Consider the following 57671-nt stretch of genomic DNA (forward strand, 5'->3'; position numbering starts at 1 on the left):
GGAAAGCGATCCGAATCCAACAGGTCCTTTCCAACCCGGTCACACCGAACGCCGCAAGAGACAAGATCGCCAAGGCTGCGCCTGCTCCCGACGAAGTAACTAGCTATCCGAACATCGCCGCGGAAGCAAAGGCGTTGGGCTCAAACGGTATTGTCAAGTGGATGGGAGAGCAATTGGGTTCTGGAAATACCGTCGAGGCGAAGAGCACGCACTAAGAAGAGTCTCTATAGCCTCGTGCCTCTCGGCACGCGTTGCTCCTGGAACCACCGTTGTCGATCGGAGATGATCGACAACGATGAAACTCCACCCGGACGACGCTGGATCAGGATTAAACAAATAGCCTCTGGAAGCCGGAAGACGGCCCCAGAGGCTATTTGCTGCAACAAACTCCCGGCTGATTTCGGAAGAAGGTGTCCCACTTAGAGTGGCGCAACTGCTTCCACCATGAGTCCGGATTACTTCTCTGTCAGGACAGTCACGCCGTTTTCGCCTGACGTATACACCAACTGGGTAGTCGGATTTACGGCAACAAACTGCGCTGTAACGTTGGACACCGTAGCCTGGAGCGTGTTGGTGGAACCGTCGATCACGGCAAGCTGCGAAGACTGGGGGCTCGCGACAAAGGTCAGGTTTGTGAACGAATCCACATCCACGCCCATCGGAAAGGCACCAACCGAAACATTCGCAACAGCGTGGCCAAGCGGACCGAATACACCGGTCAAAGACGGACCGTCGAACTCCTGGTCCGTTACAAACACATCTCCAGTAAGGATGTTCACTGCCGCACCGACTGTCGTGCTTCCGAAGGTGATTGTCTTCAGAATCTGCTTGTTCGAGGCGTTTACAACAGCGGTCTGGTTAGTGCCGTAGGGGACGTAGAGCAGGTTCAGAATCGGATTCAGAGCGATCGCACTGGGAGAGTTGCCGTTGAGGCTGATCGAGCCGACCACCGTGGCTTTCCCGCCATTGATAATGTCGATCACGTTATCGTTTGCATTGGCTACATATACCAGCCCGTCCAGCGGATTCACTACGATGCCGGCCAAGCCGAAGCCACGGGTTGTGCTGACCGGAATGGTAGCCACAACACGATCTTTATTACCGTCGATCACCGTTACGGTGCAGGCGGTCGGTGTAACCGTGTTGTTGCAGCCAGCTACGTAGATCCGGTTGGAAAGATAGTCGACTGTGGGGAATAACGATCCTGCGGGGAGCGGGATGTTTGTGGTAACCGTGTTGGAGGCTCCGTCGATAACCGCAAGGTTGAAGACTGTGCTGGTTACGTCGGGAGCTACCACATAAATCTTGTTCCGCACCGGATCGACGGAGATGCCGTTCGTCGCGGCCGGGAAGGTGATGACAGTCGAGATCGTTTGCGCGCCTGCTACCACCGAGGTAGTTGCGGCAACAGCGGCCAAGGCCATAAGTCTGCATACGTGATTCAGCATGGAATCTCCTTTGTTTTGTTGAGTTGAATGGATGACATCTGGTCCGATCGTTATAGCCTGCTGAGAACCTCGAAGAGATTCCGTGGGAAACCTTCTCAAAACGTGGCCTATATCTGTACGTACATCCCAGCAGCACAGCAACCCGCAACGCCATACGCCAATCATGCGTTGAGCGTTTAACGCTGTTGCGGATCTACTGGTATTGACCTCTGGACACACCTCCTCTCAACGCAGCGGCTATTAAGTGTCGGTAAATCCGTTGCCGAAAAGTGACCGAACAGGACACAGGAGAAGGCTCTTGTGTAGATCACAGTTTTGAGCATGAAAATATAGGGTGCCCGGAGTGGCCAGTATGTTCGTTTCACTGGATGGACGATATACGTCTCGGGAAACGAGCTCTTCACCATTTGGTCTCACGTTTGTGCGAAGCGGTTCGACACGACCGCCGCGAGTTTCAGATAATGGACTTTGGGATTAGCTTCTCAAGCGTGCGCTACTCGCTACAGGAAGCCTACGTCCTCTGAAACGGAGATCCGGCTTGCGTTCTCGATTGACGACTCGGCATCGTGTTGCGCTCGCCGAGGTGTTGGCGGTGCTTTTCATGGGCCTGATTGCCGCCGCAGCCCATACGACTGGCGTTAGCCTTCTGCTTTTTCCCGAGCTCGCCGCTCTATCTCATGACGTGTTCACCCGGCCACGCGGCAAGTGGGCGAGTCAACCTTTTCGCCTGATCCTCACCCCAACGCTGAGCGGAGCCGCAGGGCTGCTCATCTCGCGATACACACACTACGGTGCTCTTCAGATATTGCTCATCACGCTGGTGAGTCTTGCCGTCATTCGCCTGCTTCGGTCTGCTATCGGGCCGGCAATCTCCGCAGGGGTCTTGCCACTGGTTTTGGGCGAACGGCATTGGGCGTATCCATTGGCTATTCTCATCGGACTGGCGAGCCTCGCCCTCTCGCTATGGATATGGAAAGCTTTCACGTTACGCGATGAAGAGTTGTTTTCAGAAACGCCGGCGAACTCCATCGACGATGCTCTGGAGGCCCGTCCTGATGACCGTTTCTGGCTCGCGCACCTTCTCGCCTTCGTCCTGGTTCTGGCCTCGATTGGACAACTCACAGGCCTGCACTTCCTCTTGTTCCCACCGCTGATTGTGATGGCCTATGAGCTGTTTGGCCATCCGAAGTTGCCGGGATGGATCAAACGTCCAGCGTTGTTCCCGCTTACCTGTTTTCTGACCGCAGGAGTTGGCTTCGGCTTGTTGCGTTTACTTGGAAACAATCTGTTAAGCGTTGTGCTGACGGTTGCGCTTTCAATTCTCGTACTTCGGATCTTTCGCGCCCACATGCCACCAGCCCTCGCTGTGGGATTGCTGCCATACGTGATGGAGACTCCAAGTATCTGGTACCCCATATCGGTTGGGTTGGGAACGGCTTTCTTAAGCCTGTGGTTTGCCGCACGCGTTCGCTTGCAGCGCGGCCGATCTTTTTCCGAGGAGTCCACCCATCAGGAAAAAGACACCGCCGGTTGTCAGAAGAGTCGATGACTGAAATCCTGGTACAGAGCGGTACCGCAAAGACGGCTAATAGGCAGCTCCTTAGGCGGACCAAGCACTCATGAAGCGTGCTTTCCCATCATCTTGATGAAGTAGAACGTCATACGCGTCTCGCCCGTATTCCTCACGCCATGCAGCACATTGGCTTCGGCAAACACCATGTCACCCATCTTTACTTGCGTCGCGACGCCGTCGAGAAAAAACTCTCCAGCTCCTTCGCCCACAATCATGATCTCTTCCTCAGGATGGCGATGCGGCGGATGGGGCTGCGCTCCCGGCTCCAAGGTCACCAACCCCGAGGCAAGCGCAGCGAGCTGCTCCGTCGGACCGTTGAAGTGCACATAGGCTTTTGCTCCGGGCGCGGCTCCCTCTGGCTGAATGCCTTCAGCCTTCACGACACCGCTCCGCAGCAGAGCGCCACCGGTCCTGGTGTCCACATGCGTAATCTGCTGCCCGGACTGCGCCAGCACCTCCGGAAACATCGTGGCTCCCGGCAACGCGACCGCTGAGATCAGAAATCCTCGTCTGTTCATCGTCCCTCTCCGCAGCCAGTTTATATCCCTGCGCGATCCATCTTCAGTGATGACGGCAACAAGGATTTTGCCGCAAGTCGTAGTACGGCTCCCACACCCTGGGGCATGAGCCCGAGGAGTCGGCAATATTTTTTTTGCAAATTCAGGGAACCATAGAAAAACTCCCTTCGTATGAGTCTATGTAAGCAGAGATGAGATCGCTAAGCGGCAAACAACGCCAGGCGAATAACCCACAACCGAAAAGTTGAATGCTTTTCCACCAGCGGTCGCAGCCCCCGTGCGCGACAAAGGAGACCTACCTATGTACTTAGCTATCACAACAATCGTCCTCGCCCTCACCGTGTTCGTTCCGTCCTTCATCGGACTTCGCGCAAGCACCAATGCCAACTGGCGCTCGCTGTAATCGCAAACGGAACACAACAACAAAATCCAACCATTCACCCAACAAGGAGATTCACCATGTACTTCGCGACTGAAGTTGCCGTTTTTGCTCTTACCGTTCTTATCCCCTCACTCATCGGTCTGCGCGACCGCACCAACTCGGACTGGCACAACAACTAAACCAACCAGATCAACATGCCGTAGTTTGCGCAGATGGGCCGCCCCAAGGGTGGCCCTTGGTGTGTCCGGACCCTCAAAGAATCCGAATCGCAGAAGCAATGATTTCGTGATCGACGCAGATCAGTGATCCGCCTTGCGTCTTTTCAAAACACGTTCGCATGATTTCGCCAATCGTCCTTTCGCAAACATCGACTAAAAAAGCACCTTTATCTGCTGCGGTGCGGCTGTGTTTTGGAAGTGGAGCAGCAACGTGCGCCCGCTGCGTTGATACTGACTGTTATCAAGTGGTTTTCCATTCAACGTAACCTGTCGCACAGCTTTCCCTAGAAGGATGCGAGCCACGGCTTGTGTCTGGTCGATGCCCTCTGCTTGAAAGGTGAGGCTATCGGCAGAGACCTGTTCGTGAGAGATCTTTGCGGAAGCTGCAACCAGACGGGGAGTAGAAGAGTTGAGAGAATTGACGTCGAGCAAAAGCGCACGTGTGCCCGGCTTGATGATGACGTGGTCGCTCTCCGCTAAATCCGGGTCGAAGAGGTTGATCAGGTCACCCTTGACCACAACCGGCGGCTTCGCGGACGAGGCTACATCCGTGGGGTCCGCATCCAATCCCGCCGCGATCACATACGGCCCGCGCCGAAGTACGAGCGAGCGTGTCTCCTGAAGCGATAGATGAATAGCCCCCGCAGCCGTGTGGAGCAGTGCAAGCAATTGCGCGGACCCCGTGGGGCTGTGAGTAAGAGCAGCCGGACTTTGCGATTCGAAGAGTACAAAGCCTCTTCCAACAGGGTGCAGTCCCGTCGCGTCCGGCGCAATGCCCAGTTCCTGGAATAGCTGCTGCCGGGGAGTCGCGAAATGTTGTCCTCCGGAGTTCCACCAATCACTAGCCTTGTTGTAGGGATCTTTATCATCATCCACAACGATGAGCGCTCCACCAGACCGGACCCATGACGCAAGCGCGGTGTGGAATGCCGGTGATGGCGGCTTCTGGCCATCATAGGTCAGCAACAGAATCTTGTAGGGTTTCAGAAAGCCTGCAGCGGTCGGCTTCTTATAACTGCTTTCTATCTGGACGGGTTCTATCGGCATCCCATGCATCAGCAAAGGAAGCGCAAGCCCATAAAACTCCCCGAGATTGCTGTCAGAAGGCTGCGGTGCGGCGCGCTGGAACATGAGCGTATCGGAGACGAGCACCCCAATGCCCTGTGTCCCTGCTGTCTCCCATCGCTTCGCTGTCGCAGGTTGTTCCATCTCTCCCAGGGCGTGAAAGACAGCCTGCAACTCCGTCTCGTATGCCTTCGGAATCACGGTCTTCACCGGGTCAGGATTGGAATCTGTGGGCTCCACGGAGGGACGCGTGGAGTTCAATCCGAAGATTCTCTCAGGCCATGGAAGCACTTCGTATCGTGACACTGCCGGTTGCAGGAGGGACGCGACCAGTGTGCTCTCCCAGTTGAGGCGGTAGTCGGTCCAGGAATGGCGAGGGTTGTCCTCGATCGGATCGTTGAGGTACCAGATCGGCTTTCCCGAAGAGCGTGCGATGTTCTGGAGCGCTCCATACTCAAGAAACGCGGTCTCAAAGGTTCGCTCCTGAAGCACCCCGTCATATACGTTCGGAGCTCTGGAGGTTCCGGTCCATACCTGAGCGATATAACCGTCCGCGCCGACGTCGAGCAGCGAAGACTCAGGGCTAACAATCTCCCACTGCGCATAGTTGATCAACGAATGCGTCGCGACATAGCAGGGGATGGAACGATGATGAAGCTCCCCGTAAGCTTTCACGGCATCGAAGACCTGTGAGAGTGCGCGGCGGTAAAGAAAATATTTCAGCTTTGACGCGCGGTACTGAGCGTCGGGCGATGCGGAGGGATCTTGCCAGGGCTCGTGATAATAGCTCTGCCACTCTCGCTTAAAGCTCTCGCTCCATCCGGCACGCGCCCAAAACTCCGGTTCTTCCAGGTAGATGGCCTCGGCCCCCGCATCGATCGCCTCTTCCGCACCCTTGGCCAGATAGCGGCCATACGAGATGCTGGGTGAGATATACGGAACTTCACGGCCTCCATGCAGTATGAGTTTTCCGCTCTTCTCCTGCTGCGTCTCATCCCAGTGTTCTTTGCCATCGAAGTCTCCTCGAAGATAGGGAGCATATCGTCCCCATGCAACACCGGTCATAACGGTCACACGGTAGCCATGCTCACGCCAGGACCGGATACGCTCGCTCGTCGTGTCATCCAGCCCGTAGACCATCACCGTGTCCGCATTGATGTTGGTGCGCGGAGACCATTCTTTCCCCGTTTGAAAGATGAGACGATCCTGTGTTTTCGATGGAACGGACTGAGCCGAAGCCAAAAGCGGATAGGACGCGGCGAAGATCAGGAAAGCATGACCTGCGAATCTAAAACATTTCATCTGTGATTCTTTCTCCCGAAGCACTCATCAGTTTGACGATGACATGGAGGGCGGAGCCGCATTGGGATCGCTTCCCCACTCTTTATTCGGTAGCGGCCCCATGTTGAGGACAAGCTTGCCCCCCGCCTCGATATCGGAGTGACTGAACCAGGGTTTATTCCAGGCCTTCCCATTGAGCGTCGCGGACTGGATGTAGATGTTCTTCTCCGAGTTATGGTTCGCTACCATCTCGAAAGTTTTGCCGTTACCCATGTGCATGACCGTATGGGTAAAGAGAGGGCTCCCAAGGATGTAGTTCGGGCTGGAGGGATCGACGGTATAGAAGCCCATCGCGCTCATGACGTACCAGGAGGAAGTTGAGCCTTGGTCGTCCATGCCAGGGAACGCATAGCCTGTCTTATCGCTGCCGTACATCTCGCGGAGAATCCTGCGCACCAGGGCCTGCGTCTTCCAGGGCTGTCCGGCCCAGTCGTAGTAGTAAGCGGCCTGCTGGTCGGGTTGGTTCCCTTGAACATACTCGCCGACAAGCCCGGTGCAATCCCGACAGACACCCTTGGCCGTGTACGGAGTGCTGAAGAATTCGTCGAGCTTAGCGGCAAACTTCTCCCGGCCACCGAGCAGGTTCGCAAGGCCCTGTACGTCGTGCGGAACGAGCCAGAGCGTGGACCAGCCCGAAGCCTCCTTCATCATGAAGTTGTAGTAAGGCTCGCCGGGATCGAAGGGTGCAATCCACTTACCGTCTTCTGTCTTTCCGCGCACGAAACCGATGGAGGAATCGAAGACATTGCGGTAGTTCTGTGCACGCTTTAGAAACATCTCGTAGTCGGCCTGCTTGCCGAGCCGCTTCGCGTAGATGGCCATGGCGTAGTCATCCCAGCTGTACTCGAGTGTGGTCGCCGCGCCTGCCTTGCCTCCGGCATAAGGCGGGCTGGGATTGCCGGGCGGGATGATATCGGAGATCCAGCCGTTCTTCATGTACTCGGCGAGATAACCGCGAGGGCCGGCCGGATCGGTGGCATTCTTGCGGAGATATTCGTAGGTTCCGGCCCAGTCGAAGTCGAGCCCGCGCTCCCAATCGCCGAGGTACATAAACACAGCGTTGTCGCCGTGAAAGGACGTCCCCATGTAACCGGACTCGCGCGCCATATCCAGCTGCGAGTGAAGGATATCGGTCTTTACCTTCGGCTCAAGAAGGGTAAGCAGAACAATCTGGTTCCTGCCGGTGTCCCAGAAAGGCACCTCGTTGTAGCGATCGTACGTAGCCGTCGTGACCGTACCGTCGCGGGTCACGAACGGCTCGCCCTTTTGCGCGACCAACCGGGGACTTGCGAAGGAATGCTGCAGGCACGAGTAAAACAGCATCTTCTCTTTCTCCGAGCCACCCTCCACCTCGATCTGGTTGAGCTTAGCGGCCCAGGCGTCCTCGGCCTGACGATGCACGCGGTCAAAATCCCAACCCGGGTCCTCGGATTGGAGGCGCTGCTCGGCTTGTTCGTAGCTCGTGCCGTGGGCGATCTTGACGAGGACCTGCTCGCCTGCGGTCGTTGTCAGGTCCAGATATGCGCCAGCGAAGGGCCCGGAGATCTTTGCTTGGCCCGCAACAACCTCTCTGCTGCCGAGGATCGACCCTTCTTCGCCCTTTTCTCCATTGCGAGGTGGGAACTGACGGAAGGTGCCGAAAGCGCTAAAGGGTTTTGAGAACTGAGCGACGAAGTAGGTATTGGCGTGATTGCGGCCACGCGCAAAGGAACCCCGGATGGTGTGGTCACCAACAACTTCGATGCTGCCGCCTGCCCACCCCAGGTCGAGCAGAAGATGGGATTGGCTGCTGTCGGGATAGGTGATGCGGTAGAGGCCGGTCCAGGTCGTGGCTGTGAGCTCTACGCCGGTCTTGAAGGTGTCGAGGAAGACGGAGTAATAGCCGGGGCTGGCATGCTCGCGGGCTTTGTCATAAAACGATACGGTGCGCTGTGGAGGAACGGTCCAGTCGCCAACGACCGGCATGAGGATGGGTCCGCCGCGCTCGCCGCTCGAGAAGCCGACCATCGTGGGGTTGGGATAGTAGTAGGGAGCGGGAACGCCCGCCTGATAGCTCAGCGGAAAGTTCGCGTTGATAGGCCCGATGTCGGTCGCACTGTGAGGAAGCGCAGCGCCGGGCGAGGTGAAGCCAGAGTAGAGCTGTTCGCCGGCCGGAGGCGCATTGCCGATGAGCTTTGGATTGTCGAGCGGAGCCGTGCCGACAAGAGCGTTGGCGTAGTCGACAGGGCGCTTGCCTGCAGTCTGAGAGAACGCAACCGGTGCGAGGAGGATGAGGAGCGCAGTAGCTGCCGGGTAACGGCCATGGAAAATAAACAAGGGCAAATCTCCTGATGAAAGAGGGCTTGCGGATGAAGCTATGCAGGCGCGGTTACCACTGAACGCGCGCCGCAAGCTGGCCATTACGGGGGGTTCCTGAAACGCCGGTAACCTGACCAAAGGTTGTGTCGTTCGGGTTGGTGTCGGGTGAGTTGATGTAGTGGCGGTTGAACACGTTGTAGAACTCGGCGCGGATGGTGGCTTTGAAGCGACCCTCAGGGCCCATGGCAAAAGCCTTGCTCAGCGAAACACTCTCGCTGGCATCGCTGGCGAGACCCGGATTCCAGCGCCAGTGGTTGTAGTTGTAGGGCGTGTTGCCGAGAGTGCCCAGAGTCGGGGTTGTGAAGAGGCTGGGGCTGAAGTCCTGGTTGCGCGGATCTGAGGTATTGGCCAGGTCGACGTAATGGCCATGGAAATGATTCTTGATATTGTCGGCTGTAACTCCGGGAGCGAAGTTGTCACGCTGATTTTGAAAGAAGAACGGATATTGCACAGGCGAGTTAACCGTCCCCATGGGACCGCCGGAGCCATAGGTGAGAGAGGATCCTACAGTCCAGCCGCCGACCGCTGCGTCAACCAAACGACCTTTCGACAGGAAGGCCTGACCGTTCCCGAACGGAAGCTGATAGGTAATGTAGCCGGTGACCACCTGGAGCTGATCGGTGCCCTGAACAAAGCCATGCGAAGCAGGAATGTCAGCCGCGCTTTGATAGCCGTACAGACCATTGCCGCCCGGTGCCGAGCGGTGAGCCAGGTTGCTGCCCTCGAGATGCGAGAGTGTGTAACTTATATCCACGTTCAGATTGTGTGAACTGCGTGCCTTAACCTCCGCGACGAAAGCATTGTAAGAACTCGAGCCAATCTGCTGGTCGGTCTCGAGCACAATTTTGTTGTTGAAGGAAGCGGCTTGAGGGATGGGAGCGATAGCCGCGTAAGCGGGACCGCTGAAACCCTGGTAAGGATAGGGAACACCGTCATTGGCGGCGTCGGCGGCACTACTGATCGTGTCGTTGATGTGGCCGGAGGTAAGCAGGTGGCTGTAGGTGTTGAAGTCGGGATAGTTGATGCCGACCGACTCGGAGTTATCGTGGAGGGCGCTTCCGAGGCTACCCATATATCGCGCATCGAGAATGATGTTCTTGGCCAGTTCGTACTGCACGCCCGCGTAAAAATTCTGCGCCCGGCCGAGGTGGAGCGTCTTAGGACTGATGTAAAAAGGAGCATCGTTGCCCATGCTCGTCTGGGTAATCGAGCGCTGCAGTAGAACAGTTGTTCCGGGATAGCCGTTCCCCCAGTTGAAGGCAGTAGAACCCGGAATGTTGTTAGGCACAATGTTGGTTCCGGTCCAGAACTCACCCTGCTGTGAGGGGAAGCCGTAGCCATAGCCCGCGTTGAACTCGCCGAGAGGCACGTAGTAAAGACCATAGCTCGCACGCACCAGCAGCTTGCTGGTGAGTTGGTAGGCACCGCCGAGGTGCGGCGCAAACTGCCGTAAGGTGTTATCGGTCTGGAAGGTAGAGCCGGAGTTTTGCGCGAAGGTCCAGGCACCCTTATAGCTGCCCCAAAGAGGATTCTGTTGGGTCAGGTCGAAGTTAGTCCAGTGACCGTCTTGCTGGTGACCGGCAAAGGTGAAGATCCAGGTAAGGCCAAGGTTGAGGGTAAGACGAGTATTGACCTTCCAGTCGTCCTGGGCGAAGGCGTTGATGTACTTCTGCCGCGGATACGTAGGCTCAGGAACGTTCTGCGACGCTGACTGCACATCTCCGAGCAGGAGATTGGCGAAGGCACTCCCAACATAAGGCGTCAGCGAGGTGTCGGTGGGGCCGCCGGTCACGTTGCTGAAGTTGTAGTTCTGAATGTTGCCGCCAGAGTTGGAGTTCAGGCCTTGGAGAAACACCTGGCCGCCGAACTTGTACGAGTGGTTGCCATGCTGCCAGGCCACCGTGTCCTGAAAATGGTAGCCGTAATAGTTTTGATAGGAGTCTACGGACGTGCCGAGATTCTGCTCCCCGACACCGTTGCTGCTGCTGAAGCCGATTGTTGGAAACGCTGTGCTGTCGGAGTTGAATCCATAGACTGAGGCACTGGCAACCTGGTTCACTGGCACCTGGGTGTACTGTGTCGAGGAGTAGCCGACACCGAAGGTGTTCAGCAGGTTGGGCGTGATCGTGTAATTATCCACCACGCGCGCAATGAAGTTTGGCGTGTTGTTACTCCACTCCTGGCTCAACGGGCCGGGATCGCTGAGGGTGCTCACCAGGCCGCCGCCGGTTACACTGACCCACTTCACATAATCGAACGAAGCGCTCAGATGATGAGCGGTCGAAAAGTTGTGGTCTAGCTTGACATCAAAGGACCGCTTGGTTTCGCTCGGCGTGTTACTCACAACAGTCGGGTAGTTGTTGTAGATGCGGCTGTTCAGAGTCGGCTTGTAATATTTTTGGTAAATTCCGATGATATTTTGCGTCTGAGCGCTAGTGAAGCGGCCAGACGGAATCACGTTGTTGGCGAACGGCGTGGCGCAGGTCTGTCCGTTAACAACCTTCTGCGTCTGCGGATCGAAGATCTGCCCGTACTGATACGGAAGGCCGGTACAGGGATTGATAAATGCGGCGCCTGTGGCTGCATTGACAACGTTGCCCTGCTGGGTACCTCCGGTCAGCAGCTCGCTGAAATCCCCGGTGAGCATCCGTGCCGTGGGGACGGTGGTGCTATTGGGGTTCAGTGTGTCATTGGTCTGGCTGTAGTACTCGTAGTCTCCGAAGAGGAAGGTACGGTTCTTCCACAGAGGCCCCCCGAGGCTGCCCCCGTAATCGTTGAACCGGTCGCGCGGACGAGAGTTGCTGCGGATGCAGGTCGCATCGTTGGAGGCACAACCGGCGAGAAAGTAATTGTTCTGCCACGAGTTTGCGTTGAGAGCTTCGTTCTGAAGGAACTCGAAGGCGCTGCCATGGATCTTGTTGCTTCCGGATTTGAGCTCGAAAAGCAGGACACCGCCGCCGGTACTACCGAGTTCGGCGCTGGCATTGCCCGTCATGACCTGAGTCTCAGCGATGGCTTCCAGGCCGGGGGTAGCGATGGCTCCCTGAGGTCCGGCGCCGGCGTCCACGCCATCGACGTAGGCCGTGTTGGTCCAGGAGTTGGCGCCTCCGAGATACAAGGTGCTGTAGACCTGGTTCCCTGAGATACCGGACTTGGCGGCGCTCGGAGTACTCTGCACCAGCAGTTGCACGGCGTCGCGGCCGTTGGTGGCATTCAGAGGCAGGTCGCGAAGCGCTTCCTCTTCGAGCGTGTTCGTGATGGTCGATGTGTCCGATTCGAGCAACTGCGGAGCGGCACTGACCGAGACAACTTCGTTGGAGGAGCCGATCTCCATGCTCACATCAAGGGCCTGGACCTGCGTGGCGACGAGATGAACGGAGGACTTCGAGTCTTTGAAGCCCTTGTGACTCATCTGGACGCTGTAATCGCCGATCGGAAGACCCGTAATGCTGTAGACCCCGGCGGCATTGGTGAGACTGGTAAACGTCGCTCCTGTATTGGCGTCTTTAACGATAACGTTAACACCCGAAATCAAAGCTCCGGTCGAATCGGACACATGTCCCGTCACCGTGGCTCGATCGGCTTGAGCGAACAGCACTCCTGTGCACAAGAATGCCTGTAAAAGAAACGTGCCAAAACCCTGAAATTTTCTTGGTAAATGCATTTATGCAAATCTCCTCGCGAGCCAGCAGCATCGTGCTAGAAACACATCGGGGAAAACGCCCCGCACAGGATTGCAATTTACGCAAGAAGATCAGGCCCAACTGCCACTACTCAAATCCAATTTGTGATCGATAACATTTGGCAAAAAGGGTTATATGTCCGTTGACACAGGGCTGTCAAGCGCTTTCAGAAATTGTTTGCCATTTGGGTTGTAGATTGAATGCCGCTATCGGGGAGCACTGGGAATAAGGTCGCACCAAAGTGGCACCATCGCATCGAGACAAGCTTGCTAAAATCTGGGTTGCAAAGAAGCCGTGACAACGAAGTTGTAGCTGAGGCGCATGACTTTCAGTGACCGCTCGAAGACCCTCGAGCCTCTGCTGTGCCGAGATACAGCAGGCGTCGATAGCAGAAGAATGTCACGAAGTACAGATCACCCGACCGCTGGTACCGCACAAGGTCTTCACCATGCCGAGCAGTGTAAACTGCGGTGTTACTCCTGAACATCCTACAAACCCACATCTCAAAAACGAGATGTGGGACACCCACCACCCGCCCTCCCCTCAAGCCCTCGCAGGAGTCTCCGATGCACAAGCACAATTTCGTTCTCGCTCTTATCCTCATCGCCGCGCCCATCCTTCGCGCGCAGACAGCCAGCCCGCTCCACCCCGAGCAGCACGAGTTCGTCCTGCACAACTTCAAGACCGAGTCCGGCGTCGTGCTTCCTGAAGCGCGCATCGTCTATGGCACCTACGGTCAGCTCGATGCTGCGGGCGACAACGCCATCCTGCTCCCATCGCACTACATGGCCAGGCTCACCGGCTATGAGTGGCTCATGAAGACCCCTGACTACCCTAACGGCGCTCTCGACACCACAAAGCTCTTCCTCATCACCTCCGAGCTCTTCGGGAACGGCCGCTCCTCTTCGCCCAGCAATACGCCCGAACCATTCCACGGCCCACGCTTCCCTGTAATGACCATCCGGGACAACGTCAACGCCGTGCACCAGATGCTCACCGAGCAACTGCACATCAAGCACCTGCGTGCCGTCATCGGCTTCTCCATGGGAGCGCAACAGGCATTTCAGTGGGCTGTCAGTTATCCCACCTACATGGACCGCATCGTCGCCACCTCCGGCACGGCGAAGACCTATGGCCATGGCATCGTCCGCCTCGAAGGCCAGATCGCGGCGATTACCGCTGACTCCACCTTCAATCACGGCGACTACACAGCGCCCCCGCAAAAGGGCCTCGAAGCCTTCGGTGTCGTCTGGCTCGGCTGGCTGCACTCGCAGGAATGGTGGCGTCAGGAGCTGTGGCGTAGCCCCGATCGCCCCAACCTCACGCTCCAGCAGGTCATCGACAACGCGCGTCACAACTTCATTCCCGGAGCCGACGCCAACAACCTCATCCTGCAGTGCCGCACCTGGGAGGCGAACAACGTTGGCTACACTCCCGCCTCCGCCGCCGGCACGCCACCCTCTGAAGTCCACCCAGCCTTCAACGGCGACGAGAAGAAGGCACTCGCCTCCATCAAAGTTCCCGTGCTTTACATGCCCTCGGCAACAGATCTCTACTTCCCTGTCACTGACGCTCGCTACGAAGCGCAGTACATTCCAGGTGTAACGCTGCTCCCCATTCCCTCCCTGTGGGGCCATCCGGCCGGAGCAGGCGCTAGTCCAGCCGATAAGGACTTCCTGAACAAGAACATCACAGCCTTCCTCGCGGGCGAGACCATCGCGACAGACAAATAATTCTCACCAGACAAAGAGAGCATTACCGCGCCGCTGCAATCCCATCGGAGACAGAGCGATCACGCATAGCGGTTATAAGATCAAAAAATGCGATTTCACCTCACCGCCCTCTTTGTTTTGGTCTCTCTTGTTTTGCCAGGTCTGGCACAAACGCAAGTGAAGCGCTCACAAACGGCAGACAGGTCGCAACATGTCCACGCAACAGCCCGCGTACTCGCAGAAACCTATGATGAGAACACCGGCCTCTTTCGCGGCACCGGCTGGTGGAACTCCGCCAACGGCATCTCCGCTCTCGTCGAAGCCGCCCGCGTGCTCCATGCCACCGAATTCGACGCTATCTTCCAGACCACTTTTAGCGCAGCGCAACACCAAGCTCCCGGCTTTCGGAATGAGTTCTACGACGACGAGGGTTGGTGGGCGCTCGCATGGCTGGATGTCTATGATCTCCGCGGTGACAGACGCAATCTAGAGATGTCGAAATCGATCTTCGACGATATGACGACCGGCTGGTCGGACACGTGTGGAGGAGGCATCTGGTGGAAGAAGAACGTGCGTTACAAGAACGCCATTGCCAATGAGCTCTTTCTGTCCGTCGCCGTGCGCCTTGCCGCTGCCACATCCGGCCAGGACCGTGCCCGGTATCTTGATTGGGCACAGAAAGAGGAACGCTGGTTCGTGAACTCCGGCATGATCAACGATCAGGGTCTTATCAACGATGGTCTTGACTCTGCCTGCCACAACAATCACGCGACTACGTGGACCTACAACCAGGGCGTTGTCTTATCCGGACTCTCAGGGCTGTCCAAACTCACGCATGATCCCGCGCCTTTGCAGCTCGCCGACCACATAGCAGCAGCCGTGGGACGGCAACTCGTCGATGCCCATGGCGTCTTGCACGATCCGTGCGAGCCGAACTGCGGAGGCGATGGTATACAGTTCAAAGGAATTTTGGTGAGGAATCTCGTCACGCTTCAGCAAGCTCACCCATCGCCTGAGATCGTCACGTTGCTCGATCAAAACGCGGAGAGCCTTTGGAGGAATGCCAGAACAGAAAATGGGCATTTCTCGGTGAACTGGGCCGGCCCGCCGCAGGATAGCGGAACAGGCAGCCTGATCTCTGCCTTAGACGCCTTGGCATCTCAAGTCCTCGTTGAGCAGCCAAAGAGACGATAGCTCTGCTGAACAGCTAGTTGCACCCAGGTTCTGGGTCTACGAGTATCTGTTCGCCAGGCAGGATAGAGCCAACATTGACGACGATGAACTGGTGGAGTTCCGCAAGCTGGTGAAGGCTTATGGCGGAATCACCCCGAAACAGATCAATCGACTTCTACAAGATTGAAACCCATCTGCACCCAAGGCCGATTTCACCTTTGCCTCCAGCTCAGTGTTCAATAGTTCATTCTGGCTATTTCTGAACGTTACTCGCGATCTAACACCTCGTTATGAGGCTTGAGCGTATCTGAAAGTAATTTGCGCGATCCACGGGGCACGTCCTTGAAGAAGTTCCACGATCAGTTGATAAGAACTCCAGGAACCACTAGGTGCCTGCGTGATACTTACTACGCTACCGCTGACGATTACCGAAACCTGGCAGATAGTACTACCGGCATCATTTGCTGGGCTGAGTGATATGTTGCATCCGGCACCGCTGACCGTTCCGGACGTATCAGCAAAAAAAGCTGAATACGATCCTATTGTGGGTGAATTGAACGAACCCCAACCTGACCCGTCTACGGTAAAGATGCTGTTGAAACTCGCGACCAGGTCTAGTTCTGTCGCATTTTGAATCAAGATAAGAACAATATCTTTCGTAGAACTGCCCGTAATTGGAAGGTCTGACCATCCACCTATAGCGTTGAAAAAAGTATGGGGATTGAGAACGCTTGCACGTATATAGTTGAACAACGTGGTAGGAAGTGATCCTTCTTGGGCATAGTAGTTATATGTCTGAAGGGTAGTGCTGTCCCCCGTAAGAGCAAGACTGCTACTCACTTCAGTGTAGGTTAAAGGATTCTTAACGATCATCCCTGGGCCTGGAGATGGAGTGCCTGTTACTAATGGCGTAACCTTGATCTCGAAATTGCTTACAACTGGAAGAAAACTTTGCAGTAGCTGTTGTATGTATCCCGGAAGAAGAGCTCGCGCATGAGCCGACGTGGCTGTCGATGGCCAATACAATGAATCTGGTCCCGAAGAAATGCACAACTGCGCAAATATCTGAAGCTTGCGCCAATCGGTCAAAATGGAATACTCAATTCGCGTCGATTCCATCAGCATTTGCTCGAAGCTGTTGAGCATCGTTTGTTGGAACTGAGCATAAGTCTGTTCAAGACTGGGTGGATTTGTTGCCTGATTGAGCTGTACCCCATTGACAGTAGTTTGAATAAGATTGGCGATCGCTGGAATCGCTACGCTGGCAAACTTTGCCGCTCCAGCCAATTGCTTCCCAGCTCCGGGATCGCCAAAATAGGTGCCCGCAATGCTACCGACAAGGTTCAAAGCGGTGTACAGCAGTCCCGCGCCCAATTGCCACCACTTCATCTTAACCTTCGAGCTCGGCTGGTTGGCAATTCCGGTTAGCGCAGCGATCTCGTTGAGCAGGCTCTGCTGACCATCCGTAAGCTCCAACACGAAGAGAGAGTATTGCTGAAAAAGAGCCTGAACAGCTTGCGCTGCTTCTAGTTCTAGAACTAACTCCGAAGCGGTAGTATCAAGATCCTTGTTAGCAGCCGCCATCGCTAGAATTCGGGTCTGAAAACTGGCGAGTGGTGCCGCGAGATTCGTGTATTGACCTCTCAGTCCCCCACGCGGCGGTCCGCCGACGCTGGCTGGCCATAATGCGTTCTCAATCGTTTCAATGTTAGGACTCTCACTAGGAAAAGGAATCGGCGGTTGGACAAGCAGTGTTTGTAACTCGAATCCAGGAAAGAAGTCCCATTTCTGCGCAGCGGTTAAACTGGACGAAGTATACGGGGTCATCGTCAATTGAGCGCCCGCTATGGGCACGGAACCATTCGCGGGAATCGTCAAAGCCAAGCCCGGATTGACCTGCGATACCAACACTCCACGCTCAGGCACCAGCCAGACCTGACTCGGATCAGGTCCTGAGTCTGGCGAAGTAGGAATCTTAGCGAAGACATATACGTTGTTGGCCGCGCCGCTTGCATCCAATCCTACGGTCAGAACCAGGCCCGGATCCCAGTCGTTCGAAAGATACCCATCGGCGGTCATCTGCCAGGTCGCGCCAAGCGAAAGACTGGACTGCAGTGCTGCTATAGCTTGAGTGTTCTCTGGCACTGCCTCATAGGTATCGTTAAGGTCCAAACTCCCCGTAACCTTCATTGGAAGGGAAACGCGGAACTTCTGGCTGGGTGTGCTCAACTGGCTCTGAATGGTAGTCCATTGATCGATCACAAGCGGGCAAGGAGCGATCTTCCATTGCTGGGTAGAGTGGAGATTCCATTCCTGGCTGTTAGAAAGCCCTGAAGATGGCGGGAGGGCATAGGCAGTTATCCATACATTGCTATTGACCTGACCATAAATGGTGCCAAGGATGACTAATTGCTGGGGGTTTTCGCTGGTTGCGTTAAGACATGCTTCATAAGACTGCCTTGTTGCAATCGTTCCTGCGAGATTCTTCAAGTCTGTCGAACCCGATCCATTCGGAAGAACGACGAACTGCTGTATAAGGTCAGGATCGAACCCGCCAGCCGTTAACGTCGGATTATTAGTTGCATTGTTCCACGTCGATGGTAGCCCTGGTGACGTTGTCGAAATACCGCTTGCCGTCGCGGTTCCAAGAGTTAAGAACATCTTGGGATTACCCGCGTTGACAATGTATCCCTCCGGGGTAATTGACCACTGTTGATAACCATAATCCTGCGTCGCCGCTATTGGCGTCATCGGATACAGACTCCACGACAAAACCCATGGGGCCCATCCCCCATTGTTGCCAGCCTGTAGTGACAAAACGAAAGCATCGTTAGCTTCCAGTTGGATCATGAAGTATTGGGCCATTGAACTGCTCCAACAAGAGAGATATTAGAAAAGCCCTTATATCACACTCGTATCAACAGATATGGGGGTCATAGATGATGGCCGCAAACGAATCGAGGCTCGGTTTGCTCGGCTGTGGCCCGTGATCCCAGAGACAGGCGAGGAGCATGTCTCGTGCGGGCTATCTTAGCCGCTTCATAAAACTTTTATGGTGCCCGGAGGGGGACTTGAACCCCCACGACCGGTTAAGGTCTGCGGATTTTAAGGCAGTTGTATATAACTTTAAATTACTCATTTCAAGCGTCTTATATGGTTACTGCACAGGAATGTGTAACTGAATGTGTAAATTTTCATTTTTTTTTGATCACCGAGCCAAAGACATTGCACAAAACTGAGGTCTGCAATGACGGAGGAGAAGTCTCCGAGGATTCGCCTTGTATTCGCTCGCTGGCTGATATAGCCTCGTCCGGTCATAGCTTTCGGATCTCAGCCGTCTTGGAGAGTGGATATGCTGCACGATAAGGTAGGCGACAAAAGCTTCATCACTGCGGGTCTGGATGCAGTAATCGACCATCTGAAGGAGCCGACCGGCGACAACCAAACCTCGATTGCCTCGGCCATTAGCTCTACTGACAAAGATGTTGTGGAGGCGGAACGCCTCGCACTTCTGCACCATTTCACTGCGATGAAATCCTCGGCATCGACCGAGCAGTCACATCGGGATGTCCACTATGTTTCCCGAGTTGACCCCGTGGGCGCGTTCCAAGCTGTGCTGGCCAAGCTCTTTAAAGAGATCCCGGGTTTGCAAGGATACGGCGACGCAAATCCAATATGGGCTACGACCTTGGTGGAGCAGGGTATCTACGATCTGAAGAGCTTCTTCCATCACGTTCATGACGATGTGAGCAGAAAAGAGCCTTTCATTGCTTCCGTTCTCAAAGAATGGAAGCAGTTGAAGTTTGAGCGAGCCCCTTATCCTGCGGGCCTTCCGGCGACGCTTCCTCTGAGTGACCATGCGAAAGTCGCTCTCCTAGCAGACTGGGGAGGAGATAATCCTGCCGCTAGGAAAGTTGCCGCCGTGGTGAACCGGCAGAAACCCGATCTGGCAATTCATCTTGGGGATATCTACTACGGTGGTATCGCTTCCGAGTGCGAGACATTTCTACGTCTATGGCCACTTCAAGCCATCGCTGGCAAACCCGGCGCGGGGATCCCTCCAAAATCAAGTCTCGCTCTAAACGGTAATCATGAGATGTACTCCGGCGGCGAAGCCTACTTTAGCGTAGTCCTGAAGGCCTTCGGTCAGCCCCAACCGTTCTTTTGTCTTGAAAACAAACATTGGAGATTGATCGGCCTAGATACCGCGTATGCGGCGGGTAGGCTGAAGCCAACGAGTGAAACTGATCCAATAGCTCCCCAGTGGAACTGGCTATTGAATCTCCTAAAGACTGGTGAAAAGAAGGCAAACATCTTCCTCACTCATCATCAGCCTGTATCTGCTCACACTGACGAGCATAACGACTCAGCACCGCTTCGAAGCGATATTGTCGACCTTATGGCCGTTGATGGAATTGGGCAAACTGCCATCTTTGGTTGGTTTTTCGGACATGAGCATCGATGCGCTCTCTACAGGGACTCCGAGCTTCCGTATAACGCAAGACTCATAGGCAACGGTTGCATTCCCCATCAGGTCCAAGAAGAAAAAGCAGCAGACGCGGGATGCAACAATGTCGATTACTTTAACAAACGACAGGACGCGATTGGCTCTGGAGCGGCTGTCTCGATGTATGCGCAGCTTACATTCCAAGGGAGTGAAAGTGCGGAGCTACTAATCGAATACATCGACGAAGATAACGAGGTTTGGGGTAGTGAAGTATGGAACGCCGAAAGAGGTCGTTTGGACGCGAGCGGCAAGTTTCAGGAGACGGACTTCGACAAACAACTCAGCGATCAGTAAGCGGTTGATCATGGCCTAAGAGCGAAACGGCACATTTATTCGATCGATCGGCCCCTCGACAGCGGTTGGTTATGGCGAAACGCCGCCGATTGTATAGCCAGCATGTTGCCAAATACGTCGGGAAGTGATTCCTCTGTGGCTAACCTATGTCCCTTCAAGCGCACAAGGTGCCCGCTGCATCTGTCCATTTACTGTTCTACAGTGGTGACCGCCGTCCGACCGGAGCGATTATGTGCCACCTTGGCGTCAGAAAGGTTTGCCCTGATGCTGATGAGCCTGAGACTCGCGTAAAGCTCATGATATGCCTGCCACGATGCGATCTGCGTTGAGTCGGTCAGCGTGCGACCCTGCTGATCATCTGCGCTGGCTGTGATTGCCACGGTTTCCAAGATGAGGCCGTAAGCGGCCATCCAGCCCTGAGCGAGTGCGTCAAAGATATATGGAGGCCCGTGGTCAACATGGCACCTCTCGCGGGTGAGGACCTCACCAGAATAAGGGCACGTCACCGGGCCGGACGACAACTGCTTTTCACGGAACGCAACAATCTGAGGCCTAATCGCCGTCCGAAGGGCGAGTTGCACTTGGGCCTTGACGTTGTGTTTGCCCTCGAAGCACTTATAAACACTGAAATCTGTGTTGGTGCCATCCAAGCGATAAAGGCGAAAGCACCGTTTGCGAAAATCATCCTGCGCGATGCTGAAATGGCTTACGCCGCAACCAATCTTCGAGTCTGCGTCCGGATGAAGGGACACGAGGTCCAACAAGAACCCATGTCCTGGCTCGACTACCCGCGTACCCATAGGCGGCCCATTCAAAATCAGTTGCATGTGCTCGATCGCCGATTTCTTAGTTTTGAAAACCCGTTCGCCGATCAGAATTTGCTTTGCCATTTAGTTCCCTATCAGGGTTGGACCCCAGTTTACGCGACATCATCAAAGCCCAGGTTCAGCGTATAGACGTCGGTCCGCTGAGCACGCACTTTCCGTGTCTGCCCGGTCAGATTTGTACTAGTTTGAGTGATAGGGACTGGGAAGCCGACGGGGCAGAGTTGCAAGGAAGCATCGATCACGGAGCAGACGTACTACCGCCGACGTCGAGAGTATGGCGACATAAAGCACAGTGGAGGGCCGATTCCAGGATAGCGAGTCGGCCCTAGTAACCGAATCTATCCGCGTTTCTAATTTGGGGAGGGTGCGGCTACGCCCGGTGCGGTCTGACAATCCGGGAGTGTGGGCATTGGTGAAGGGCTCGAAGGAGCAGCAGTCTGAGTCAGAGCATTTGCCAACGAGGCGTTGGTCACGAATTGGTATTTCCCGTCAGTCGTCACGATCTTGTTGGTCGCCGCGAATGTCTCGAAAGCACACACATCGGTGCCGATACGAAGTATCTTCATTGCTGTCAGTCGGTCTATCAGCGAGGGGAACATGGCCAGTGATGTCAGATTCTTATAGTCAATAGCATCGGGATCAGGGAGCGAAATGTAGGCTATTGTTCGCTTGGAAAACTGAAATAATTTCTTGCTTGTTTCAGACGGGGCCTTATTCCATTCCGACAGCGCTACCCCCTCGACCTGCAACCTCTTGATGGAGCTAGGCACCTTCAGCATCAGAATACCGGTTTGGGTTCCCAAGATAGATGATGCTCCAACTGTGGCACCTGCGGCGGCATTTGGTCTGAAGAACCAGTCCACATCGCAGTTTCCACTGACGCTCGTATATTGGAAGGCTATGGGCTGTGGTGGAAATAGATCTTGAAAAACAACGTTCATTGCGCTTGAAGCAGCCCCTACTTGAGTTGAAACTCCTGGATAAAAGCTGGCGAGCCCAGAAGCGACGTTGTTTATCGCTGTTGCGACGTCTGCTGTCTTCTGATTCTTAGTGGAACCTACTGTTTGCTGCGGAAGGGCACCAAGTACCTCAATGCCTTCGCCGAGACCGCATCCCTTAAGCGCCTTACCGTTACTATCAACCGGCGTGATCGTGAATTCCGCGTCCAGCCAATTTGGGTTCCGGTTGGTTTCTTGAGCGCTCTTTACGCTCTTGTCCAGATTCGCGGTCGCATCATTGGGAATGTTTACCAGAGGAGAGGCAGACATGTAGAAGATGATCGAGGGATAGTAGTAATCCTGATTGGCGATGAGGGCTTGTGTCTGTGCGTTGTTTGTCTGGGTAGCACTCGTAAGTGACGGTGTCGCGATATATCCCAACGGTCCAGCGACCGCGTTGAGAGAGACTCGTACAAAATCGGCTGAAGGAGTTCCGCCACCACTTTCAACTATTCCCGTGGTAAGGTCAGCCACACTTCCCTGCGTAGTAAGACTGTCTATTTTCAGATCCTTCAGTCCGACTGGCAACAGCGATCCACTATGCTGATTCGGTTCAGCTTTAATTAGATAGGAACCCTCCTCCAAACTATCCACCTGATATTGGCCAGCGTCGTCAGCGACTGTTTGCTTTACGAGAGCACCGGTAGATTTCTTGAAGATTGAGATTTTCGCACCGCTCACCGGTGCACCATCCTTATCCTTTACTTTGCCGGTTATGGACTTGGGCTGAACGGTTTGTGCGCCCGAGTTGTTTAAGGCACCGGCGACTACGAAACAGAACATCATGAGCGCATTAGCGAAGAATCGTGACAGAAGCCATTTGCTGGAGGTTTTGCTCATCAAGTCTCTCCTGTCGGGCATTGGAACTCTGGCAGCATACAAGAGCGCATGACTGCCACAACGGACAGAATGAGCCACTGACACTGACATAGTATGTGAAACGCAGTAAGACTAACCTAAGCTAGTTCTCATCGCAACCGAAATCCTGGCCTCCTGAAATCCTGGCATCGCGTAAGGCGGCAGGTGTGATTCGGGCAGACAAATCGTTTCCAGGATCGTGGCGGAGTTCAAAAGCATAGTGTTTCGCTCCTCTTCTTCCCCAGGAAATACGAGAGCGAGGATGCGGGCGGAGGCGCTTGAACCTTCACAGATGTTTTCTTACCCCTTCGGTCTTCGCAGTCCTGCCAGAAGCGTCAACCATCGCTTTTACGAATTCAGAAGGCCTCTCCCTAACTGAAGGCCGATAGGATCGGCCTCCCGCTGCAGAACATTCTGACGTAATGACTCAGGTTGAAGGGCGGTTGCTTTGGTGACTTCCCTGCTAAGCTCTTGCGCCAACGTTTTCGAATCGTTCGTGTACATCTTCACGTCGAACTGGGCACGCGAGACGGAAACATACGCCATGCGGCTATTCAACAGTTCGCCGTGGGCTTGCGAAGAGTCAACATGGATGAGCACGCGGTCGGCGGTCTGCCCTTGACTGCTGTGGCTCGTCACCGCATAGCCGTAGTCCAGATGAGGATGCTGCCGCGCGTTGAACTCAACGTCGCGGCCTGAGTCCATCTTCAGTTTCAGATTGCCACTGCCATCAATCCTCTCCACCGTTCCCAACTCGCGATTGGCGAGCTTCTGTTCGTGATAGGGAGCCGTCATCTGCACGCGGTCGCCCTGAGCGAACGTGCGCTCGCTGTCGCGGTAGACCGTCACGCCCTGCAAGCGGCGAGGATCGTAGCTCAACTCCTCACCACTACGCCGCGCCACCGTGACCATATTGCTCTCTCGATCTGTAGCGGTGACGCGGGCATATTCTCCGGCCTCGATGCCAAGCGGCTTCGATCCTTTCGAGTAGCGCAGCACATCACCCCGCTCATAATTCTGCGCGTACTGTCGATCAGCTCCCGTAAGGTCTTGACGTGTGTATAGCACATGCACGCGATGCTCGTCGCTGCTGACTTTGCCATTAACCTGCATCGCCTGATGTATATGGCTGTTGATCTCGCGGCGGGATTCGTTGTCGGGCGACACCACTAAGGTACGCTCTGGCGAACGCGTGTACTCGCGAGCGATTTCATTGATGCGTTCGCGCCGGTCGCCTATCTCGATCACGCGGTCTTGTTCGTTGAGAATTCCGATCGCTTCCCGCACTTCGCCACGCGCAAGATGCTCGACTACATCTTTCAACGCCGGGTCTTTCTGCCGGATGATCTCATCCAAGTGTGCCGTCCGCAACCCTGCGTCCTGCAACTGGCTATACGGTCGGCCAGCTTCGACGGCCTCATGCTGCCGTGTATCGCCAACGAACAACACACGGTCATTTTCCTTCAATCGCTCGACAAACGTGTGCATTTGTATCGTGCTCGCCATGCTCGATTCATCGACCACATAGAGCCTCTTCTGTCCACCGTATGGTTGCTCGCCACGCGCAAGATGTCGCTGCAACGTCTGTGTCTCGATGCCCGCCTCACCCAGCTTTTGCGCTGCTCTGGAGGTGGGTGCTAGACCTTCGATCTCATAGCCAGCACGCTCGGCGGCTTCACGGACGGCGGATAGGGATGTTGTTTTCCCTGCACCTGCCACGCCTTCTAAGCCCATCATCTGGTCTCGACTAGTCAGCACAGCATCGACTGCTTGCCGCTGGCTCAAGCTCAAATGCGCGTGTTGCTCCATCATCTGCTGACGCACATTGTCATCGGCCAACACGTCGTGCGTGCCTTGCCCCATCTTCATACGCTCGATCAGCTCGCGCTCGTAACCCTGCATTTCGCCGGTCGTGTATGCTCGACCAGCAAGCCCGGCCCTGCGGTCAACTTCGATTAGATTGCGTTCCTCCGCTCGACGCGCGAATTCGGCTTTGATCTCCGGCAAACGCGCTGCGCCCATCGTGTGTTTCAGCGCATCGCGCATCAGCGAACGCTCGTCGGCCACGGCCTCGCGCTCCATGCCGCGCTCTCTCGCGTAGCTCATACCCTCATGCGCAGTTCGCTGCGATGACTCCGGCCTCAGCTCGACCCCAGGTCGTTGCGCGGCTTCCGCAAGCACGCGCTGCGGTTGTTGCCCATACTCGACGGCCATCTGTTGATGACGCTCGCGGACTTCTTCATGAGAGAGCGGCTGCTTTGCATCGCGTGTCCGATGCGCCGCGATCTGGGCAGCACCAGCTCCAGCGGCTCCAAGAGCCTCTAGGTGCTCTACGATCTGCTGCCGTCGCGGACTGGATGCCTCCAGATACTCGCGCGAGTACCCCTTGATCTCCGGTTGTCCATGCTCGCCGCGCTCTATTTCGTAGCCCATACCCTGCAGGTGCGCAGCCAGTTCCGAGCGATAAACCGCCGTCGCGTACTGCTGCGTTTTATATAGCTCTTGCGGTTGCAATGCTCGCGTGTTTCCATCGGCGGTTTCAGTCACGTTGAACACGACCGCGTGTGTATGAAGCTGCGGCGCGGCGTAGCCATCAACGGGTCGGCTGCTGTCATGCTCGAATTTGGCGACCGCCCACGCGCCGGTAGTCTGCGCCGGAACGTTGCCACCCATGCGGGCCTGTACATACTTCTCCATCTCATCGAGCGCAGTCCGCACGCTCTCGCGATGCGCTTCGCGCACACGATCATCACCGCCGACAAGCGCGGTCAGCGAGACGGATTTCGGTGCGCTGAACGTTGCATCCCATCCAGCCCGATGTTCCATCGACCGCACAGTCTCCCCGCGCTCGTTCTGATACTCACGGGTCGTTTGATGACGCACTAGCTGCTCACCAGATGCTGGATGCTGACCTTCCGACAGCCGCGCGAACTGCTGCTCCCGCACCTCGCCGGTCATGCCCCACCGCTCTGCTAGGTGACCTTGCCACTCGCCGCGCACACGCTCGCCTTCTGTGTAGTAGTTCTCCTTGGCGTTGGCAAACTCTTCTTTGTGATACGTCTGAGCTTGCCTCGCGCTGATCGGTTTAGAGAGTGTCACCATGTTCGCTCACTCAAAATATGGATGCTGCTCAGTCACCTTAACCGGTTTTTGCTCCGGCTTATTTTCGGTGGGTTGCGGTGGCTTCCGTTGCATAATCGGCTCTTCGATAGCGACCGGCACGGACTGCGCTGCCGGTTGCGCAGGCACAATCGGCGTCATCTTTCGTTCGATGAATTTCTCGGTATGACTCGCCAGTTCGAGATACGGGAAGCGCATCTGCACGACAAGATTGCCATGCTTCAGATAGCCATGCAACGGGTCAAGACCGCCAACTTCGGACGCCATTACTAATGGCTCGCGTACGATGTCGCGCTGCTCACTCCCGCCCCCGGAATCACCCGTGTCGCGCGATTCACGGAACCGTTCGACTTCTATCTCGCCTATGGCCTTAGAAATCCATTCAGACGCGTGCGGCTCACTCGTTTTCAGAAAAATCTTCGTCGCTGGCTGGCTCAACATCGCCTCAGCAACGTGGCCGTACAGCGCCTCAACCTGGGCTTTTCCTTGGAAGCCCAGTACCATCGGATTATTCGATTTACGGTTCTCTGTTACCGCAGTCTTGAGCTGCGGAAGATGCTGCAAGCTCGCCAGTTCATCGAGCACGAACCACGTCTTTCTACGCGTTGTGTCGTCGTTCATCATGCGCAGCACAAGCAGGTCGAGCCACAGGCTCACAAGTGGGCGCATCCTTTCGCGCATCGTCGGCTTCGACGTAATGAATACCCACCCCTTGCGCTGCTGCGCCCAATCGACCGTGCTCCATCGCCGTTCGGTTTCACTCTCCTTAGGCAATAGTTTGAACGCGTCCGCTACTATATTCAGTGACCCCAGGACGCCGCTGCGCTGGTTCGCCGCGTGGCGGTCGATCATCGCCGCCATTTCGGTACCTTCGATCCGTTTGTCAATCTCCTCCGCATTGCACATCCAGTAGGTCAACTCTTGCGGCGTCGGCTTCAGATTGATCAGGTGCGCGAAGATTTTGCGGGGAGCTTCAACGAAGAACCTGTTCTCCCGGCCCTGATCCGGGAACAAGCTGACCGCTAACGTAAGCGCCTCCGCTTCATGCGGCACCTCATCGCCTGGAGTCCAGAACGGGCATCGCGCATCGAGCGGATTCAGAATCACATCGCCGCGAGACTCAGAGTAAAACTGCGGCAGATATTCCATCGCCGGGTCGTACACAATGGCGGCTTCGCCACGGTCGGAGATCTGCGAGAGGAGCTGCCGAATGGTCGCGCTCTTGCCTGTGCCAGAGTCACCCACGATCAGAAAGTGCATCGCCTCACGCTCGCGCGGAACGCGCACCCAGCGACTAAGGTCTTTGCGAACGAGACTATCCCACCATGTCCGCTCTTCGTTGACGAACGCAATACCATCAGGACGGCCCAGTTTGGCATTAAACTCCGCCGTCGTCACTAACTCTGGCCCACGCAACCGGCGACCATGTCTCCAAACCTTCCGCCGCGTTCGGTCCTTGGGAATCGCCACGAACAGTGCCAATACGAAGAACGTCGCCGTCCAAGCGACCGGTCGCTTTACAAAGTCCTGCAACCCTTGACCTTTGAAGATGAGCCGCCCAAGGAGAGCGTGCAGCTCTCGATCTTTGTACGTCACTGTCACATACTCCAACCGGTCGATGCCATCCTGCACGCCTTCATCTGTAATTTGGTAGCTGTATTGGCCATCCGGACTCCTCACCGGTTCGATCTCGTTGTCGACCAAGAGGCGCTGTCCCTTATCTGTAATACCTTCCAGCAGCTTGTACTTCGCCGTTGCAGTCGGCGACGCCTGGATCAGCGCCCCGCTCTTTATGTAGTCCGCCAGGTAGAGCTTTTGTGCCGCAGTTAACCCCGCCATGTACTCCACCGTGAACGCCCCCGCGAAGAATATGACTGTTAGCGGCAGGGTCACTAAGGTCCATACCCGTATCCGGCTTGGCCACGCTTTGCTGTATTCCTTACGCCCCCATTCCGCCATTCTCTGCGCCCACCTCCGACCGGGAATCCTGCGTCGCCGCATTAGCGGAGCGCAAGCGCTCCCGCGCCCGCTCCAACTTCGTCGCGTCGGCCCGCTCGATTAGACTGCGCAGCTCGTCCTCCTCCAAGGGGCCCTTGTCGGCCCGGTAGTAGAGGTTCAGGAGTAGCGCCCGAAGGGCCAGCACCTCAGCCAACACGACCTCGCCAGCCTCCGGCGTGGCCAGCAGAACGTCACGAACCCACTCCGAAAGAGTGAGACCCGACGAACGCGCGCGCTCTTCCAGCAACGCGAACTCTGCCTCACTGACCTTTGTGCCGACTGATTTCGTTCGTAATGGCGGCTTCACACGGCACCGCCTAGGTTCAGGAATGAATCGCAGTCGCATGTTCGCCGCTCGCTGCTCAGATTCGGGCAGCGGGGCCTAGCGCGGGCTAAAGGCTTGGAACTCATCTGGTTCCTCATCAGCAACCTGCGTTCGCCTCTAAGATAACCCGATTCTCAATGTTTTTCCATTAGCTCCTGTGTTTTCAGCAGGTTCCCGAGCAGCAACCTACGGTTGCTGTGCAGCACCCATTCTGGGGTGACGTGTCACCCTCCATCCGCTGCGTAGCAGCGTCGAGCTGCCCGCTACCCAAACGTTAGGCTGAACCGCAATTATTTTTGCGAGCGGTGATACAAAACCGTCCAGCGAACCGTATTTATTGGTGCTATCCTTCGCTTCAAATCGCCTTGAGGGGTAGGAAACGAATCGAGACTACTACCTTTTGAGGAAGCACAATATCCGATCTGCGCTCTGTCGATGACGCGGGATTCCGGAGGGGAACCATGAATTCTGAGGGCATCTCATACTTCCCCCGTTCTCTGGGGGAGAAGGCAAAGGCAGACCTAGTGCGCCTAGGTTCCCCATCTTTAATTACCCAACTTCAGCCGAAAGCGAATTCTGCTATTGCCGGTTCTAGCGAGGACCTCGCCGCCCAAACCGATTCTGAACTGCTCCTTGCCATCGGAGCTGGGAGCAGGGACGCACTCTCCATCATGTTCAAACGACATGCCAAGCGCATTCACTTTGTTTGCCAACGCATTCTTAGAGACGAGACGGAAGCAGAAGACCTTGTGCAGGATGTCTTTATTCACCTGCTACACAAGGCATCCCAGTACGATCCTGCGAAGGGCTCGGCTATCTCTTGGATGATCCAAATGACATATCACCGGGCCTTTGATCGCAAAAGGTATCTAAGCATTCGGGGCCACTACGACCACGGCGTGCTCAATGACGAGTTGCTAGAGAGCCCATACGGGCAGGTGTCGATCACGGAGATGGCCGCAAGATCCCTCTTGGAACGTCTTCGCAGTGAACTCTCCGAGGACCAGTTTCGCGTTCTCGACCTGCATCTCTTCCACGGATACAGTCTTGATGAGATCGCGAAGGATGCCGATCAGAATCTCGGCGCGGTCAGGAATCAATACTATAGAGGGCTCAAGCGAGTCCACGCTTACATTTTCCCAACAGGCAAAGGAGAAGAGACTATCGCGACTCCTGAGCACATCAGAGGGTTTAGCCGATGAACCCTCGCTGGCACGAAGAATTCCTTTCCCTATGCGCACTTTTCCCTACGGGAGAACTGACAGACGAGGAATGGGCCCTCCTCCAGGTACATCTTGCATATTGCGATTCCTGTTTAGCGGCATTCCGGGAGTACGAGAAAATTGGTCGTGACGTATTACCGGCCATTGCTGCCAGCGCAAACTCTGAAGACGAGTACGAAGGCGATTGCGAATCATCTTCCTTCTCCTTGGAGGACGCCGAGTATCGACTGAATCAGAAGTTGGGTATGCATGAGGGCGTTGAGGAATTCCCCGCGCGTGCGAAGCTGCCCATGAGGATAGCGTTTGGATTGATCGCAGCTAGCATAGCGGGCGTTGTATGTGTGGGGATCTCTCACGTACGTCATGAAAGAGCGTCGTTCGAAGTAGCCTCTCACAATGCGCGATCGGTTCCCGAAGCTCATAGCCCAGTGGTGCCCAGGAACAACAGTGACCATGAACTCGAAACGGCACGTCGCGATGAACTGGAACTCCAGCACGAACTTAACAAGTTGGCGCTGGCAAACCAGCAGGCGAATGCCAAGATCGCGACGCTGAATGACCAGTTGAAAGCGAATCAGGCAGAGGACACAGAGGTCAGCCAGCAAAGAGACGCGGCGAACCAGCAGCTCGCCCTCAAACTAGCAGAGAGCAAGGTCCTCCGCGATAGCTTGTCTGCCGCTAAAGCGACTGCTGACGAACAGTTGGCACAGTCGTCCGCACTTGAGACCAAACTCCGCGAAGCGAAATCCGAACTCGAAGAGGGAGAGCGAATGCACTCTCTCGACAAAGAACTCTTGGCTCATGATCGCGATATCCGCGATCTGATCGGGGCACGCGATCTGTACATTACTGACATCGTTGATGTCACAAAGACTGGGAAGCCCGCGAAACCGTTTGGCCGCGTCTTCTACACCAAGGATCGCTCCCTTGTCTTCTATGGCTACGACTTGGATAAACAGTCTGGCCTCGCTCAGTCGGCTTCTTTTCAAGCGTGGGGTAGCAGCGAAGATGGGGAGAACGTGAGCCTCGGGATGTTTTATCAGGATGACTCTCACAAACGCTGGATTCTGAAGTTCGACGATACAAAGACGCTGGCGCATTTGAACAAGGTCTTCGTCACAGCAGAACCGCATGGCGGAAGCCCAAAGCCTACAGGGAAGCCGCTTCTTATTGCGTACCTTCAAGTAAAAGCCAACCATCCATAGTGGCGAGTTCAACCCGCGATATCAGCCCTCCAATTCAACGTGACTGACGTATATACCGACTGGGCGCTACAACTGATCTAAAAATCGCATCAGGATAGGGTCATCTCGCCATCGCCGTTTACCGTTTCGTGGGCTCAAGAGCTTCAGTTGTGTACGAAATCGCTCCGGGGTGAGCTGCAGATAACGTTCCGCCGACGCGAGACCCACCTGTCCGAGGTAGGCCGATAGAATTGGGATCATCTGATGCATATTCGCGCCGTGCTTTAGCCAAGTGGTGAGGCGATGAACCGCGAAGGTATGTCTCAAGTCATGCAACCTCGGTTGAAGGCGTGACCCTCCAGATCTTGATACCCCACATGCAATGCGTATCTTTCGAAAACGTGCTGACAGAATCGACGACTCGATCCTCTTCCCTCCACACGTTCGCAAGAAGAATCCATTCGGATCGCTCCCTGAATTATGACGTTTAGAATAGAGACGAAGGATCTTGCAAAGGTCGTCTCCAATAGGCAACATCCTTCCGAGAGCGAATTTCTCGCTGTAGAGAGTCACCTGCTTTGACTTGAGATTCACGTCCTTGCACCGCAGCCGGAGCACCTCACTCACAAATGCTCCCGTTCCATACAGAAAAAATAGTGTGGTACGGAAGGTGTCGACGTCGACGCTGCACCCCTTCTGTGTATTTGGGATCTCCCTGATCAGGCGACGCAGCTCAGCGCGAGAATATATGTATGGAAGAAATGTCGTGCGTCCACCACCCCGAGCACCAGGCATTACAAATCCAGAAATCTTTTCCCGCGCCTGCCAGTATTCGAAAAATCGATAAAGAGCGAAGTATTTGCTTCGCCATGTCGACAGCCCCGTTAAGGGACCATTCAGGAATGTTTCTATGTGAACCTCTCGGATATCGCAGAGCGCCATGTTGCCGACGCGACGGCCGAATGACCGAAGGATAGCCGAAGGTCTGGCCACTGGCTTCTCCCTTGAACGTTTCGAATTAGAGTAGATATCCAGAGCTTCACTGAGGTTCACTTCAATCCTTCTAGCCGAAATTGTGCGACTTTGCGTAGAGAGCGAACATCGCAGCGAGCGTAGATGCTCACAGACTTCAGATCTCTATGGCCCAAAAAATCCGCTATTTGGTGGAGCGACGACCCTTTATGGAGTAGCCGCGTTGCACACGCATGTCGCAATGAATGGACACCTACGTGATTGAGTTGCACCCCGAAACTTCTTAGGCGCGGTCCGACAGCCCTCCATAGTGAAGTGGTTGAAACTGCGACATAAGGCGCGCGAAGAGATACAAATAAAAGCCGCGACGCGCATCGAGGTCGGTCTTGCTTTAGGTAGGCCAAGATAGCTTCTCCAACCTCATACTCCATTGGGAAGTGTTGAACACCGCCGCGCTTTGCCCTTCGCACCATAAACGTTTCGTTGCGCCAGTCGAAGTCCTCCAATTGAAGACCGATGACCTCACTAGCACGCAGCCCGTAGATGGCGCAAAGCATCAGCATCGCTTTCGCCCTCCGTTCAGAGGCCTTCTGACCTTTGAACGACCTCAAGAGCTTCTTTACTTGGGGCCAGGTTGGGCCTTTCGACTCTCCTGTATTTCGAGGGACTCTCGGACTCTTGATGCCTTGGTGAATTCCTCTGTCACACCAGTTTCTCGACTCAGCGAAACGAAGAAATGACCTAATTGCCTGACAATGCGAAGCAATGGCCTCCGCTTTCCATTCCTCCATCACTTTTTCTTGCATGAAGGCATCCACATCAAGAAGCGAGATCCCGCTCAGATTATGATTGCTCCTTGAAAAGAACTTCAAGAATGTACGCGCCTTTGACTCATATGTCTCCACAGTCCGGTGGACGAGTCCCCTGTTGTAGACAAGCGAATGTGAATAGGCTCTGAGCAGCTCTTCAAACCACATTTCTTGGGGACGTTCGAGCTTGCGGTGAAATGAAAGCCAGGCTTTTGCAGCTCTCATCAGGGGATAGGCCGCGACTCTCGTAGGCGTTCTCACCCGATACGGACAATCGAGGTCCGCCCATATCTTGCCCGCCTTCGCTATCTCATCCAGACTTACGATTCGAATTTCTTCCAACCCGATGATCTGAACGATGTAAACCAGATAGTGAGCAACGCTCGCAACATAAAGCGGGTCAACACACTTTTTTAGAAGGTGATCGAGATATTGCTCCCGCTCAAGCAGAAGGGCTGTTCCACGGTGCCGCGCTCGCGTCGCGGGTACGGAAAACAGGGCATCAATTGCCGTCGATTGCGCTATTAGGCGAGCGTCAGATGACGAGGAGACAGATGTCATCGTCGGTTACTCTCATGAAGTTTAAGGTGCGACCCACTTGTCATCTTTTCCGCGCTTGCAATGATTCAAGGTATACACGTAGTTGAGCGAATCTGTTCATACGTGAGAAGAAACCGGGCCTGCCGCATGGACAGCCCCAGAGACAATGGCCGCTATGCGTACCAAGAGCAATACTTCGGTGTGCCGTCCCACTTGGAACCCGCACCGAACTCGAAATGGACCGAGTTACGGTCGTTGTAGACAGTAACGCGGTGCTGAGTAATTTCACCGTGATGCCTGCCGGGAATCGCCGTTACCTCCCCACACATAAAACCCGTCTCTTTCAGGTCGCGAGCTATGGGTTGCAGCCAAACGAAGTTCGCAGACGTCTTGACCACTTCGTAAAAGTCAATGTTGGTCTGGTCATAGCCCATGAGTTGTAAATCACGTCACTCACCGCGAGGGTGTGGGGTTGCCGCCGCTTCTCGTGCTGCTGCGCCTTGTATTGCGCGTGAGCGTCGAGCGATGCGAAAAACTCCCTGATCCGCTGGTTACGCTGTTCTTCGTTGCGGAACCGAAAGTGCCACTCTACTTTTGACCGCTTACCACTATAGGCAACAGCCAAGAGCCGCTGACCTTGCGAATAGGTGTAGACAACGCCGTGGGTATGCTCCACGGCAGTCGAGTTTTCAGGGATAAATCGGGGAAACTTCATGATGTTCGCTCCTTTGTGATTGCTTTTGCCTTTCATGCCATCGTCGGCATGTACCTACATGCCGAACGCCCAAGTGGCGAGCGCGGGGTAGCAAGGCGCAAGGGGAGGGGGATCACCCACCCTTGTAACGAGAGCGCAGCGGCAAGTGGAAAGGGCGAAGCGTAGCGGAGGTCTGCACAAGCGCAGCGCGGAAGACTGCGGGAAACCCCTTGCGCCGCGCGAGGGCAGCGCCCTTAGGAAGGCTTGGTTTCCTTATGCGCGTGCGCAGCACGCAAGATCTATGGGGAGGGCGTTGCGGGAAGGAACGGCTGTGCTGAGGTGGGAGCGGAGAACGCGACGCGATCGAAGCGCGGGAGGAGACATCCTCCCAATTCCTCCGAGGACAGCTCGTCCACAGGTTACGATGGTTGGTAAGTCAAGCAATAGCTGGAAGGTTGATACGTGGCAATCACCGAGAGAACAAGAAAGCTCTTATGGGGACCATCCGGCAATCTCTGCGCCTTCTGCCGTCGGGAATTGAAGATTGATGCCACCAATGAGGATGACGAATCTATCGTCGGGGACGAGTGTCACATTATTTCGGGGCAAACGAACGGGCCTCGGTATGACCCCAATTTTCCAGCGCATCTCATCGACGAGATAGACAATCTCATGCTGCTTTGTCGCGTCCACCACAAAATGGTGGATGGCCAACCCTTGACCTACACTGTCGAGGCTCTGCATCAAATGAAGGCCCGACATGAAGCATGGCATCGTTCGGTTGTCGCATCGGCAGTCGTGGTCTCGCTCGAAGACTATGAAGGTCGTAGCGCCATCACCGAACGAAAGACTTTCGTATCAAGAGAGATATTCTTCCTCGCAAAGACACCACGAACCCCCAGGGCATTATTTGACTTCTCCCGCACGCTCCTTGGTAGAGAGCCACAGGTCGAATTCCTAAATGCATTTTTTAGATCAACCGAGAAGTTGATCTGTCTCTTTGCGGGACGAGGCGGCAATGGTAAATCGAAACTTCTTCACGACTGGACCGCATGTCTCGCCAATCTTGAAATCGTCTTCCTGAAGGACGTACCCCAGTGGTACGCAGAATCATACAAAGAAATACCGCTGGGGCCAGTATTGATCGTTGTGGATGATGCGCATCGCGCGGATTCGATTCCCGAGGTCCTACAACTCTTAGCGAGCTTGCGTCCTTACCAAAACATCAAACTCGTTTTAGCTACACGGCCGGGAAGCATCCCCGAACTGGAACAACTTATCTACAGGGCCTTTAGCTCCGACGAAGTTGCCCGCATGAATGACCTGGAGGCTCTTACCTCCGAGGAGGCTGAATCACTCGCCAAAGAGGTGCTTGGCGACGCGCATAACGCCTTCGCAAAAGATTTGGCAGCCGTCTCGGATAACAATCCACTGGTTATTGTCGCTGGTGGCAACTTGATTGCTTCTCACCACATCAACCCAGCCGAGATAACTAATCTAGAAGATTTTCGTCAGACTGTTTTTTCTCGTTTCTACGACGAGTTGAAGTTGAGCGGGCCGGAGTTTGCGATAAATCCACCCCGTCGCCTGCTTCAGATAATCGCCGCGATTGGCCCCGTAAATGCCGAAGCAGAACACTTCCTCACGTCCGTGGAAGCATTCCTGAACTGCAACAGAAACGATATTCTCACCACCCTTGATCTCTTGGCGACCTATGGTGTGGTGACGCCGCGTAGCGAGCCTGTCCGAATCGTTCCGGATGTTCTCTCAGACTATGTTCTGGAATCAGCATGTGTTGGTCCGAGCAAAACCAATACGCGTTATGTCGATGCTGTATTCGCTGCATTCGGAGATCAGTTCTTTGGAAGGCTCATGCAAAACCTGTCTGAGCTTGACTGGAGACTCGACCGAGCAGGATACGGCTTAGACTTGCTCGATTCTGTATGGCAGAAAATTTTCTCCGAATTCCAAAGCGCAGAAATGCATTTACGGCGACATGTCATTGACGAACTCGCGCCTGCGGCTGGATACCAGCCGAACAAGATCTTGGAACTTGTGCACCTCGCGCGTGTCGCGCCAGTCGTTGAAGGTGACTTGGTTCGTAGCTTGCGTGTGGGTAGGGATTATCTACTCAAGGGTCTTCCGACACTGTTGGGAGCGACCGCTTACCATCCTGACTACAGATCGCAGTCTGTCGATGTGCTCTGGGAATTGGCCACTCATGAGCAAGACGACAATCGCTTGGATACCAGCGCTAAACATACTCTTGAGCGCCTCGCCTCTTATCAACTCTACAAATGGCCAGCATTCAACTTTGCAATGCTCTTGCAATGCGTGCGACTTTGTAAGCGCGACGACGCATTTGATCGGTCGTTCACACCGCTGGATATCCTAGACGAGATCCTGGAGCACGAGGGAGAGTTCACCGAATCTCGTGGAAATTCAGTTGCCTTTGGTGCCTTCGGCCTGAATTACACTGCGGTTGCCCCCGTCAGAGAGAACGCGTTGCAATTTCTCGAATCGCTTCTGTACTCCGAGTGTTGCGCTGTAGCCGTCAGGGCGATTCGGTCGCTTCAAAGGCTTCTCTACCGATTCCTAAATCGAATGGGCCGCGAGTCCACGCCTGAAGAACTCATCTGGCATGATGCCGAGAGGCAACGTGTGCTCGACATCTTTGAACGTCGGCTAACCGAACAACCGTTAAGTCTGCCTATTCAGCGCAATATCATTCATGCGTTTCTCTCCACGATAGCGGTGAACTGCGGCGAGGACGTTCGTGAACGTTCGCAGAGAAATCTCGACCAAGTCACTTGGAGTATTCAGCTCACCATCTTCGATGCAATATGCTCGCGTGATGGCGACTTCCCCATTATGAGTACAGAAGATCCCGCCGGATCGTGGACTCAACAATCCAACGCACAACTTTTGCGTGTCAATTCGGCACTCATGGAGAACTTCGCAACAGTAGAGCAGAGGGCAGCAAACCTTATCGCAAATGTTAAACAAGCCTTCGCCTGTAAGTTGGAACCACACGGGTTTGAGCGCATACTGAGCTTTTGCGCACAAGACGGAGCTCTGGCCTCTGCTTTGGTTGACTGCATATTGGCCGACGAACGACCGGAGAATATGCTGCAGCAATTAGGCAACGCTCTCTTTACATTGCACGCAACTCGACCGGAGGAATTTCGGCTTCGTGCATATCGAATGCTTGAGAGTGGGGCTCCATATCAAGTCTTGGCCGCCGCAAGTGCTCTCAGAGTTCATGCTGAGAGCGTCGTTGAAGATGACATATCTCTCATTGCGGCGTATCTTCAATTTCCGAATTCCGGAGTAAAGCAATGTGGCTTACGTGCAATCGCCTACTTGGGGAAAAAAGCCATACTTCAACCAGCTCTTCTGCGTGCCGTTCTGAATGTCAAAGTTGAGGGTGAAGCCCAGGTCGCCGCGGCCCTCACGGATTCGTTCGGTCCCTACGGAGTCTGGCTCGACCAACTCTCTGAGAGGGACGTGTCGGGCATTCTGGAGCAGCTCGCGCCGATTGAAGATCTCGATACGAACCAAGGACGCATTACGACATTTTTGAGCAAATTGGTGAAAGCATTTCCAGATCAAGTGTTGGATTTCTTGATGGCGCGGGTTAAAGTTGAGCAGCACCGTCGGGCCGAAGGCGATTGGAGCTATCGATCAATCAATTTCACTTATGGACATGTGTCATTCGGTTCTGTAAACCCAGAGACGAAGATACGTCTCATTGCGAGATCCTTAGAGTGGTATCTTCGGGCGGAGTCTCCGGCAAGCTCTTATCGCGAGTTATTCTGGAGCGTATTGGGCGGTCTGGACGAAGCAACTTTATCTGTAATATCAGACAAAGTCGATGAATCAGACCAAGAGACCCTTTCGAAGATACTGAAATTGATCCAATTTTCGCCGGGCAGATTAGCTTTTGGCGCTCCTGTCTTCGCCGCAACTGTCCTACGAAAATTGTCCGGGGAGAACAAGAAGAAAGCGATAGAAGCGTTCGTCGGAAACGCTCATCATTTGGGTTTCGGTGGTGCTGCTGGGCGCCCGGCGCAGATGATGGAGAACCATCAACGTGCGATTGGCGATGCCATTAGTAACTTACCGATGGATGATGAGCTTGCAGAGCTTCAGGCTGCGTTAGTACAGGGTCAGCCCACAACAGAGGACTTTCGTTCCATATTTGGATTGCAAGTTGACGAAGAGTAAGAGTTCGAGTCCTAAGGTATGCAGACGTGCATCGGCGACTTGCTCATTGACTATCGAAGAGGCTTACTTGTTGGTTGGTGATGGGTGTGGCATCGACGAGGATCGCTTTCATCTTGTCAGATGGGAGGATGCGGAGGAGGTGAACAGGCGATCTCTCGGCGGGTGCGAGATATTCGTCGTAGTCTCGTGGCTCGACAAACGTGGTCATCCGGTCATGAATCGGTGCCATTAACTCATTCGGCTCACACGTGAGCACAGCGAACGTTCGTTCCAATTGATCAGTCTTCGGATTCTTCCAGACGTTCCAAATGCCTGCCATCCCAAAGGGCTCCTGCCCTGGAATAACAAACTCGTACTTGGGTTTCTTGCTCGTGTTCACCTTTTGCCATTCAAAGACGGAATCGGCAGGAACGATGCAGCGCCGTTGCTTGAATGAATCTTGCCAGAATTTCGAGTGCTCGATTCCTTCCGAACGTGCCACGAAGAGTAGCCGATCTGGGAGTTTAAAGGCCCAACGCATCATCTCGATCTGACGTTCGCCATCTCGATTGACAGTAACCACCGGCTGCATCGATCCCGGCGCAATGTCATCCTCGGGGCCAAGATAAAGCTCTTCTAGACCAACGCTCGCGGCGAAGGCTTCCGCAATACGCTGTTTGTCGGATTTTCGCCGGTACCGGCCACACATGAGCCTAGTGTATGCCAGACAGCACGCTGACTCGAATTTAATAACATGCTTATTTGCATCAACTTATCTCCATAATGCACAAGCCATGATGCAAGCGAGATTTGACAGGGGCAGGCATAAATAGGCGAACATAAGGCGAACATTACTTCACTATGTCTTCAGCCTCCGCAATCCGTCTACAGATCGAAGCTGCCCTCAGTCACCGAATTCCGTCGGCGCTGACCCCGGCTCCGCGCATTCTGCGTCCGCAGGCAAACGTGGGTATCGCTTCGGTCGATGAACTCCTGGCCGGAGGCCTACCTCTCGGAGCCGTCACTGAGATGGTGGGCCCGGAGTGTTCGGGGAGAACTTCGTTCGCGCTTTCGTTTGTTAGTCGCATGACGCAGACGGGAAAGGTTTGCGCGTGGATTGATGTCTCAAATTCCCTGCACCCAGAGTCTGCGGCAGCAGTGGGCATGGACTTGTCCCGGCTGCTATGGGTACGTTGTGGAGTCCAAGCGAGTAACGCTCCTCCAACCCCGACAAACAGTTTTGCCTTGCCGGAGAAGTACCTCGTTCCGCCGCCTATCAAGAAAGGGCTGCACGGTGGCGGCTTCGGGCCGCACCCGCGTCACGAGGTCAAGGGACTGTCGGTAGCGGTCAGCGAATTTCTAAAACCTGAAGTAACAGCGCCACGCTGCGCGGAGCCACAACGCAGAGTGAGATCAGAGCGCGAGGTCTTCGAGCCGAACGTGTTCGAACCTCCAGTCCGCAAGAAGCCCTCAATAGTTCCCGGCAAGCCCTGGGCGCGAATCGAACAAGCGCTGCACGTAATGGATCTGTTGTTGCAAGGCGGAGGCTTCAGTTGCCTCGTACTCGATCTGGGCAGCACCGCTCCCGAATACGCGCTACGAATACCTCTGGCAACATGGTTTCGCTATCGCGCGGCTGCGGAGCGAAGCCAGGCAAGCATTCTGCTGTTGACGCAACACGCCTGCGCAAAGAGCAGCGCAGCTCTAGTACTGCGCCTCCAACCGGGCAGCTCCCTCCGTGAAGAGACAACGGTGTTTACCGGAGTCGAGTACTGCGTGGAAGTCGCACGCGAACGGTTTCTCGCGACATCAAGCAACGTCATTCCATTGCGAAAGCCGCCACAGAGAGCGACGGAGGCCCGATGGCGGGGCCGCACCACATGGGCAGGCCGAAGATGACGAAACCTGCGGAGTTGTATGCCTGTGTGTACGCAAAGGAGCTTCCCGCGCAGGCGATGTTGCGACTGCGCCCGAATCTGCAACAGACACCGTGCGTCGTAATGGACGGCGAGCCGCCGTTGCAGTATGTGTGTTCCCGCAATGCGAGGGCCCATATCCTCGGCGTCTCTCATGGCATGACGCCGGTGGAGATCGACACGTTTCTCTCGATCACGGTGCTCTTGCGTTCACGTGCGGAGGAAGCGGCTGCCAAGGCCGCTATCCTCGAATGCGCCGGAACTTTCTCGCCACGTGTCGAAGACCGAAGTAACGATCACACATTTCTATGCATAGTCGATATAGCGGGAACCGAAACACTTTTCGGCCCTTCGATGGTGCTGGCGAAGAATCTGCGGGAACGTCTCAAGATGTTGGGCATTACCGCCTCCATTGCTGTCAGCCGCAACACTCATGCCGCCGTCTGTCTTGCGCGTGGACGATCCTCGCGAGCAGATGTGTCTGTTATCGCAGCGGGAGAAGAGGGCGTGGCCCTGGCCTCGCTCCCGCTCGCAGTTCTCGATCTCTCGGAAGGACACGCAGAGACGTTCTCGCTTTGGGGCATCCACACCCTCGGTATGCTGGCGAATTTACCGGAGAAAGCGTTGATTGCCCGCATGGGGCAGGAGGGCAAACGGCTGCACCAGTTAGCACGCGGAGAGATGCCACACCTGTTTCTTCCGCTAGAGTCCAAGTTTGCGCTCGAAGAGCGCATGGAACTCGATACGCCGGTAGAAGTGCTCGATTCTCTGCTCTTCGCGGTGGGCGTGATGCTGGAACAACTCATTGTGCGGGCAACAGGGCGCATTCTCGCACTGGCCTCCGTCACGGTCACTTTATCTTTGGAGGGCGGAGCCGTGCATACACGCACGGTACGGCCTGCATTGCCTACGAACGAACGGCAACTCTGGATCAAACTGATTCATCTCGATCTCGAAGCCCATCCGCCACAAGCTGCAATCTTGTCACTCACACTCACGGCAGAGCCAGGCAACACGAGTAAGGTGCAACTTGGTCTATTCTCCCCGCAGCTTCCAGAACCCGCACGGCTCGATGTCACGCTCGCCCGCATTCGCGCCATCGTTGGCGAGGATGGCGTGGGGCGTGCGGTTCTGAAGGACACGCATCGGATGGATAGGTTCAGCTTGGAACCGTTCACGGTCCCGGCGGGGACAGGCTCGGAAGCGATTTCAACGCCGGAGCGTGTCGCGTTGCGTCAGCTCCGTCCCGCTGAATCGTTGACCGTGACATTCCAAGAGAACCGACCGAGTGCATTTTTCTTTCGCGAAAAGCGCTACGACATAGAACACTCTTATGGTCCCTGGTTGACGAGCGGAGAGTGGTGGGGTTCGACAACATGGCAGCTTCAACAATGGGATCTGGTGGCACGTTCTCAGGATCACTCGTTGCTCTGCTGTCGCGTCGTCTATGACCGGCTGCAAGGCTGCTGGCAGATGGTTGCGCTCTATGACTGACCGTTATGTGGAGCTGCACGTTGCGAGCGCCTTCAGTTTTCTCGAAGGCGCATCTCAGCCGGAAGAGCTGATGAAACGGGCGGCGGAGCTTGAGATGCCAGCAATGGCGATACTCGACCGCAATGGCGTCTATGGCGCGGCTCGTTTCCACACGAGCGGGAACCGGAATGGAGTCCGCGCCCATATCGGAGCGGAGATTGCAGTATCGAGCTTCGGAACACGATGGATGCCGCCCGCATGGTTGCCAAACCAATTCGTGGCGGAGCCGCCGCGCCTACCGCTGCTCTGCGAGTCGCAGGCCGGCTATCAAAACCTCTGCCAGCTCATCACCCAGTTCAAGATGCGGGAGAAGTCGAAGCTAGAAGGTTCAGCGACATGGGAAGATCTCCATCAATACGCTGCTGGGCTGGTCTGCCTTACGGGTGGTGAGGAAGGCCCCTTGGCTGCGGCGCTGGCCGAGGGTGGCGAGGAGGCTGGGCGAAAGGCAGTAGAACGACTGGTGCGAATCTACGGCCCCAACAATGTCTATGTCGAAGTACAACGTCACTATGAGCGTGAGGAGGAGTGGCGCAATCAGGCGGCGATTCGCATAGCCTGTTCCCTGCGACTTCCAGTCCTCGCAACCAATGGCGTACGTTACGCAAAAGCCTATGAGCGTGAGGTACTGGATCTGTTCACTGCGGTACGTCATCACACCGAACTCGATCAGGCAGGACGGCTTCTCGCTCTCAACAGTCAACGTCATCTTCGACGCGCGTCTGAGATGGCAAGACTCTTCCACGATGTGCCGAATGCAACAGAGAACTCCATAGAACTCTCTGCACGACTGAAATTTGAACTAGACGATCTCGGCTATGCATTTCCGAAGTATCCAGTTCCTGAGGACGAAAGCATGGACAGCTTTCTACGGAAGCGTGTCGCCGAAGGTATCGTGCGGAGATATGGGCCAAAGAATGATCGCGCCTTGCTGGAGAGAGCTAAGAAACAGGTAGAGCATGAACTCGATCTCATCGCACGACTGGGCTTTGCCGGGTATTTTTTGATTGTTTGGGATATCGTCCAATTTTGCAAGGGCCGCGACATTCTGATTCAGGGACGTGGCAGCGCTGCAAATTCGGCGGTCTGCTATGCGCTCGAGATTACGGTAATTGATCCGGTCGGTATGGAACTTCTCTTCGAGCGCTTCCTATCGGAGAACCGAGGAGAGTGGCCGGACATCGACCTCGATCTGCCCTCCGAAGGCCAACGCGAGCAGGCCATTCAATATGTCTACCAGCGTTATGGGGAATTGGGCGCGGCCATGACCGCCAATGTCATTACCTATCGCGGTAAGTCGTCGGCACGAGAGGTTGGCAAGGCGCTCGGCTTCGATCAGGAATCTCTCGGCCGATTGTCGAGCCTCGTGAGCCAGTGGGAGTGGCGCGGGAAAAACGATACGATCGCTCACTCGTTTCAGCATGCGGGCTTTGACATCAAGCATCCCCGTATCGCGAAGTACTTGGAACTCTGTATGAGGATTCAAGACCTCCCGCGTCATTTAGGGCAACACTCGGGCGGTATGGTGATCTGCCAGGGACAGTTGAACTCCGTCGTCCCTTTGGAGCGGGCCTCAATGCCGGGCCGTACCGTCGTCCAATGGGACAAAGAAGATTGTGCCGACTTAGGCATCATCAAAGTGGATCTGCTTGGCCTGGGCATGATGGCTGTTCTCCATGACTGCCTGAAACTCATCCCGCAGCACTATGGCGAAGCCGTGGATCTAGCCCAACTGCCCGAAGATGAAGAGGTATATCGAGTGTTGCAGCAGGCCGATACCGTGGGCATGTTTCAGATTGAAAGCCGCGCTCAGATGGCTTCCCTGCCTCGGAACTATCCAACACGGTTTTACGATTTGGTCGTCCAGGTAGCGATTATCAGGCCCGGACCTATCGTGGGCAAAATGATGCACCCCTATATGCGGCGGCGACAGAAACGCGAACCCGTAACGTATCCTCATCCGTCGCTCGAACCTGTGTTAAAGCGCACGCTTGGCGTGCCCTTGTTTCAAGAGCAACTGCTTCGCATCGCCATGACGGTTGCCAATTTCACCGGAGCCGAAGCCGAAGAGCTACGCCGCGCAGTGGGGATGCGCCGCTCGTGGGAGAGAATGAAGAATCTGGAGGTAAACCTCCGGGCAGGCATGGCAGCCAATGGCATCGACCTCAAGACGCAAGACACCATTGTTGAGAACATCAGCTCATTTGCCTTGTACGGCTTCCCTGAATCGCACGCAGCCAGTTTCGCGATGATCGCCTATGCCTCCGCCTATTTGAAGGTCCGCTACCTTGCCGCCTTTACTTGCGCCATTTTGAATAATCAACCGATGGGATTTTACGCACCTGCCGTTCTCGTAAAGGATGCGCAACGGCACGGTCTACGTATATTGCCGATTGATGTACAGATATCAGACTGGCCCTGCACAATTGAAGAGGAGCGGGATGGCTCTTTATCTCTTCGGATGGGACTCGGCTATGCGAAGGGGCTAAGCAAGCAGTCTGCGGAAATGCTGGTGAAATCTCGGGATCAGGATGGCCCCTTTCGATCAGCGGAAGATCTTGCGCTGCGCGTTCCTATTTTGAACCGCAAAGGACTGATGTTGCTGGCACGCATCGGTGCGCTGAACAAGATCGACGCCATTGAGCATCGCCGCGACGCGCTTTGGCAGGTGGATCGTGCTGGCAAATTAGAAGGTCCATTGCTGCGCCAAAACAACGAATGGCTGCAGGAGGATTCACGGACATTGCCGCTTCAGCAGATGACAACGGAGGAGCGCCTGGTTTCTGACTATGCGGGAACTGGGCTTACCGTGGGAAGACATCCCATGTATTACCGCCGAGCAGCATTGCAGAGCCAACGTATTCTATCTGCTCAGGAATTGAAGGTTTATAAGGACGGGGAGTTTGTACGAACCGCCGGATGCGTGATCGCACGACAGCGCCCCGGCACGGCGAAGGGATTTATCTTCCTCTCTATGGAGGATGAGACCGGGATCGCCAACGTGATTGTTACGCCCGATCTCTATGAGCATGACCGTCTTGTTGTTACTCGTAGCAAATTTCTATTGGTGGAAGGCGTACTTCAAAACCAGGACGGTGTAATTCACGTCAAGGCTATCCGCCTAACAGCTCTTTCTGATCATGCTCTTCAAGTGCAGTCGCATGATTTCCATTAACGCCTTTTGAAATTTTCTGCCGCGAGCAAAATCGTGAAGCTATTTGTCCCTCGTGTACTGGCAACTCCTGAGCGAATTCAGGGGAACTCGAAGGTCGTCCAGATTTGGGATCAGAACCTCGAAGCTGGGCCTCAGTATTTCATCATGAAGTGTTACGCCGATGGAGAGCTAGACGCACTGTTCAACTACGCCTATTGGACTCATCCTGGCGAGTAGCTCACGGTGAAACGGTGCAAGACAGTCTTGAACTGTTGAGCGTAATTTGAGGCGCTCCATTCAGATGATGCTGGCATCTCTGCAGGCGATAAGGAACGGCCTCTTCAAGAAGCCAGCGTCGTTGTAAGGAAGGCGCTCGGCCGCTCTGAGTTCGATTGCTAAAAGCTTATCCCTAGAAACACCAATATTCTCCCAGTCCTCGCCAATTCGTTGTAACCAAGCCTTCCCATCATTTTGAGCGCAGAGCTTTGCCTTGTAGCGTTCTTCAATGCCGAAGACATCTTTCCATGCTTCAACTTCTTCTTCGTGTCCTAGTGAGGTGAATGTGAGTTCAATATCCTCTCTCCTCAGCTCTGACACGTCTTTAGTCTTGAGCGCCACCGCGATAGTAATTCTAGGGTCTTCCGCTGAGTAGCTGTAGAAGGCCTTTCGCCGACCTCCGGCCTTCTTGGTAATAGGATCAAGGTGCTTGATCGGATCGCCTCCCAGCTTGTAGCTTGAATTGCATTGAGGGCACATGGGGGCGAGATTGCGAGGGTTTACAGAATTGAAGGGGTAGATCCCTTTGGGAAGAAAGTGGTCATATGGATCTCGTGTTGTATAGTTCAACCCCCTAATGTCGATATATCCGCAATAAGGGCACTTTTCTTCCGTATTCACCTTAATGAACTCGATGTAGCGCTCCTCGATGCTTCCGATTCGCGACGTGACCGCTTTGAGTTTGATCACCTGAGCGAAGAGGCTCTTGCAGAAGCTCTTCAATTTCTTTTCCAATTCGGTATTCAATGCGCGAATGTCAGCGTAGGTTCCAGGGGTCTTCCCTGGATCATTGGCACAGAGAGCCTCAATGTCGTTGTTGTTGTCACACCAGATGGCCACCTGCCCGCGCTGGGTTTCTGTGAGTTGCGTTCTAAACAACCCGTAAATCTCCTGGATAGGCCCATAAAGAGGGTCCGTTGTGATTGATTCATCATTGGAAATGTCCTCAACGATAATCTTCAGCTCAGGGTGAAGTAAATCGAGCGAAAAGTCTCCACTCGCCTTGCACCAGACCTCCTTCACGAGGTGTTCCACGTACTCCTGGAATCGCGCACTACTATGGTTGACATACCGGTATGTAAAGAGCATGGCGCTATTCGGCTTCCTTTTTATCGAATGCCTGATTGATGAAGAGCACCTTCTCCACCGAGTCGCCGAGTTCTTTGCCCGCTTCAGCGATCAGTGCGTCGGGGCTCTCATCGCCTTGAAGACGCTGACGGAGCTCTTTAAGCTTGTCGAGAGCATAGTCGCCTATCGTTTCCCTCCGACCGAACACTCTGATCGTGATTGCGTTTGCGGATGCTCCAAAGGTATTGAACTTTGCAAAGTCCCAGTCGACTTTGCCATCCGGGCGCTTCTCAAAAACAAGAACATTATCTTGTCTGCAATCAGAAATGATGAACGGGGAGTGAGAGGTAAGCAGCACTTCTCGCATCACGTTCTTCGTCGCCGAATCGGCTTCGAGGGCTGCCCTTAGTGTGGATATATAGGAAGCGCGCCAGTCGGGGTTTAAGTGGGTTTCGGGCTCGTCCAACAGAAAGAGCGCAGACTCATGACGGAAGAGAAGGCAGAGTCCTATGGTGTGGAGGAGCTGGTGCTCTCCGTCAGACAACGCCTTGATGTAAATTGTCTGGGGGATACCTTCTTTGATAAGCGAGCCTTCTTTAAAACGCATGATCCGTTCATGAGAGGCGGGCGTCGAAATTGTCTCATTGACGTATAGGCTACCTGACTTATAAAGCTCAGCTTTGGTCTCGATGTCCACCTTGTACTGATTCAGCATAAGCAATGTCTGAAACGACTGAAACAGATTCAGCGCAGACTTGGCACTCGATAGCTCGTCTGAGTCTTCCACCCTCTCACTGAAGTGGAATTGAAAAGCTTTCTTTGTTGCCTCGTTAACCCAATAGTCGAGGTAGAGATCGCCTCCTTCACCGTTCGAAGAGTCATTTTCGCTGTCGTAGAAGGCCGTAGAGCATCTAATCAGCTTGTCAATCAACCCAAACTGCAGTGCGTCTTTATCGTTGTAGTAGCCAGACAATTTCGAGGTTAATTCGACCGTGGTCTTCGACTTATCCTTTTTCTCTTCGAGCGACATGGAGCTCAGCCGTTCCTCAGCAATTGGCAGACGGTGGAATTTGCGAATGATAATGCGGAACCGTTGAATCCCCTTGAGTCCCATCTCTTTCTCGAACACTCGAAGGATTGCATCGTTAGGGAAAAGAAAATGGCAAATCAGGATGGCTTGACTGAACTGCTCATCCAAGTAAATCAGTCGGCCTTCCGGCTTGCCGTCATACGGAACATCTTTGACCAGGTGGTCGCAGTATTCATCAAACTGGACGAACCGCATTTTGAAGAAGGGCAGGCTGAGCACTTCATTGTGCCCAGAAGAGTAGCCGAGCACGTAGGTGGGGAGGTACGCCTTGACCTCTGTGCGGGTCAACTCGGTTTCTGTTACCTCTCCTGTGCTAATGAGCTTATTCAGCCAGTGGATTACAGGTCGTTCCCCTTCCTGCTTCGTAATTCTAATGTGGAAGACGGGCCAATCATCTTCCTTCGGCCAAGGATCACGCGGAACAATCCTGTTGTTTGGGATAAGGTATTCCAACTCGAATGCGTCCGGTGTGGCGCTCTCTGCTCGAAATCCTTCGGAGCTCGATTCGGGGTCGAACTCAAAGCCGTCCGGCCGGTAGTCGAGGTAGATGCACTCGATATGGTAGAAAATGGCCGCGAGGGCTTCGAGTACGTTAGATTTCCCGCTCCCGTTGCGGCCTGCAAGGCAGTAGGGATGAAACCCAAAGCAACGGTCTTCGTTCCACGCCCATTCGCGGAGAAAATTGATTTCGAAGCCTGCGGAGAGGCTCCGGAAATCGACACCGAGTTTGAGACGAAGAAGTTTCATGGGCGTGGATAGAAGACGATTTCTTTTCGTTCCATGTCGAACCGCTGCTCAACGGTTCCCGCTTCGATATACTCGAAAACTTTGGCCTTCACGTCTTCGTAGTTAGCGTCTCTCATGTCATAGTTCACTGCTTCCCAAATTTCGTTAAAACTGAAGGGAGGAGTCAGAACTTGACTGAGAATGCGGTATTTGAAGAAATCTTCAGACCATGAGATGGAATCACCGGGACCGTAATCGATTCTGTCCTCGAGTTCCAGCATCTGTGCTTCGATTTCTGGCGGCGCAACGAAGCTACCTGGACGCTTAAATCTTCCCTCAGCCGTTGGACGCTCTGGGACAGAGGTGGGTCCTGGTGATTCGACTTCATTGGCAAGTGTGCTACGGTTCAAATTCAACTCGCCGCGAAATGCGCGTTGTTGGATAGAAGCGAAAAGATAGTCCACCTCGGGCGATTGGGCAAGCACCAATTCCTTCAGTGCGAGAATTCGAGAGAGCGTTTGGGAGAACTCACGTTGAAGACCGATTGGAGGAAGTGGAACATTTAGTGTCCTGAGCCGTCCCATACTAATCCGTGCTCTCGTTTCACCCAGGACAAGGCTATGTGCAAGTGCGAGCGTACCTGGCATATTCAGAAGCCAGCAAATGAATTCAGGCAGCGCTACGCCTTTTTTTGCACGGATCTGTACGCAATCGGCCTTATTGAGAGACTCAGGTATCGTGCTGGGCACGATGGCGGCTCTCAGGTTGGGTTCTCCCAGAGTTCCTACTATTACATCGCCAGGCGCACAATGATGTTTTGGAAGATTTGCATAGTGTTGAGGAGAGATATATGCGATCCCAGAATTCTTTAGACTCCCAATACCGATATCCTGGAGCCTCCAAACACGGATGCCGTTGTCCCTATAGTGCTCGGTCTTAAGATTCGAACCGAACGGACCATCAGAAAACTTCACCGCCAGCTCCGACAACGGCACGATCGGCCAGTTCTTCGAATTGGATACTGGATCGCCAAATATGTTGAGAAAGCATGACCGGAGAAGCGTTTCAGCGAGTTGAAGGGATTCTTGGCGTTGGTGGCGGAGTGCATCTGCCATATCCAGCAACGCCGCAATCTTCTTTTGCTCGTCGCTGGAAGGGAGTAGCAGTTCCTTTTCATAGGCATCGTTGCGGTTAAGTCCTGGGACAGCAGCGTGCTTGTTGAGAGCATCTAGATCAAGCATCTGAAGCATGAAAAACAGCCATCTCAAGTTGACTGAGGTGCAACTTTGGTCTACATAATAGGTGGTATCAATCGGACAGCATGACATGCTTGAATACTGCAGTGCCCCAGCAGATCCTTTTCGACCAATGATGATGGTTGGCCCATTCGTGATTGGTTCATGATGCCAGCCAACAATCCCGTTTGATCCATACACAGGAAAATTTCCTCCCTGACGGTGTTTTTCTGGGAGGCTTCGACCATACTTGAATTCGCAAAAGGTTCCCAACTGCTTCATGGCTATCTTGATCCTTGGGATTGCATTATCGTTTCCTATATGGCTTGATGGCACGAGAGAGAATTGGGTCATCCCAAAATCCCTTCAAGTTCGGCGATGCCCTGCTGAATCTTGTCTTCAAGCGTTTTGAGCTTCTGGAGAATCACCTTGGGCTCTTCGTATTCGGTTTCGTCGTGATCGGCCTCATGGTAACGGTTGAAGGAAAGATCGTATTGCTTGTCACGAATTTCTTGTACGGGAACGAAGAAGCATTTCGCCTTGCGGTCACCGGGGTGCAGAGGATTTCGAGCCTTCCACTGCGCCACCACATCGGGTAAGTCGCTCTCAGAAATGCGCTGGCGCTTGTCATCGAGCGAGAGACCGTCTTTATCAATGCGATAGAACCAGGTGTGCTTGGTCTTACCCCCGCGCGTGAAGACAAGAATGGCGGTCGCCACTCCGGCGTACGGTTTGAAGACACCACTGGGCAGTGAGATGACGGCCTTTAACTCAGCATCTTCCACGAGTTTCTTGCGAGCCTCTACAAATGCGCCGCCGGAGCCGAAGAGAACGCCCTGCGGGATGATAATTCCGGCGGTACCACCGGTCTTGAGCAGGGTGAAGATACGCTCGGTGAATAGCAACTCTGTCTTAGTAGTGTTGAGTTGAAGGCTTTCATTGATATCGCCCTTATCGATGCTTCCTGTAAAGGGCGGATTGGCCATGACAATGTCGTATTCTTCTTCCTCGGTAAACTTCTTGCTGAGGGTGTCCTGGTAGTCGACGTTGGGATTGTCGATGCCGTGCATCATGAGATTCATGAGTGCAAGCCTGACCATGGTTGTATCGAAGTCATACCCATAGAGACTCTGCTCAAGGATGTCCTTATTGTCCTGAGTGAGCATTCCGCTTACACTGCTGCGGACAAAGCCATCTTCATCCGGAGTAAGCGCCTGGCGTTTTTTCTTCTTTTTGGCGAGTTGGGTAATGATGTACTGATACGCGTCCAGCAAAAAGCCAGCCGTACCGCAAGCTGGATCACAAATCCGGTGGCCTAGCTGCGGGTTCACCAACTCGCTGACGAGCTTGATGATGTGGCGTGGAGTACGAAACTGGCCGTTTTTTCCAGCCGTGCTGATTTCGTTGAGCAACATCTCATAGACATCGCCCTGAATGTCCTGAAAAAGATGCCCGTCTTCGCGCGCTTCCCGTTCGATCTCAGCAAAGATGTCTTCAATAGTTGCGATAGCGCCCTGGAGGAGATTGGCGCTAGGAATCAGGAAGACAGCATTCGCCATATGGTGCGTAAAAGAGCTGCCTTTTCCGTTGAGTCCTTTAATGAATGGGAAGACTTTTTGCTGCACATGGGGCAGCATGAGTTCCGCCTTCATCTCCTTAAAGTAGCTCCAACGCAGAGTGGCCTTATCAATGGGTTCTTTTTTGGCGGTATCGTGCGGCAGATAGAACTTACCCTTGAAGCGAGAAGTGAAATGGTCACCTGTAAACTCGGCATCCTTTTCGCGTTTGAGGTCGAGTTCATCGAGTTGCTTCATGAAAAGCAGGTATGTGATCTGCTCGATGGCGGAAAGTGGATTGGAGATTCCGCCCGCCCAGAAGCGGTCCCAGAGGGCGCGAATAAGCGAAAGAAGTTTGGCGTTGAGTTGGAGCATATTAAGCAGCAAGCCTTTCAGTCAGAGCAAGGATCTCGTTGATTTCCGCCGGAGAAAATACGCCACGAATTCCGCTAGGGTGAATGATGGTGAAAGGAGCCTGGATCAGGTCGCGTTTCTCGACACCTCCACGATGAATTAGATAGTCACGCAGAAGATTGAGGAACTGTAGCTGATGGCTTGTAAGTGTCGGGTGCTCGGCAATGAACTGGTCGATCGAGCGTGAAACTGTGTCTGGAAAACTTTCCAGGATTTCGATCCCCAAAATGTGGCGGATGAATTTGAGAAACGGTGCCGATTGATGTTGGTAGACCCGGCGCAAGAGCTGAAGCGTAATGTGCGGATGCTCGTCCTGGAGCTGCGCAGCGAGAGTTTCGGCATCCATTTCGTCAACAGGCTCACCATCACGAATTTTCTGGAGAATAGGATTGCTTGCGGTAAGCTCTTTCACTCTCTGCTCTACTAGCTGCCGATATTGCGCAATACTGAGTGACTCATGCTCAGGACCGAACTCGACGAATTCCTTAGCGGCAAGCACATCAGCAAAGTTGAATTTGGCTGGACCGTCGCCGACGCCACGGCCATCGCGGAAATGCATGAGAGGAGAGAGCTGCTCGGCGAGGTGATCGAAGCTTTGGTCGGTCATAGTGGCCCAATAGTGATTGGTTTGGGCTTTCTGAATGATGCCACCTTGTTGCGCAACGATATTCACGGAAAGTGGAAGTTCGCTGACCTGTGCCATGAGGCTTTCCGTGAGTGCGGCATACTTCTCCTTCTCGCCCTTCATATGAGCCAGGGAAGCCTCCAAGACCTCCTTCGTAAATCGCATAGCCTTGAAATCTTCTTGCGAAATGACGCGGAAAAGCGGCTGAATGGCATGGCGCAGGAAGGCAAGATGTTCTGCAGTAAGCGGCTGCCAAAAGTCTTCCTTCTGACACCGTGCTAGCCGCGCTTGTGCCTCCATGATCGCCACCGACCGCGTTGGAAGAGCAGCAATCTGAGTACGGAGAGAGGAAATTTCCTTTTCCGCAATACTGGCGTAACCGAGAGTTTGTGCCGCTTCGATCTTGTCAATACGAACGCCGACAAAGCGCACGGGGAGCGGAATCTGCGACTTGAGTTCCTTGCCCTTTGGCGTGATCTTAAAGTATTCGAAGTTGTCCCAGCAGTCGATGACCTGGAAAACATTCTTCTCAGGACACCAGGACTTGATTTTCTCCGATTCCAGCAAACGAGTACCACGTCCGATCATCTGCCAGAACTTTGTGTAACTGTAAACCGGCTTGGCGAACACGAGATTAACGATTTCCCGAACGTCGATGCCGGTATCCAGCATGTCCACGCTGATGGCAACGCGGGGCATATCGTTGCGAGTAAATTGATCAAGCAAACCGCCCCTGCCATAAACGCGGGGATCATCAGAAACCATCACCTTGGCCAACTCGCCTTTGTATTCGGGGTAGAGGGAGTCGAAGATAGTTTCGATTCTCCGAGCGTGTTTCATCGACATACAAAAGAAGATAGTTTTACCGGGAAGTACGCCATTCGGGTCCTTGATGGATTCCTCCATGAATTCCCTCACGATAAGAGCATTCGTGGCGTGATTAGTAACTGTCTTCTCTAGATCACTACCTTCGAAATTGATATCTTCGATTTCCTTGCCTTCAAGGATAAGTTGCTTTTGGTCTTCAAGACTGATGGTGCGCTTGCTGATGCCTTCATCTTGGAACCTCGTCTTTATCTTGAGGACGCGAAAATCACAGAGGTAAGGCGGAACGTGTGCGATTGCCTCATCGTAAGAGTAGGCGAAGGTCGGTAGTCCGTCCTCGCACTCGAAAAGGGTGAAGGTATTATGATCTACGACATCGCGAGGCGTGGCAGTCAGACCGAGTTTGATGGCGTTGAAATAGTCAAGCACCTCTCCATAGGTGTTGTAGATGGAACGGTGGCTTTCATCGATAACAATAAGGTCGAAAAAATGCGGTGAAAGTGTGCCGGTTTCGTCGCGAACAATGTTGAGCATTGTCGGATACGTAGCGACGTAGATCCGGCGATCTGTGGCGATGGCCTTTTCACCGAGATTGGGCCAACGAGGTTCATCAGGAATATGCTCTTTGAATGCGTCGAGAGCTTGTCCACGTAGTGCAATGCGGTCCACTAGAAACAGTATTCGCTGCACGCGTCCTGCCCGCATAAGAGCGTCAATCAAGGCAATACAAGTACGGGTTTTGCCAGTGCCGGTCGCCATGACCAAAAGAAACAGACGGCGATTCCTTTCGATACCCTCCATGACCGATCGAATAGCCTGGAGCTGGAAATCACGTCCCGCGATTGCCGTGTTGATCAGCTCAGTAGAGAGAGCTTTCTTGTGCTTCCGTATGAAGAGAAGGCGCTCCAGGTCTTGTCGCGTGGGGAAACCATGAACTTTTTGAGGTGGGGCCTCGCCTAGATTCCAGAAGAAAATTTCGTGACCATTCGTGTAAAAGCAGAAGGGCAACTCCCCATCGTGATTCGCCTGGATGTTCTGGCAATACTGTTTTGCTTGTTCGCGTCCGAGTTCTGCACTCTTAGACGATTGCTTGGCTTCGACAACGGCCACAGGCTTCCCGTTTTTTCCGAGGAGAACGTAATCGCTAAACTCTCTGGAGCCGGACTGGTCCAATCTCTTATCTAGAGCTAGCTCTGTCGCGTTGTCGTCGTTATTGGGTGGCGGCAAAAAATACTCTTCGATTACCTGCGTCGGATCAGACACACGCCACCCAGCCTCCTTGAGACGGAGGTCAATGATTTCCTTTCGTGTTGCAGACTCACTTGGCATCTCTTCCTATTTTGAGGGAAATCTAAGAGAAGAACTGCTAATCGAGCATTGCGGTCCTGTTCCGCGAGGGCGCGGCGTATTCTGCGTCTATACGGTCCAACTTTTGTCTTGGCATTTCGCTCTCAAGGCCATTCTAGCGGTTCCGTGTGCTAGCTCGCGGATGCTCTCAAGACTCCACCATAGCAGCCTCGCGAAACTGATTGCGCACCGCCTCAACAATGGCGCACGAAAGCAGCCGCCAGCGGCTGCTACCTTCGCAACGCATGCAAAACGAGGGCCGCAGCGACCCTCGAACGCTTCGAAAAACGCCAGGATGGTTCCGTCCTGGCTAGGCTGGTGGGAGTTGTGGTGCGGGCGGGGGGACTTGAACCCCCACGACCGGTTAAGGTCTGCGGATTTTCATACCACTTCGGCTTTCGCCGCCCCGCCGAACGGGTTCGTGGTCTGGACTATCCCTTCACCATCCCTCCTCGCGGAGGGTTAAGGTGCTGCCCGTCTAGTCTCTACACCTTCCCGAAAACATCCAGGCTTGGCTCGGGATTGCCATTCAAGGTTTCCCCGACTTTGAGCAGTTCTGCTCCGCCGGTTTCCCTGGCGGGCACTCAATATCCTTAAGTCCGCTGTGTCTGCCGATTTCACCACGCCCGCGTGGAATGTGCTGACCCAACTTCATCATACAAGCACCCCTGAACGAATTACAGTCCGTCGTTCTGACTCCGGGGTTGGGGAGAACTCGCTTTTTTCGATGTGGCGTTCTTCTTTGCCTTTGGTCGCATGATATTGATTGCGGATGCATCGAGCCGGGTCTTGAGATGTGAAGCGTAATATTTCTCAATCATCTCGACGCTGGTTCGACAGTTCTTGGCAATTTGATAAATGTCTGCTCCCTCAAGCAAGCGCAGGCAGATATACGTGTGACGCAAGCTGTAGGCCGTACGAGGTCGCCCATCACGGTCGACAAGAAGATTTTCCTCCTTAAGGATGGCGTTAAAGAGCTGGCGCTGCCATTTCGGAAAGAGAAGATCCACCGGTACCGGTGAATGCCAATCTCCGTTTGCCATGGTCGCCGTACGGCTCCCTTTTCTGCCCGGACCTCCGTCCGGGCGTAACCGCCCCTTGAGTCTCTTGAAAGGCTGCACCGCGCCAGATGTGCTTTTGCAATAGCCGACGCCGCGCTTGCCCCTCACCTCGATCTCAAGGATAGTCTGTCCGCTTCCCTCGTCATCGACGACCGTGACATCGCGGAACTGAAGACGCCGCGCTTCATCGGGCCGCAGGCCCGTATTGGCTGAGAACAGCACGTAGTCGTGAAGTTGCTCGCATTCCCAACGGAAGCGGGGCTGCTTCGGTGCGCTCGCGCGCTTTCTTGTCGCCTCGTAGAGAGTCTTATATTCCTCTGGAGAAAACCATGCACGATGTGAGATTTTTGGAGACGAACGATACGGCTCAGACAGGTCGGGCAGGTGATCGATCCATCCATGACGCATGGCCGTCTTGAAAATCTGCCTCAAGGTGACGATCTCTTGATGCATAGTGTTGCGCGCTGGCGGCTTGCCGCGCATCGCCTTACATTCTTCGAGCCTATGAATGCGGTACTCGTTTATCTTGCCTGAGGTGATTTCGGGAAGAGCCATCTTCCCGAAGAACGGGATCAAGTGGCCATTTGTACGTGCGTGTTGTCCGCGAGCATACGTCGGACTGCGTTGTCCCTGCGTGATGATGTCGAACTCTCGGAGGTACAACTTCGCGGCTTCTTGAAACATCTTCCCGCTCTTCAACTCGCCGTCGCGAAGTTTACCTCGAAGCTGCAAGTACCAGTCTTCCGCGAACTCCTTCGCCTTTGAGAGACTCTCCTCCTTCGTTGTTGTGCGACGGTTTCTGCCAGCTAGATAGCTGGAGCATTGCCAGCACGGGCTATTTGGACGTTTGTAAACATGGACCTTGCCACCGAGTATCGTGTAGCTCTCCGCCATTCGCGTTCGCCTCCCGTCTTAGCCACATTTTAGGGCAAAATGTGTAAGAGTTGTGCAAGCGATTTACGAACAGAAAAATATCGATATCTATTTTATTTTCTTATACTTGATAGCCATCCTGAACGACATGCAAACGATTTTAAGTCCGCTGTGTCTGCCGATTTCACCATCCGGGCGCGCTTTAAAGATTCGCCTTCTTATCGTATCGCAGGCAGACCCACCTTATGGCTTCCCTGAGTAAACGGCGCGATACAACTCGCGATTACGCAGAATTCCCTGCACATACTCGCGCGTCTCGGTATACGGAATCGACTCCACCCACTCCGGAATATCCTTGTAGTCGTTCGTCGCAATCCACTGCCGCACCGGCAGGTCGCCCGCGTTGTACGCGGCCAGTGCATATTCGATCTGCCCGCTATAGCGGTCGATCGACTTCTTCAGGTCGATCGTTCCCAGTCGAAGATTGATGGAAGGGTTCAACAGGTCGGACGTCGTAAGATGACGATTGCCTGTCTGCTTCGCCAGCGATTTTCCAACCGACGGCAGCAGCTGCATCAGACCATACGCATTGGCCTTGCTCACCGCACCGGGGTTGAACTCCGACTCCTGACGAATCAAGGACGCCACAAGATAAGGATCGAGTCCGTTGATCTGCGCGTTGCTCGAAAGCTCCTGCCAGTAGGGCCGCGGGAACACCAGCTGCCAGTAGACCATCGGCACCTCCGCAACAGGCAGCGAGAAGAACGGCAGGCCGCTGCGCTTCATCGCCTGCAGCGCGCGCGTGTTCTCTCCAAAGCTCTCGTAGATCTCCGCCTCAGCCAGCGCGCCCCACTGCGAAGAGGTCTCGCTCAACTGAATCTCCGGACGGATGTACTCATTCAGCGCGGCGTTTGCCAGCAGACGCGCCTTGATGAGATGCGGATCGTTCTCCGGCAGCGAGTCCGTCAGCTCCGGATCGTTCACAGGCCGCACAGAGGCCAGCGCCGCTGCTGGTTCCGGCGTCGTGCGATTCCCCAGCACGGCGATTCTCTGCCGTGCCAACATCGCATAGTAGCTGTTCACATAAGACGCATCGAGCGTCTTGTAATAGTTGATCGCCTGCCCGAAGTTGCCCTCGACATCCTCATACATGCGGCCGCGCCAGTAGAGCGCGCCTGGGATCTCCGTGCCGGCAGGATAGTTCGTAATCTGCTCATCCATCAGCCGCGCGGCGTCGCCATAATGCCGCAGGCGATAGCTCAGCCAGGCAGCGCGCCAATGCGCGTTCGGCGCATACGTGCTGCGCGGAAAGTGCTGGCCCAGCAGCGTGTACTCTGCAATCGCATGTGCCGAATCGCGCTTGAGCAAGTACATGTTGCCGCCCGAGTACAGCGCCTCTTCGAGCCAGCGGCTCTGCGGATACTGTGACAGCATCTGCTGCACCAGGCGGTCGTGCTCGTCGGTCCTGCCCTCGTTGCGGGCCAGCTCCGACTGCAGATACATCTTCAGTGCGGCACTGTCATCGCCCGTCACCGGCAGATGATCTACATCTCCACGGCTCAGCTTCTTCAGCCGCAGGTCGCAGACGGCAGCATAGATCTCCAGGGCATCACGGTCAGCGCTCGAGAGTTCGCTGTCATTCTTCTGCAGCGCACGATACTCCTCCTGAGCAATGTCATAGTGCTTGGCATTGAACATCGCATCGGCGTGCTGCTTGCGCTCCGCCGCGGTCAGCGGCACATTCATCGCTGCCAACTGAGTCTTCGCCTCCGCGGCCTCGTTGCTCAAGGGATCGCGGGTATAGAGCCCGCGATAGAGGGCCGCCGCCTGCTGAGTGTTGCCGCTGGCCTGATAGGCCTTGGCCAGCGTGAAGCGGAAGTCTACGTGGCTTCCAGCCGGCTCGGACTGCAGCGGCAGCAGGACCCGCAGCGCACTGGCCGGATCGTTGT

35 protein-coding genes (2 of these 35 cut by a window edge) are annotated in these 57671 nt (G+C 54.5%); 12 read left to right on the plus strand and 23 right to left on the minus strand.

Annotated features, from left to right (window positions below; translation table 11 throughout):
- On the plus strand, window positions 1–215 hold the 3' portion of the coding sequence (locus ACIX8_RS15570) for an alpha/beta hydrolase family protein (RefSeq protein ID WP_014266321.1). Its footprint begins 829 nt before the window's first position; the window shows 215 of its 1044 coding nt (coding positions 830–1044); its start codon lies off the left edge, out of view; it ends in the stop codon at window positions 213–215.
- Between the two features lie 240 nt (window positions 216–455).
- Here the strand turns inward: ACIX8_RS15570 and ACIX8_RS15575 are convergent, their stop codons facing one another.
- Window positions 456–1448, minus strand: a complete 993-nt coding sequence (locus tag ACIX8_RS15575) for a YncE family protein (RefSeq protein ID WP_014266322.1) — start codon at window positions 1446–1448, stop codon at window positions 456–458.
- A 538-nt stretch (window positions 1449–1986) separates the two neighbouring features.
- Here ACIX8_RS15575 and ACIX8_RS15580 point away from each other — a divergent pair.
- On the plus strand, window positions 1987–2997 hold the full coding sequence (locus tag ACIX8_RS15580; protein ID WP_014266323.1) for an HPP family protein: 1011 nt from the start codon (window positions 1987–1989) through the stop codon (window positions 2995–2997).
- Window positions 2998–3065: 68 nt separating this feature from the next.
- Here ACIX8_RS15580 and ACIX8_RS15585 read toward each other — a convergent pair whose 3' ends face one another.
- The 4 genes from ACIX8_RS15585 to ACIX8_RS15600 form a co-directional block, all read right to left on the minus strand.
- Entirely contained in the window at window positions 3066–3539 is a 474-nt protein-coding gene (locus tag ACIX8_RS15585; RefSeq protein ID WP_014266324.1) for a cupin domain-containing protein, read from the minus strand.
- A 753-nt stretch (window positions 3540–4292) separates the two neighbouring features.
- Window positions 4293–6506: a hypothetical protein gene (locus ACIX8_RS15590; RefSeq protein ID WP_014266326.1), complete on the minus strand. Its 2214-nt coding sequence runs from the start codon at window positions 6504–6506 to the stop codon at window positions 4293–4295.
- Window positions 6507–6533: 27 nt separating this feature from the next.
- Window positions 6534–8867, minus strand: coding sequence for a GH92 family glycosyl hydrolase (locus ACIX8_RS15595; RefSeq protein WP_223295352.1), 2334 nt, complete (start codon window positions 8865–8867; stop codon window positions 6534–6536).
- Window positions 8868–8913: 46 nt separating this feature from the next.
- Window positions 8914–12567: a TonB-dependent receptor gene (locus ACIX8_RS15600; protein ID WP_014266328.1), complete on the minus strand. Its 3654-nt coding sequence runs from the start codon at window positions 12565–12567 to the stop codon at window positions 8914–8916.
- 585 nt (window positions 12568–13152) lie between these two features.
- Here ACIX8_RS15600 and ACIX8_RS15605 point away from each other — a divergent pair.
- From ACIX8_RS15605 to ACIX8_RS26590, 3 genes are all read left to right on the plus strand, one after another.
- Window positions 13153–14319 (plus strand): alpha/beta fold hydrolase, encoded by a 1167-nt coding sequence (locus tag ACIX8_RS15605; protein WP_014266329.1) that lies wholly within the window; start codon window positions 13153–13155, stop codon window positions 14317–14319.
- A gap of 156 nt (window positions 14320–14475) precedes the next feature.
- Window positions 14476–15492: a glycoside hydrolase family 76 protein gene (locus ACIX8_RS15610; RefSeq protein ID WP_190273673.1), complete on the plus strand. Its 1017-nt coding sequence runs from the start codon at window positions 14476–14478 to the stop codon at window positions 15490–15492.
- Complete coding sequence (locus ACIX8_RS26590) at window positions 15470–15658, plus strand: type II toxin-antitoxin system RelE/ParE family toxin (protein WP_044176868.1); 189 nt, start codon at window positions 15470–15472, stop codon at window positions 15656–15658. The genes ACIX8_RS15610 and ACIX8_RS26590 overlap by 23 nt, the downstream gene beginning before the upstream one ends.
- A 101-nt stretch (window positions 15659–15759) precedes the next feature.
- Here ACIX8_RS26590 and ACIX8_RS15620 read toward each other — a convergent pair whose 3' ends face one another.
- Window positions 15760–18336, minus strand: coding sequence for a hypothetical protein (locus ACIX8_RS15620; RefSeq protein ID WP_014266331.1), 2577 nt, complete (start codon window positions 18334–18336; stop codon window positions 15760–15762).
- Between the two features lie 487 nt (window positions 18337–18823).
- Between ACIX8_RS15620 and ACIX8_RS15625 the strand changes: the two genes are divergently transcribed.
- Window positions 18824–20272: a metallophosphoesterase family protein gene (locus ACIX8_RS15625; protein ID WP_014266332.1), complete on the plus strand. Its 1449-nt coding sequence runs from the start codon at window positions 18824–18826 to the stop codon at window positions 20270–20272.
- A gap of 188 nt (window positions 20273–20460) precedes the next feature.
- Here the strand turns inward: ACIX8_RS15625 and ACIX8_RS24670 are convergent, their stop codons facing one another.
- From ACIX8_RS24670 to ACIX8_RS15650, 5 genes are all read right to left on the minus strand, one after another.
- Entirely contained in the window at window positions 20461–21162 is a 702-nt protein-coding gene (locus ACIX8_RS24670) for a DCL family protein (protein ID WP_014266333.1), read from the minus strand.
- A 287-nt stretch (window positions 21163–21449) separates the two neighbouring features.
- The gene (locus tag ACIX8_RS15635) at window positions 21450–22937 is read right to left on the minus strand and encodes a carboxypeptidase-like regulatory domain-containing protein (protein WP_014266334.1); all 1488 of its coding nucleotides are present in this window, start codon (window positions 22935–22937) and stop codon (window positions 21450–21452) included.
- A gap of 366 nt (window positions 22938–23303) precedes the next feature.
- Window positions 23304–26057 carry a MobF family relaxase gene (gene mobF, locus ACIX8_RS15640; protein ID WP_014266336.1) on the minus strand — a complete coding sequence of 918 codons (2754 nt, stop codon included), beginning with the start codon at window positions 26055–26057 and terminating at the stop codon, window positions 23304–23306.
- A 6-nt stretch (window positions 26058–26063) separates the two neighbouring features.
- Window positions 26064–28034 carry a type IV secretion system DNA-binding domain-containing protein gene (locus tag ACIX8_RS15645; RefSeq protein ID WP_014266337.1) on the minus strand — a complete coding sequence of 657 codons (1971 nt, stop codon included), beginning with the start codon at window positions 28032–28034 and terminating at the stop codon, window positions 26064–26066.
- On the minus strand, window positions 28015–28380 hold the full coding sequence (locus tag ACIX8_RS15650) for a plasmid mobilization protein (protein ID WP_014266338.1): 366 nt from the start codon (window positions 28378–28380) through the stop codon (window positions 28015–28017). The genes ACIX8_RS15645 and ACIX8_RS15650 overlap by 20 nt, the downstream gene beginning before the upstream one ends.
- Before the next feature lie 479 nt (window positions 28381–28859).
- Here ACIX8_RS15650 and ACIX8_RS15655 point away from each other — a divergent pair, with 479 nt between their 5' ends.
- Together ACIX8_RS15655 and ACIX8_RS15660 are read left to right on the plus strand one after the other, a co-directional pair.
- On the plus strand, window positions 28860–29600 hold the full coding sequence (locus ACIX8_RS15655) for an RNA polymerase sigma factor (RefSeq protein WP_014266339.1): 741 nt from the start codon (window positions 28860–28862) through the stop codon (window positions 29598–29600).
- Window positions 29597–30826 (plus strand): anti-sigma factor domain-containing protein, encoded by a 1230-nt coding sequence (locus ACIX8_RS15660; protein ID WP_014266340.1) that lies wholly within the window; start codon window positions 29597–29599, stop codon window positions 30824–30826. Before ACIX8_RS15655 ends, ACIX8_RS15660 begins: the two co-directional genes overlap by 4 nt.
- Window positions 30827–30892: 66 nt before the next feature.
- Here the strand turns inward: ACIX8_RS15660 and ACIX8_RS26595 are convergent, their stop codons facing one another.
- From ACIX8_RS26595 to ACIX8_RS25670, 4 genes are all read right to left on the minus strand, one after another.
- A complete protein-coding gene (locus ACIX8_RS26595) occupies window positions 30893–31747 on the minus strand; it encodes a tyrosine-type recombinase/integrase (RefSeq protein ID WP_396248609.1) in 855 nt (284 codons plus the stop codon).
- A 107-nt stretch (window positions 31748–31854) separates the two neighbouring features.
- Window positions 31855–33147, minus strand: a complete 1293-nt coding sequence (locus ACIX8_RS24675; protein ID WP_014266342.1) for a site-specific integrase — start codon at window positions 33145–33147, stop codon at window positions 31855–31857.
- Window positions 33148–33299: 152 nt separating this feature from the next.
- Complete coding sequence (locus tag ACIX8_RS25980; protein WP_190273674.1) at window positions 33300–33455, minus strand: hypothetical protein; 156 nt, start codon at window positions 33453–33455, stop codon at window positions 33300–33302.
- Between the two features lie 26 nt (window positions 33456–33481).
- Window positions 33482–33841 carry a PH domain-containing protein gene (locus ACIX8_RS25670; protein WP_150110626.1) on the minus strand — a complete coding sequence of 120 codons (360 nt, stop codon included), beginning with the start codon at window positions 33839–33841 and terminating at the stop codon, window positions 33482–33484.
- Window positions 33842–34282: 441 nt separating this feature from the next.
- On the opposite strand from ACIX8_RS25670, the gene ACIX8_RS24680 reads away from it, so the two are divergent.
- A complete protein-coding gene (locus ACIX8_RS24680) occupies window positions 34283–38047 on the plus strand; it encodes a hypothetical protein (protein WP_014266343.1) in 3765 nt (1254 codons plus the stop codon).
- 43 nt (window positions 38048–38090) lie between these two features.
- On the opposite strand, the gene ACIX8_RS15685 is transcribed toward ACIX8_RS24680, so the two are convergent.
- Window positions 38091–38735, minus strand: coding sequence for an SOS response-associated peptidase (locus tag ACIX8_RS15685; RefSeq protein ID WP_014266344.1), 645 nt, complete (start codon window positions 38733–38735; stop codon window positions 38091–38093).
- 152 nt (window positions 38736–38887) lie between these two features.
- Between ACIX8_RS15685 and ACIX8_RS15690 the strand changes: the two genes are divergently transcribed.
- From ACIX8_RS15690 to ACIX8_RS15700, 3 genes are read left to right on the plus strand one after another with little or no spacing between them, the layout of a single operon-like run.
- The gene (locus tag ACIX8_RS15690) at window positions 38888–39925 is read left to right on the plus strand and encodes a P-loop NTPase family protein (protein WP_014266345.1); all 1038 of its coding nucleotides are present in this window, start codon (window positions 38888–38890) and stop codon (window positions 39923–39925) included.
- Window positions 39889–41436, plus strand: coding sequence for a DNA polymerase Y family protein (locus tag ACIX8_RS15695; RefSeq protein ID WP_223295353.1), 1548 nt, complete (start codon window positions 39889–39891; stop codon window positions 41434–41436). Before ACIX8_RS15690 ends, ACIX8_RS15695 begins: the two co-directional genes overlap by 37 nt.
- On the plus strand, window positions 41429–44647 hold the full coding sequence (locus tag ACIX8_RS15700) for a DNA polymerase III subunit alpha (RefSeq protein WP_014266347.1): 3219 nt from the start codon (window positions 41429–41431) through the stop codon (window positions 44645–44647). Before ACIX8_RS15695 ends, ACIX8_RS15700 begins: the two co-directional genes overlap by 8 nt.
- A 276-nt stretch (window positions 44648–44923) precedes the next feature.
- Here the strand turns inward: ACIX8_RS15700 and ACIX8_RS15710 are convergent, their stop codons facing one another.
- The 7 genes from ACIX8_RS15710 to ACIX8_RS15740 form a co-directional block, all read right to left on the minus strand.
- Window positions 44924–45937: a hypothetical protein gene (locus ACIX8_RS15710; protein WP_223295354.1), complete on the minus strand. Its 1014-nt coding sequence runs from the start codon at window positions 45935–45937 to the stop codon at window positions 44924–44926.
- A gap of 58 nt (window positions 45938–45995) precedes the next feature.
- Window positions 45996–47807: a restriction system-associated AAA family ATPase gene (locus ACIX8_RS15715; RefSeq protein WP_014266350.1), complete on the minus strand. Its 1812-nt coding sequence runs from the start codon at window positions 47805–47807 to the stop codon at window positions 45996–45998.
- Window positions 47804–49303 (minus strand): restriction endonuclease subunit S, encoded by a 1500-nt coding sequence (locus tag ACIX8_RS15720; protein WP_014266351.1) that lies wholly within the window; start codon window positions 49301–49303, stop codon window positions 47804–47806. The genes ACIX8_RS15715 and ACIX8_RS15720 overlap by 4 nt, the downstream gene beginning before the upstream one ends.
- A gap of 68 nt (window positions 49304–49371) precedes the next feature.
- Complete coding sequence (locus ACIX8_RS15725) at window positions 49372–50952, minus strand: type I restriction-modification system subunit M (RefSeq protein WP_014266352.1); 1581 nt, start codon at window positions 50950–50952, stop codon at window positions 49372–49374.
- A gap of 1 nt (window position 50953) precedes the next feature.
- Entirely contained in the window at window positions 50954–53770 is a 2817-nt protein-coding gene (locus tag ACIX8_RS15730) for a type I restriction endonuclease subunit R (RefSeq protein WP_014266353.1), read from the minus strand.
- A gap of 695 nt (window positions 53771–54465) precedes the next feature.
- Complete coding sequence (locus tag ACIX8_RS15735; protein ID WP_014266354.1) at window positions 54466–55743, minus strand: tyrosine-type recombinase/integrase; 1278 nt, start codon at window positions 55741–55743, stop codon at window positions 54466–54468.
- Window positions 55744–55965: 222 nt separating this feature from the next.
- A protein-coding gene (locus ACIX8_RS15740; protein ID WP_223295355.1) for a transglycosylase SLT domain-containing protein crosses the window boundary here: on the minus strand, window positions 55966–57671 show its 3' portion. The gene runs 409 nt beyond the window's last position; only the last 1706 of its 2115 coding nucleotides appear in the window; the start codon falls outside the window, past its right edge; the stop codon is at window positions 55966–55968.

This window comes from Granulicella mallensis MP5ACTX8 (genome assembly GCF_000178955.2).
Taxonomy (GTDB): Bacteria; Acidobacteriota; Terriglobia; order Terriglobales; family Acidobacteriaceae; genus Granulicella; species Granulicella mallensis.

Bases quoted from the DNA above. Each gene is read 5' to 3' on its own strand.
- ACIX8_RS15575 (WP_014266322.1), bottom strand. From the start codon at position 1,448: ATGCTGAATCACGTATGCAGACTTATGGCCTTGGCCGCTGTTGCCGCA.
- ACIX8_RS15585 (WP_014266324.1), bottom strand. From the start codon at position 3,539: ATGAACAGACGAGGATTTCTGATCTCAGCGGTCGCGTTGCCGGGAGCC.
- ACIX8_RS15590 (WP_014266326.1), bottom strand. From the start codon at position 6,506: ATGAAATGTTTTAGATTCGCAGGTCATGCTTTCCTGATCTTCGCCGCG.
- ACIX8_RS15600 (WP_014266328.1), bottom strand. From the start codon at position 12,567: ATGCATTTACCAAGAAAATTTCAGGGTTTTGGCACGTTTCTTTTACAG.
- ACIX8_RS15605 (WP_014266329.1), top strand. From the start codon at position 13,153: ATGCACAAGCACAATTTCGTTCTCGCTCTTATCCTCATCGCCGCGCCC.
- ACIX8_RS15620 (WP_014266331.1), bottom strand. From the start codon at position 18,336: ATGGCCCAATACTTCATGATCCAACTGGAAGCTAACGATGCTTTCGTT.
- ACIX8_RS15625 (WP_014266332.1), top strand. From the start codon at position 18,824: ATGCTGCACGATAAGGTAGGCGACAAAAGCTTCATCACTGCGGGTCTG.
- ACIX8_RS24670 (WP_014266333.1), bottom strand. From the start codon at position 21,162: ATGGCAAAGCAAATTCTGATCGGCGAACGGGTTTTCAAAACTAAGAAA.
- ACIX8_RS15635 (WP_014266334.1), bottom strand. From the start codon at position 22,937: ATGAGCAAAACCTCCAGCAAATGGCTTCTGTCACGATTCTTCGCTAAT.
- mobF (WP_014266336.1), bottom strand. From the start codon at position 26,057: ATGGTGACACTCTCTAAACCGATCAGCGCGAGGCAAGCTCAGACGTAT.
- ACIX8_RS15645 (WP_014266337.1), bottom strand. From the start codon at position 28,034: ATGGCGGAATGGGGGCGTAAGGAATACAGCAAAGCGTGGCCAAGCCGG.
- ACIX8_RS15655 (WP_014266339.1), top strand. From the start codon at position 28,860: ATGAATTCTGAGGGCATCTCATACTTCCCCCGTTCTCTGGGGGAGAAG.
- ACIX8_RS15660 (WP_014266340.1), top strand. From the start codon at position 29,597: ATGAACCCTCGCTGGCACGAAGAATTCCTTTCCCTATGCGCACTTTTC.
- ACIX8_RS26595 (WP_396248609.1), bottom strand. From the start codon at position 31,747: ATGGCGCTCTGCGATATCCGAGAGGTTCACATAGAAACATTCCTGAAT.
- ACIX8_RS24675 (WP_014266342.1), bottom strand. From the start codon at position 33,147: ATGACATCTGTCTCCTCGTCATCTGACGCTCGCCTAATAGCGCAATCG.
- ACIX8_RS25980 (WP_190273674.1), bottom strand. From the start codon at position 33,455: ATGTGTGGGGAGGTAACGGCGATTCCCGGCAGGCATCACGGTGAAATT.
- ACIX8_RS25670 (WP_150110626.1), bottom strand. From the start codon at position 33,841: ATGAAGTTTCCCCGATTTATCCCTGAAAACTCGACTGCCGTGGAGCAT.
- ACIX8_RS15685 (WP_014266344.1), bottom strand. From the start codon at position 38,735: ATGTGTGGCCGGTACCGGCGAAAATCCGACAAACAGCGTATTGCGGAA.
- ACIX8_RS15690 (WP_014266345.1), top strand. From the start codon at position 38,888: ATGTCTTCAGCCTCCGCAATCCGTCTACAGATCGAAGCTGCCCTCAGT.
- ACIX8_RS15695 (WP_223295353.1), top strand. From the start codon at position 39,889: ATGGCGGGGCCGCACCACATGGGCAGGCCGAAGATGACGAAACCTGCG.
- ACIX8_RS15700 (WP_014266347.1), top strand. From the start codon at position 41,429: ATGACTGACCGTTATGTGGAGCTGCACGTTGCGAGCGCCTTCAGTTTT.
- ACIX8_RS15715 (WP_014266350.1), bottom strand. From the start codon at position 47,807: ATGAAACTTCTTCGTCTCAAACTCGGTGTCGATTTCCGGAGCCTCTCC.
- ACIX8_RS15720 (WP_014266351.1), bottom strand. From the start codon at position 49,303: ATGAAGCAGTTGGGAACCTTTTGCGAATTCAAGTATGGTCGAAGCCTC.
- ACIX8_RS15725 (WP_014266352.1), bottom strand. From the start codon at position 50,952: ATGCTCCAACTCAACGCCAAACTTCTTTCGCTTATTCGCGCCCTCTGG.
- ACIX8_RS15730 (WP_014266353.1), bottom strand. From the start codon at position 53,770: ATGCCAAGTGAGTCTGCAACACGAAAGGAAATCATTGACCTCCGTCTC.
- ACIX8_RS15735 (WP_014266354.1), bottom strand. From the start codon at position 55,743: ATGGCGGAGAGCTACACGATACTCGGTGGCAAGGTCCATGTTTACAAA.